The organism is Massilia sp. S19_KUP03_FR1, assembly GCF_036688685.1.
In the GTDB taxonomy this organism is placed as follows: domain Bacteria; phylum Pseudomonadota; class Gammaproteobacteria; order Burkholderiales; family Burkholderiaceae_D; genus JALYUM01.
On sequence record NZ_JAQQPS010000012.1, the window covers coordinates 115,344 to 173,014 of the forward strand.

Annotated in this window: 48 protein-coding genes and 2 pseudogenes (2 of these 50 cut by a window edge); 15 read left to right on the top strand and 35 right to left on the bottom strand. The window is 61.3% G+C overall.

From position 1 onward, the window contains the following. The 3 genes from dnaK to V6M87_RS14915 form a co-directional block, all read left to right on the top strand. Positions 1-288: the 3' portion of a molecular chaperone DnaK gene (gene dnaK, locus V6M87_RS14905; protein WP_332877435.1), read on the top strand. It extends 1,602 nt beyond the left edge of the window; only the last 288 of its 1,890 coding nucleotides appear in the window; the start codon falls outside the window, past its left edge; it ends in the stop codon at positions 286-288. A gap of 64 nt (positions 289-352) precedes the next feature. After that, entirely contained in the window at positions 353-1,093 is a 741-nt protein-coding gene (locus V6M87_RS14910) for a YoaK family protein (protein WP_332877436.1), read from the top strand. A gap of 72 nt (positions 1,094-1,165) precedes the next feature. Then, positions 1,166-1,873 carry a PRC-barrel domain-containing protein gene (locus tag V6M87_RS14915; RefSeq protein ID WP_332877437.1) on the top strand — a complete coding sequence of 236 codons (708 nt, stop codon included), beginning with the start codon at positions 1,166-1,168 and terminating at the stop codon, positions 1,871-1,873. A 730-nt stretch (positions 1,874-2,603) separates the two neighbouring features. On the opposite strand, the gene V6M87_RS14920 is transcribed toward V6M87_RS14915, so the two are convergent. Next, entirely contained in the window at positions 2,604-3,467 is an 864-nt protein-coding gene (locus tag V6M87_RS14920; RefSeq protein WP_332877498.1) for an ABC transporter ATP-binding protein, read from the bottom strand. 394 nt (positions 3,468-3,861) lie between these two features. Between V6M87_RS14920 and V6M87_RS14925 the strand changes: the two genes are divergently transcribed. From V6M87_RS14925 to V6M87_RS14935, 3 genes are all read left to right on the top strand, one after another. Beyond that, positions 3,862-5,838: a putative bifunctional diguanylate cyclase/phosphodiesterase gene (locus V6M87_RS14925; protein ID WP_332877438.1), complete on the top strand. Its 1,977-nt coding sequence runs from the start codon at positions 3,862-3,864 to the stop codon at positions 5,836-5,838. Positions 5,839-6,081: 243 nt separating this feature from the next. After that, positions 6,082-8,067, top strand: coding sequence for a methyl-accepting chemotaxis protein (locus V6M87_RS14930; protein ID WP_332877439.1), 1,986 nt, complete (start codon positions 6,082-6,084; stop codon positions 8,065-8,067). Between the two features lie 43 nt (positions 8,068-8,110). Further along, positions 8,111-9,328 carry an HD-GYP domain-containing protein gene (locus V6M87_RS14935; RefSeq protein WP_332877440.1) on the top strand — a complete coding sequence of 406 codons (1,218 nt, stop codon included), beginning with the start codon at positions 8,111-8,113 and terminating at the stop codon, positions 9,326-9,328. Positions 9,329-9,428: 100 nt separating this feature from the next. On the opposite strand, the gene V6M87_RS14940 is transcribed toward V6M87_RS14935, so the two are convergent. From V6M87_RS14940 to V6M87_RS14960, 5 genes are all read right to left on the bottom strand, one after another. Further along, entirely contained in the window at positions 9,429-11,501 is a 2,073-nt protein-coding gene (locus tag V6M87_RS14940) for a TonB-dependent receptor (protein ID WP_332877441.1), read from the bottom strand. Positions 11,502-11,614: 113 nt separating this feature from the next. Further along, positions 11,615-12,076 carry a copper chaperone PCu(A)C gene (locus tag V6M87_RS14945; protein WP_332877442.1) on the bottom strand — a complete coding sequence of 154 codons (462 nt, stop codon included), beginning with the start codon at positions 12,074-12,076 and terminating at the stop codon, positions 11,615-11,617. A gap of 24 nt (positions 12,077-12,100) precedes the next feature. Further along, a complete protein-coding gene (locus V6M87_RS14950; protein WP_442920595.1) occupies positions 12,101-12,595 on the bottom strand; it encodes an SCO family protein in 495 nt (164 codons plus the stop codon). Positions 12,596-12,665: 70 nt separating this feature from the next. Then, positions 12,666-13,058, bottom strand: a complete 393-nt coding sequence (locus tag V6M87_RS14955) for a DUF2946 domain-containing protein (protein WP_332877444.1) — start codon at positions 13,056-13,058, stop codon at positions 12,666-12,668. 7 nt (positions 13,059-13,065) lie between these two features. Next, positions 13,066-13,722: a 4'-phosphopantetheinyl transferase family protein gene (locus tag V6M87_RS14960; RefSeq protein WP_332877445.1), complete on the bottom strand. Its 657-nt coding sequence runs from the start codon at positions 13,720-13,722 to the stop codon at positions 13,066-13,068. Between the two features lie 134 nt (positions 13,723-13,856). Between V6M87_RS14960 and V6M87_RS14965 the strand changes: the two genes are divergently transcribed. Next, positions 13,857-14,621, top strand: coding sequence for a thioesterase II family protein (locus V6M87_RS14965; RefSeq protein ID WP_332877446.1), 765 nt, complete (start codon positions 13,857-13,859; stop codon positions 14,619-14,621). Here V6M87_RS14965 and V6M87_RS14970 read toward each other — a convergent pair. Continuing rightward, entirely contained in the window at positions 14,512-14,979 is a 468-nt protein-coding gene (locus tag V6M87_RS14970; RefSeq protein WP_332877447.1) for a hypothetical protein, read from the bottom strand. The genes V6M87_RS14965 and V6M87_RS14970 overlap by 110 nt on opposite strands. A 24-nt stretch (positions 14,980-15,003) precedes the next feature. Further along, positions 15,004-15,183, bottom strand: a complete 180-nt coding sequence (locus V6M87_RS14975) for a hypothetical protein (RefSeq protein WP_332877502.1) — start codon at positions 15,181-15,183, stop codon at positions 15,004-15,006. Between V6M87_RS14975 and V6M87_RS14980 the strand changes: the two are divergent. Further along, a pseudogene (locus V6M87_RS14980) lies at positions 15,148-15,386 on the top strand (IS3 family transposase); the annotation flags it as partial. The gene V6M87_RS14975 and the pseudogene V6M87_RS14980 sit on opposite strands and share 36 nt — an antisense overlap. 105 nt (positions 15,387-15,491) lie before the next feature. Here V6M87_RS14980 and V6M87_RS14985 read toward each other — a convergent pair. After that, positions 15,492-16,424, bottom strand: coding sequence for a LysR family transcriptional regulator (locus V6M87_RS14985; RefSeq protein WP_332877448.1), 933 nt, complete (start codon positions 16,422-16,424; stop codon positions 15,492-15,494). A 62-nt stretch (positions 16,425-16,486) separates the two neighbouring features. Here V6M87_RS14985 and V6M87_RS14990 point away from each other — a divergent pair, with 62 nt between their 5' ends. Both V6M87_RS14990 and V6M87_RS14995 read left to right on the top strand, forming a co-directional pair. Continuing rightward, positions 16,487-17,386, top strand: coding sequence for an NmrA family NAD(P)-binding protein (locus V6M87_RS14990; protein WP_332877449.1), 900 nt, complete (start codon positions 16,487-16,489; stop codon positions 17,384-17,386). 16 nt (positions 17,387-17,402) lie between these two features. Continuing rightward, positions 17,403-17,540 (top strand): annotated as a pseudogene (locus tag V6M87_RS14995) (LysR family transcriptional regulator); the annotation flags it as partial. A gap of 1,416 nt (positions 17,541-18,956) precedes the next feature. Here V6M87_RS14995 and V6M87_RS15000 read toward each other — a convergent pair. From V6M87_RS15000 to V6M87_RS15040, 9 genes are all read right to left on the bottom strand, one after another. Then, a complete protein-coding gene (locus V6M87_RS15000) occupies positions 18,957-19,523 on the bottom strand; it encodes an NnrS family protein (RefSeq protein ID WP_332877450.1) in 567 nt (188 codons plus the stop codon). 147 nt (positions 19,524-19,670) lie between these two features. Then, positions 19,671-20,351 (bottom strand): response regulator, encoded by a 681-nt coding sequence (locus V6M87_RS15005; RefSeq protein ID WP_332877451.1) that lies wholly within the window; start codon positions 20,349-20,351, stop codon positions 19,671-19,673. 21 nt (positions 20,352-20,372) lie between these two features. Continuing rightward, a complete protein-coding gene (locus tag V6M87_RS15010; protein ID WP_332877452.1) occupies positions 20,373-22,304 on the bottom strand; it encodes a type IV pili methyl-accepting chemotaxis transducer N-terminal domain-containing protein in 1,932 nt (643 codons plus the stop codon). A gap of 125 nt (positions 22,305-22,429) precedes the next feature. Further along, complete coding sequence (gene moaA / locus V6M87_RS15015) at positions 22,430-23,404, bottom strand: GTP 3',8-cyclase MoaA (protein ID WP_332877453.1); 975 nt, start codon at positions 23,402-23,404, stop codon at positions 22,430-22,432. Positions 23,405-23,624: 220 nt separating this feature from the next. Continuing rightward, positions 23,625-24,371 carry a peptidylprolyl isomerase gene (locus V6M87_RS15020; protein WP_332877454.1) on the bottom strand — a complete coding sequence of 249 codons (747 nt, stop codon included), beginning with the start codon at positions 24,369-24,371 and terminating at the stop codon, positions 23,625-23,627. Positions 24,372-24,389: 18 nt separating this feature from the next. Continuing rightward, positions 24,390-25,073 carry a respiratory nitrate reductase subunit gamma gene (gene narI, locus V6M87_RS15025; protein WP_332877455.1) on the bottom strand — a complete coding sequence of 228 codons (684 nt, stop codon included), beginning with the start codon at positions 25,071-25,073 and terminating at the stop codon, positions 24,390-24,392. A 10-nt stretch (positions 25,074-25,083) separates the two neighbouring features. Further along, positions 25,084-25,743, bottom strand: coding sequence for a nitrate reductase molybdenum cofactor assembly chaperone (narJ, locus tag V6M87_RS15030; RefSeq protein ID WP_332877456.1), 660 nt, complete (start codon positions 25,741-25,743; stop codon positions 25,084-25,086). A gap of 22 nt (positions 25,744-25,765) precedes the next feature. Then, positions 25,766-27,322: a nitrate reductase subunit beta gene (gene narH / locus V6M87_RS15035; RefSeq protein ID WP_332877457.1), complete on the bottom strand. Its 1,557-nt coding sequence runs from the start codon at positions 27,320-27,322 to the stop codon at positions 25,766-25,768. Further along, positions 27,319-31,041, bottom strand: coding sequence for a nitrate reductase subunit alpha (locus tag V6M87_RS15040; protein WP_332877458.1), 3,723 nt, complete (start codon positions 31,039-31,041; stop codon positions 27,319-27,321). Before V6M87_RS15040 ends, narH begins: the two co-directional genes overlap by 4 nt. Before the next feature lie 305 nt (positions 31,042-31,346). Between V6M87_RS15040 and V6M87_RS15045 the strand changes: the two genes are divergently transcribed. After that, entirely contained in the window at positions 31,347-31,730 is a 384-nt protein-coding gene (locus V6M87_RS15045; protein WP_332877459.1) for a hypothetical protein, read from the top strand. A 118-nt stretch (positions 31,731-31,848) separates the two neighbouring features. Here the strand turns inward: V6M87_RS15045 and V6M87_RS15050 are convergent, their stop codons facing one another. The 7 genes from V6M87_RS15050 to V6M87_RS15080 form a co-directional block, all read right to left on the bottom strand. Further along, positions 31,849-32,406, bottom strand: a complete 558-nt coding sequence (locus V6M87_RS15050; protein WP_332877460.1) for a chlorite dismutase family protein — start codon at positions 32,404-32,406, stop codon at positions 31,849-31,851. A 31-nt stretch (positions 32,407-32,437) separates the two neighbouring features. Further along, entirely contained in the window at positions 32,438-33,121 is a 684-nt protein-coding gene (locus V6M87_RS15055) for a carbonic anhydrase (RefSeq protein WP_332877461.1), read from the bottom strand. A gap of 29 nt (positions 33,122-33,150) precedes the next feature. Continuing rightward, positions 33,151-33,831, bottom strand: a complete 681-nt coding sequence (locus V6M87_RS15060; protein WP_442920593.1) for a Crp/Fnr family transcriptional regulator — start codon at positions 33,829-33,831, stop codon at positions 33,151-33,153. Between the two features lie 7 nt (positions 33,832-33,838). Further along, entirely contained in the window at positions 33,839-35,269 is a 1,431-nt protein-coding gene (hemN, locus tag V6M87_RS15065; protein WP_332877463.1) for an oxygen-independent coproporphyrinogen III oxidase, read from the bottom strand. Then, positions 35,263-36,648, bottom strand: a complete 1,386-nt coding sequence (locus V6M87_RS15070) for a NarK family nitrate/nitrite MFS transporter (protein ID WP_332877464.1) — start codon at positions 36,646-36,648, stop codon at positions 35,263-35,265. Before V6M87_RS15070 ends, hemN begins: the two co-directional genes overlap by 7 nt. A 27-nt stretch (positions 36,649-36,675) precedes the next feature. After that, positions 36,676-37,842, bottom strand: a complete 1,167-nt coding sequence (locus V6M87_RS15075; protein ID WP_332877499.1) for an MFS transporter — start codon at positions 37,840-37,842, stop codon at positions 36,676-36,678. 191 nt (positions 37,843-38,033) lie between these two features. Then, positions 38,034-39,167 carry an NAD(P)H-dependent flavin oxidoreductase gene (locus V6M87_RS15080; RefSeq protein ID WP_332877465.1) on the bottom strand — a complete coding sequence of 378 codons (1,134 nt, stop codon included), beginning with the start codon at positions 39,165-39,167 and terminating at the stop codon, positions 38,034-38,036. A 141-nt stretch (positions 39,168-39,308) separates the two neighbouring features. Between V6M87_RS15080 and V6M87_RS15085 the strand changes: the two genes are divergently transcribed. From V6M87_RS15085 to V6M87_RS15100, 4 genes are all read left to right on the top strand, one after another. Beyond that, the gene (locus tag V6M87_RS15085) at positions 39,309-39,623 is read left to right on the top strand and encodes a hypothetical protein (protein ID WP_332877466.1); all 315 of its coding nucleotides are present in this window, start codon (positions 39,309-39,311) and stop codon (positions 39,621-39,623) included. Positions 39,624-39,705: 82 nt separating this feature from the next. Further along, positions 39,706-41,757: a ribonucleoside triphosphate reductase gene (locus V6M87_RS15090; protein WP_332877467.1), complete on the top strand. Its 2,052-nt coding sequence runs from the start codon at positions 39,706-39,708 to the stop codon at positions 41,755-41,757. Beyond that, positions 41,754-41,948, top strand: a complete 195-nt coding sequence (nrdD, locus tag V6M87_RS15095) for an anaerobic ribonucleoside-triphosphate reductase (RefSeq protein ID WP_332877468.1) — start codon at positions 41,754-41,756, stop codon at positions 41,946-41,948. The genes V6M87_RS15090 and nrdD overlap by 4 nt, the downstream gene beginning before the upstream one ends. A 1-nt stretch (position 41,949) precedes the next feature. Beyond that, positions 41,950-42,657, top strand: a complete 708-nt coding sequence (locus tag V6M87_RS15100) for an anaerobic ribonucleoside-triphosphate reductase activating protein (protein WP_332877500.1) — start codon at positions 41,950-41,952, stop codon at positions 42,655-42,657. A gap of 341 nt (positions 42,658-42,998) precedes the next feature. Here V6M87_RS15100 and V6M87_RS15105 read toward each other — a convergent pair whose 3' ends face one another. The 10 genes in view from V6M87_RS15105 to V6M87_RS15150 are tightly spaced (at most 49 nt apart) and all read right to left on the bottom strand, a layout consistent with a single transcriptional unit that may run on beyond the window. Continuing rightward, positions 42,999-43,934 (bottom strand): COG2958 family protein, encoded by a 936-nt coding sequence (locus V6M87_RS15105; protein ID WP_332877469.1) that lies wholly within the window; start codon positions 43,932-43,934, stop codon positions 42,999-43,001. Between the two features lie 49 nt (positions 43,935-43,983). Continuing rightward, on the bottom strand, positions 43,984-45,456 hold the full coding sequence (locus V6M87_RS15110; RefSeq protein ID WP_332877470.1) for a serine/threonine-protein kinase: 1,473 nt from the start codon (positions 45,454-45,456) through the stop codon (positions 43,984-43,986). Next, positions 45,453-46,031 (bottom strand): hypothetical protein, encoded by a 579-nt coding sequence (locus V6M87_RS15115; RefSeq protein WP_332877471.1) that lies wholly within the window; start codon positions 46,029-46,031, stop codon positions 45,453-45,455. The genes V6M87_RS15110 and V6M87_RS15115 overlap by 4 nt, the downstream gene beginning before the upstream one ends. Next, complete coding sequence (locus V6M87_RS15120) at positions 46,024-47,709, bottom strand: ATP-binding protein (protein WP_332877472.1); 1,686 nt, start codon at positions 47,707-47,709, stop codon at positions 46,024-46,026. Before V6M87_RS15120 ends, V6M87_RS15115 begins: the two co-directional genes overlap by 8 nt. After that, positions 47,706-48,848, bottom strand: coding sequence for a hypothetical protein (locus V6M87_RS15125; protein WP_332877473.1), 1,143 nt, complete (start codon positions 48,846-48,848; stop codon positions 47,706-47,708). Before V6M87_RS15125 ends, V6M87_RS15120 begins: the two co-directional genes overlap by 4 nt. Positions 48,849-48,851: 3 nt before the next feature. Beyond that, positions 48,852-49,679 carry a hypothetical protein gene (locus V6M87_RS15130; RefSeq protein ID WP_332877474.1) on the bottom strand — a complete coding sequence of 276 codons (828 nt, stop codon included), beginning with the start codon at positions 49,677-49,679 and terminating at the stop codon, positions 48,852-48,854. Beyond that, positions 49,676-53,962, bottom strand: a complete 4,287-nt coding sequence (locus V6M87_RS15135; RefSeq protein WP_332877475.1) for a hypothetical protein — start codon at positions 53,960-53,962, stop codon at positions 49,676-49,678. The genes V6M87_RS15130 and V6M87_RS15135 overlap by 4 nt, the downstream gene beginning before the upstream one ends. Continuing rightward, positions 53,959-55,263, bottom strand: a complete 1,305-nt coding sequence (locus V6M87_RS15140) for a hypothetical protein (RefSeq protein ID WP_332877476.1) — start codon at positions 55,261-55,263, stop codon at positions 53,959-53,961. The genes V6M87_RS15135 and V6M87_RS15140 overlap by 4 nt, the downstream gene beginning before the upstream one ends. After that, positions 55,263-56,807, bottom strand: a complete 1,545-nt coding sequence (locus tag V6M87_RS15145; RefSeq protein WP_332877477.1) for a hypothetical protein — start codon at positions 56,805-56,807, stop codon at positions 55,263-55,265. Before V6M87_RS15145 ends, V6M87_RS15140 begins: the two co-directional genes overlap by 1 nt. Next, positions 56,807-57,671: the 3' end of an HsdM family class I SAM-dependent methyltransferase gene (locus tag V6M87_RS15150; RefSeq protein ID WP_332877478.1), read on the bottom strand. Its footprint extends 1,262 nt past the window's final position; the window shows 865 of its 2,127 coding nt (coding positions 1,263-2,127); its start codon lies beyond the right edge, outside the window; the stop codon is at positions 56,807-56,809. Before V6M87_RS15150 ends, V6M87_RS15145 begins: the two co-directional genes overlap by 1 nt.

Sequence of the window (57,671 nt, forward strand, 5' to 3'; positions counted from 1 at the left end):
GAAGCGCGCAACAAGAGCGAAGCGGCGATCCACACGGTGCGCAAAACCATCACCACGCTCGGTGCCAGTGCCGACGCCGACGCAGTGCGCAAGGTCGAGTTGCTGATCATCGAAGTGGAAGCGGCGCTCGATGCGGCCAATCTGACCCTGGTCGAAAGCCGCACCGAGGCCCTGCAGGAAGCGGCGGCCGGCTTGCAGAAACCTGCCGCCAGCGCGCAGCAACAGCAGCCAGAGGCGGCCCACGCCGAGGAAGCGGTCGACGCCGATTTCAAGGATGTGAGCCAATAAACCACGAGGGATGCGCCGGGAAGGCGCAGAATGGAACGCCCAAGGTTCCATTCCCCTCAAGCTTATGTCCACACTACCCATTCAGTATCTGTCGACACTGACCGCCAAACCACGCACCCGGCGCGCCGACCTGCACATTGGCGTCATCCTGACCTTCGTGGCAGGTGCCCTCAACGCCGGGGGTTTTCTCGCGATTGGCCAGTACACCTCGCATATCACCGGCATGGTCTCCGCTCTCGCCGACCAGCTGGTGCTGCGCCATTTCGAACTGGCCGGCATTGCGGCAGTGTCATGGATCGCCTTTGTCAGCGGCGCCGCCAGCACGGCCCTGATGGTCAATTACCTGCGCCGCAGCGGCGTGCGCAACCTGTACGCCATTCCCCTGCTGGTCGAGGCCGTGCTGATCCTGCTGTTCGGGACCTTCGGCGGCACACTCAAACAGCATGAACTGGCCGACGTCTCGCTGGCCGTCATCACCCTGTGTTTTACCATGGGTCTGCAGAACGCCCTGATCACCAAGATCTCCAGGGCGGAAATCCGCACCACCCACCTGACCGGGCTGACCACCGACCTGGGCATCGAAATTGGCAAGCTGCTGTACTGGAACCGCACCCATCCGGATGACGCAGAAGACGCGGTGCACGCCGACCGCGTCAGGCTGCGTATCCACGCCACGCTGATTGCATCGTTCCTCGGCGGCGGCATCGCCGGTGCGCTGTGTTTTAACTATGCCGGCTTCATGTCGACGGTGCCGTTGGCGCTGGCGCTGGCCGCGATTGCCATCGCGCCCGCACTGGAACGCTAAGCGGCCAGCCACACAGAGTGCGAATGGGGTTTCCAGCAGGATGGGTGTCTTACAACCCATCAGGAAACCACCATGATCACCCGCCCCTCCCGCATCGCTGTCTCAGCCTGCCTGCTCGGCGCCCTGTTCGCTTCCAGCCAGGCCAGCGCGCAGCAGCCTGGTACCGCTGCCGTCGTCAGCATGACCCTGCCGGCCTCGGCTGAGCCGGTACAAGGCTGGAGCATGCGCCACGGCCTGATGGGCCGCCCGGTGTACGCCTCGCCCGATGGCAAACAGATCGGCACGGTGGTCGACGTCATCGTCACCTCGGCCGCCGCGCCATACGTGCTGATCATCGGCGTCGGCGGGTTCCTTGAAGTGGGCGGGCACGCGGTGGCGATTCCACGCGACGACCTGGTCGAACAGGGTGGCCTGCTGGTAATGCCCGGCGCCAGCCGCGCGTCGCTCAAGGCCATGCCGCGCTTTACGTACTCGCAAGCGACCATCCAGCGCGCCCAATTCATTCGCGCGACGTCGATGCAGCTGGCCCGCGCCAACGCACAACTGGCACGGCTGCAAAGGAAAGCCACCGCGGCAAGCGGCGCCGCCAGGGTGCAGCTCGAGCAGGACAATGCCGCCTTCCAGGCCGATATCACTGCCGCCGAAGACAAGCTGGCGGATCTCGAAAAAGCCGAAGCGGCGCGCTGGGCGCTGCTGCGCGAAGACGTGGAGAAAGCCATTGCACGGGTGCGCGCCGGCATGGGACACCCGAAAGCTGTGCCTGCAGCGGCGCGCCCTTGAGCCTGCGCGCGCAGGCAGCGCTGCTACTCGCGCTGGGCACGGCGTCCGGCTGGACCGGCGCGCTGGCCGCAGCGGTCGACTTGACAGCACCGCAGTGGACGGCGCAGTTCGCGCGCGAGGTCGACCATCGTCTGGTGGTACCGGCAGACGCGCAGGCGCGCTACGCGGCCTTGCTGAACCAGGCGCTGGCCGAGGCCGGCATCGCGGCGCCGGCCCAGGTGGTGTTGCTGGTCGACCGCAGTGCGCAGGTGCAGGCGGCCTTCCTCATGCTGCATACGGATGCCGATGCCTGGCTGCTGATCGGCGCGACGGCGGTGTCGACCGGTAAGGTCGGCACCTACAACCATTTCCTCACGCCGCTGGGCGTGTTTCCGCACACGCTGGACAACCCGGATTTCCGCGCCGAGGGCACCCTCAATGAAAACCACATCCGCGGCTACGGCCGGCGCGGCATGCGCGTGTTCGACTTCGGCTGGCAGCAGGCGCAGCGTGGCTGGGGCACCGGCGCCGTCAGCCAGATGCGCCTGCAAATGCACGCCACCGATCCGAATGTGCTGGAACAGCGCCTGGGCAAGGTGGCGTCGGAAGGCTGCATCCGCATCCCGGCAACCTTGAATAGCTTCCTCGATACGCACGGCATGCTCGATGCGGCCTACGAACAGGCCATCGCCGCCGGCGACAAGGTATGGGTGCTCAATCCAGAGCGCCAGACCATTGCGCAGCCGGGCCGCTACATGGTGATTGTCGATTCGCTGGCCGAGGTCAGGCCGGCATGGTCGCCCGCGCCGGGCACGGTTGCGGCTGGCCCTGGCGCCAGGCCGAGGTCTTCGGCAAAGGTGGGGCCGGGATAGTCGAACGGCACCGGGCCATCCTTCGCGCCGTTTATGAACTGCACCACGTAGGGCAGGCGCGAGGCGCGGATTTGCGCCGGCGTGCCGTGCGCGATGATGCTGCCACCGGACAGGAAATAGATGCTGTCGGCCATCGCCAGCGATTCCGCGACATCGTGCGAGACCACGATCGAGGTCAGGCCGAGGGCATCATTGAGTTTGCGGATCAGGTTGGCGATGACGCCCTTGGCGATCGGATCGAGGCCGGCAAACGGTTCGTCGTACATGACCAGTGGCGGGTCGAGCGCGATGGTGCGGGCCAGCGCCACGCGGCGCGCCATGCCACCGGACAGCTGGGCCGGTTTCAGCTGGGCGGCATTGCGCAGGCCGACCACCTGCAATTTCAACAACACCAGGTCGCGGATCATGCTCTCGGGCAGATCCGTGTTTTCGCGCAAGGGAAAGGCGACGTTGTCGAACGCCGTCAGGTCGGTGAACAGCGCGCCCTGCTGGAACAGCATGCCCATTTTGCGGCGCAGCGCGTACAGACCGGCCGTGTTGTTGGTGTCAAGCAAGACCTTATCGATCCGGATCTGGCCCGCTTGCGCCCGTAGCATGCCGCCGATCAGGCGCAAGATGGTGGTCTTGCCAGAGCCGGAGCCGCCCATGATGACGGTCAATTTCCCCCTTGGAAAGGTCATGTTCAGGTCAGTCAGGATGGCCCGCTGGCCAAACGCGAAATGCACGCCCGTGATCTCGACCATGTTGTCGGCGGGCGCCGGCGCTGGCTTGGGGCTGGCAGCAATGCCGGCGGCAGCGCGGGGGATGTGGGTGCAGTCAGGCGCCATGGCGGGTCCAGTCGGTCGAGCCACGCCTGCGACAGGCAGGATTGCCATTGGCGGGTTCTGTGGCCCAGTGTGCCGACCCGCGCCCTCACACTCGGTGTGGCTGCGCGCTTAGTGTTACGAAAGTGACGCCAACCCGCGCCGCCGTGTTGCTGCAGCGCCGCACCCACCGCAGCTGACCCGGGCGCGCGGCAGTATTTTAAAACCCGCGGGGCGCGTCGATCAAGCGGCCATGCTAGTATTTCGTTTAAGAAATATACGCGAAATAGCGCATCCCGCCGTTTTCGCCATCCCGGCGATCCTGGAGTCCATCTTGCGTTTCACAACCCAGCTGTGGCACGAAAAGCTCAGAAATCACCTGCCAGGCATCCTGGTCAATGCTGCCGCCATTGCGGCCTTCGCCGTGATTGTGCGCCATTCGACTGTCCAGTGGGTGGCTGGCTGGACCATGACAGGGCTGCTCTGGTGCGTGCTGCGCGTGCTGGTGCACCGCGCCTGCCAGCGCTGGGCAACACGCCATCCGGATGGCGCCGCGCCGGGGGCGCAGCAAGTCCTGCTGGCAGGCGGCCTGCTCGGCTCGGCCGCCTTGTGGGCCCTGGCCGCCTGCCTCGGGCTGCCCGCCTTCAGCGTGAGCGAGCAATTTACGGTACTGGTCGTCCTCGCGGCCCTCGCGGGCGGCGCCACCGGCACCCTTGCCAGCATGCCCATCATCGGCAAAATCTACATCGGCATCCTGCTGGCGCCCAGTTGCGCCCAGTTGCTGCTGCTGCCGGACGAAAAAATGAACGTGCTCGGCCTGATCGGCCTGGTCTTTGCCGTCGTCATGATGAATAGCCAGAACAACAATTTCCGGCTGCTGCGCACGACGCTTGCGCTCACCAGCGACAAGGAAGAATTGATCCGCCAGTTGTCGGAAAAGAACCAGCAGATCTTGCAGGTCAATGACGGCCTCGAACAGACCGTTGCCGCCCGTACCGCACAACTCGAGTTTCTGGCCAATCACGACCCGCTGACCGGCCTGCTCAACCGGCGCGGTTTCATGTCCTACCCGTTTGCCCACCGCCATACCGGGCGGCACAAGACCATCATCTTCATCGACCTCGACCACTTCAAGGATATCAATGACGGGATGGGCCACGCGTTTGGCGACCTGTTGCTGCGGGCGGTCTCCGACCGCCTGCAGGAGGTGATGGCCGAACTGGCGCTGACCACCAGTGCCGCCGACCCTGCCGTATGCCGCTGGGGCGGCGACGAATTCGTGGTGTGCCTCACGCGGCCGGCCGGCCAGCCGGGCGCCAGCGCCGCCGAGTACCAGCGCATGCACGCACGCCTGTCCAGCCCGTTCCAGCTGGGCGAGCACAAGCTGCCGGTCGGCATGAGCATGGGGATCTTCGAGCGTGCCGGCAATGCCGCCTTCGACCTGCACCAGGCCCTGATGTTTGCCGACATCGCCACAGCGGACGCCAAGAAGCTGGGGCGCGGGCGCCTGTCGTTTTATTCGGAGCGCTCGTACGAACTGCAGCAGCGCCGCCTGCGACTGACCCTGGCGCTGGCGCATGCGCACCAGGACGGCTCCTTGCACTTGCTGTTCCAGCCCATCGTGGCGGCGCACGACGGCGCGGTGGTGGCCTACGAAGCGCTGCTGCGCTGGACCCACCCCGAACTGGGCGCCGTCGGGCCGGACGAATTCATTCCGCTGGCTGAAAACGCAAATACCATCCTGTCGATCGGGCGCTGGGTGCTGGAACAGGCCTGTCAGCTCGCGCAAGGGTGGCCGGCAGGGGCCGACGCGACGGCGCCGCCCAAGGTGGCCGTGAATACCTCGATCCGCCAGCTGATCCAGCCCGATTTTGCCGACCTGGTTGGCGCCACGCTGGCGCACAGCGGACTGGCGCCGGCGCAGCTGATCATCGAGGTCACCGAAACTGTCCTCGACGAGCGCAATATGGCGAGCGCCCTGGACACGCTGACGGCAGTCCATGCACTGGGCGTGGAAATTCACCTCGATGACTTCGGCACCGGCTACTCGTCGCTGTCACGCCTGCGCCAGCTCCCCCTCGACGCCATCAAGATCGACAGAAGCTTCGTGATGCACATGGATGAAAAATCGGTGGCAGTCATTGAAGCGGCGGTGTTGATCGCCGACCGTTACGGCCTGCGCGTCATCGCCGAAGGCGTCGAAACAGCGCAACAACTGGCCATCCTGCGCACCAAGGGCATCGACGAACTGCAAGGCTATTACTTCGGCCGTCCCGCCGCCCTTCCCCTCCAGAGCGCACAAGCGGCCTGACCGCAGGGTGTACGGCACTGCCGTTGATTGCATAAAGAACACCAATCTGTCGCCAGAGGCGCGTCACGCTGCGCTTTAATGATCAAAAATATATCAAAAATGACTATAAATTGCAATATTTGAGTTACATTGTTGCATTTAGGAATTTTTTTCTCTAAAATTCACAAATACACAAAAATCATCGTAATTGTTAAGTTTAATGCGCTTGATCGTGCTTATCTTTAACATTCAAACCTCTACACCATGCCTGACATTCAACCTTACAGCGCACGCCAATCCACGCGGCACGATGCCGGTTTCGGCGATTTTTTCCGCTACCACGGCTGGCTCTCACCCGGCATCCGCCTGTTTCGCGCCTTGAGTTTCCAAGCCAAGTCGGCCTGGATTTCGCTCGCATTTCTCGCGCCGCTGGTGTTCGCGCTGTTCTATCTGTGGAGTGCTGCGGATGGCCTGATTCGCGTCACTACCTCGGAACGCCAGGGCTTGACCTATTCCGGCCTGGTGGTCGAGGGCATCAAACTGGCGCAATTGCGCCGCCTCGCCGCGACCACCAACCAGGCTGCCCTGCCGGATGCGCAAACCCAGGTGCGCGCCAATGTCGAGGCGCTGAGCGCCATCGAGCAGCAGTTGGGCAAATCGTTCAATCTGGAAGCGGCCTATCGCCGCGCGAGCGAACTGCAGGCGCAATTGCAGCAATCGCCCGTCGGCGCCACGGTCGCGGCCACCTTCGACGCGCACACTGCCTACATCGATGCGCTGCTCGATCTGAACAACGCCGTTGCCGACGGTTCCCAGCTCTCGCTCGATCCCGATCTCGACACGTACCACATGATGAACATCGCGATCTTGCGCGGGCCGCTGCTGGTCGAAATGGTCGCCCGCATCGGCAACAAGGGCATGCTGGCGCTGCTCGGCCACGAACTGGCGCCGCAACAACGCGACAGCCTGATGGAAGACGTGGCCATTCAACAGCAGTTGGTCAAGGAAATCGCGGCGTCATACCAGCAGGGTCTGGCAGCGGACAGCGATGCCGCCGCCAGCCTCGACATCAAGGGCCTGATCGCCGCCATGAAGACGCAGCGCGATACGCTCAAAAGCCAGGTGCTGGGCACGGAACTCGCCACGCAGGCGCCCGCTTACCTGGCCGTGTCGAGCGCTGTGCTCGATGGCCTGCTGGCAGGCCAGGCCAGGGTCGCCGCTGAACTCGACCGCCGCCTGCAGGCCCGCATCGAGCGCCTGAGCGCGACCATCCATTTTCAACTCGCGCTCGCACTGGCCTTCGTGCTGGTGGCGTGTTACTTGCTGCTGGCGTTTTACAAGGTCATGATGGGCGGGCTGCAGGAAGTCGCCGGCCATCTGCAACAGATCACCGAAGGCAACCTGACCACGTCGCCGGCACCATGGGGCAGCGATGAAGCGGCGCAGTTGATGAAAACCATGGGGCGCATGCAGACCAGTTTGCGCGACATGGTCGGCATCGTCATCGACAGCTCGGCCAGCGTGCAGGTGGCCAGCGAGGAAATCGCCGCCGCCTCGAACGACCTGTCGCGCCGCACCGAAGAGACCGCTGCCAGCCTGGAGACAACCGCCTCCAGCATGGAACAGATCGGCAGCACCGTTCAGCACACGGCCGAAGCGGTCAAGAATGCCGCAGCCATCGTCAACGACAACGCCCGCTCCGCCTCCCGCGGTGGCGCCGTCATGGGCCAGGTGGTGTCGACCATGAACGGTATCGAGCAATCGTCGCGCAAGATCGAGGAAATCATCAGCGTGATCGATGGGATTGCCTTCCAGACCAATATCCTGGCCCTGAACGCCGCCGTGGAGGCCGCCCGCGCCGGCGAGCAAGGGCGCGGCTTCGCCGTCGTGGCCAGCGAGGTGCGCATCCTGGCGCAACGCTCGGCCAGTGCCGCCAAGGAAATCAAGGTGCTCATCGGTGACAGCATGCAACAGGTTCAGGCCGGCACCACGGTGGCTGCCGACGCGGCCACCACCATCGCGGTCATCGTCAGCAACGCTGCCCGCATCGACAAGCTGATGGCCGACGTCGCCGCCAGCACAGCCGAGCAGGCGCTCGGCATTGCGCAGGTACAGCTGGCCATGGAATTACTCGATACCTCGACCCAGCAAAATGCGGCGCTGGTCGAGCAAACCGCGGCGGCGTCCGGCACCTTGTCGGACCAGGCGCAGCGGCTCAACGAAGAAATCAGTTTTTTCAAATTGCGCTGATCGAGATCGTTGAAAGACGGCGTCCAGCGCGAGAAAGCAGGCCATGTTAAAGAAAATTTCGCTCGAACAGTTACAAGTTCGCATGTATGTCCACGAACTGTGCGGCCCCTGGATGGATTCGCCGTTCTGGAAGAAATCGTTCATGGTGGACGACCAGGCGACACTCGTCAAAATCGGCAGCACGCACTTCGACGCGGTCTGGATCGACACGGCGAAGGGCAAGGACGTAGCGCTCGCCGCGCTGGCGCCGCCTCCCCCAGCGCCGCAAGTGGCCGCGAAGGATGCGCCAAAACCGGTGCCGGCATCGATGGATGAAGAGATGGGCCGCGCCGCGCGCATCGTCGACAAGTCACGCCAGGCCGTCATGCTCATGTTCAATGAGGCGCGCATGGGCGCGGCCGTCGACGTCGACAATGCCCAGGATCTGGTCGAAGAAATTTCGGCATCGGTGATGCGCAATCCGGGTGCCTTGATCAGCCTGGCGCGCCTGAAGTCGGCCGACGATTACACCTATATGCACTCGGTGGCGGTGTGTGCGCTGATGATCGCGCTGGCCACGCGAATGGGCCTCGATGAGGCGGGCATCCACGAAGCCGGCATGGCGGGCTTGCTGCATGACCTGGGCAAGGCGGTGACCGACCCCGACATCCTCAACAAACCGGGAAAACTGACCGATGCCGAGTTTGCGGTGGTGCGCCAGCATCCCGTGCTTGGCTATGACATCCTGCTGTTGGCAAATGGCGTCAGCCCGATCGTGCTGGACGTGTGCCGCCATCATCATGAAAAAATGGATGGCAGCGGCTACCCCGACCGCCTCGCTGGCGACCAGATCAGCCTGTATGCGCGCATGGGCGCCGTCTGCGATATCTACGATGCGATCACCTCCGACCGTCCCTACAAGAAGGGCTGGTGCCCGGCCGAATCGCTGCGCAAGATGGCGGAGTGGACCAATGGCCATCTGGACCCGGTGGTGTTCCAGGCGTTTGTCAAGGGCATGGGCATTTACCCGGTCGGCACGCTGGTGCGGCTCGAGTCGGGCAAGCTTGGCGTGGTCGTCGAACAGCAGGTCGGCAAATCGCTGCTCAAGCCCAAAGTCAGGGTGTTCTTTTCAAGCAAATCGAAAGCGTATATCGCGGCGGAATTGATCGACCTGGCGCGGCCGGGTATGCAGGACAAGATCGTTGCGCACGAGAATCCGGAGAAATGGGGTTTGAAGGATATCGACCGGTACTGGCTCAATGGGGGCGCGACGGCGCATTGAAGGTGCGTCATGGCGCGCTGCATGGGCCAGCTTTCGGCAGCGGATTTTCCGGGCGCCGAAGACCGAACGTGGCGCATGACTTGTCGCTGTCGCAGCCCGTTCAGAACCGCCAGGTGCCAGTCAGGCTGACGTTGCGCCCCTCCCCCGGCGTGATCCAGCGCGACACGTGCAGGTGGCTCGACACGAAATACTGCTGGTCGAAGACATTGCGCAGCGCCAGTTGAAGTTCGAGCGACTGGCCATTGCCGATTTTTTGCGCCCAGGTCTGGGTCGCATCGACGCGGCCGTAGCCGGGCAGCGTGGTGCCGTTGGCCTCGTCGGCGAAACGCGCGCCTCGCAGGTACAGCCCGGCGCCGGTTTTCCAGGCCTCGTTCCAGCGATATTGGCCCCACAAGGTCATGGCGTGGCGCGCCACATTCGGCACCCGCTTACCGCCATACACGGCGTTTTGCAGATACACGGCGTTGGTGTACGCGTAGGTCGCGGCCACCGTCAGGTGCGTCGTGACGGCCCCGGTCAGCGACGCCTCCAGGCCTTGCGAGCGGGCGGCGCCGTCGACGGTGAAATCAAAATTGTTGGCCGGCGTACTCTGGTCGGCCGAAATCATATTCGTCTGGTTGAGCCGATACACGGCGACATCGCCCATCAGGCCACCGCCCAGCCAGAGCGATTTCCAGCCCAGTTCGGCCTGGCGCGATACGCGCGAAGGCAGCGACCGGTTCGATGACGACGACACCTGGTTCGGCGCCATGCCGGCCGCGACGTTCGCGTACACGCTGTGCTGCACTGACACGCGGTACAGCAGCCCCAGCTTCGGCGACCAGCGCGCTTCATCCACCGGCAGCGTGTTGGCGGCGCCATACAGGAATTGCTGGTCCGTGTAGCGCAATCCCGCCACCAGCGACCAGGCGCCGAGGTCGACCTGGTCCTGGGCCGACGCCGCCACCGACGACAGGTCTTCGGTCGTCAGCGAACGGGCAAGCGCCACCCCTGCCGGGGGCGCCGTCACGCGCCCGTAGACGGGGGCGTAGACATTGATGGCCGGGCTGGTGGCGGCCGGGACGCTTAAGGACGGCTGGTTCAGCGTTTCCTGGTACTTGTCGAGGCCAAAAAACAGGTGGTGGGTCAGGCCGGCGAAGGTCTGCTCGCTGCTCAAGGACGCGGCGATGCTCGAAATTCGGCGCGTGGTACCGGGTTCCCAGGCCGACACCCGGCCGTAGGTCCCGGCAGGCTGACCGGCCAGTGGCGTACCGTTCAACAGATTTTTGATCGAGGTCGAATGCGCTTCGAGGTGGGTGGCGTCAACCGCCAGGCGGGTGGTCTCGGTGAGGGCAACGTCGCCGTGCAGGTCGACGATGCGGTTTTGCGTGGTCGAGTCGCCGAAGGGTTCGCCGAACTGGGTATCGCGTGGGATGGCAACCGGGCGCCCGCCCAGCGCCGGGATGCCGTAGTCGGGCCGATAGGTCTGGTCGATCGCCTCGAAGCCGGCACGCAGATGGTAGCGGCGGCCGTCGCTTTTGGCGATGCCGAGTTTGACGGCGTCGAGGCGGTCGGGAACATGGCGCCATTCGCTGGCCGCAGAACGGGTGGCAATGATACGCGCCGCCAGTTCATCCTCGGCCGACAGCACCCGATTCACGTCGACGGTGTATTCGCGCGCGGCGTGCTGACCGGCCGACACCAGCACGCTGCCGGCGTTTGCCAACGTCGGCCGGCGCGTGACGAGATTGACCGTGCCACCCGGCTCGCTGCGCACGCCCACCGCCGCACCGGGCCCGCGCAACACATCCACGCTGTCGATGAAGGCTGGCACATAGGGATAATTCGACAGGCGCACGCCGTCGCGCAGGATGCGGTTGGAGCCGGTGCCGCTATCGGCGACGGCGCCGCGCAAGATGAAGAACTGCGTGTGCGAACCGTTGAAACCCGAATCGGCCTGGGCGCCGGGAATATTGCGCAGCGCGTCCTGCAGGGTGGTGCCGGCCTGGTCGCGCACGCGTTCGCCGTCGACGCTGTCGACCGAAAACGGCACGTCCATCGCTGCGCCGTTGGTGCCCAGGGCCAGCGTGCCTGCGAGCTGGCCGTCGTGTAAGGCCTGCCCCGCCACGATCACGGTTGGCGTGCGCGCAAGGAGAGCCGTGCCCTGTGCCAGTGCTGGGCTACCTGCGGCCACTGCCCATCCCAGCGCTGCGGCCTTCGCAGCAGATTTACAATTCAAATGATTCATGCGATGACGTTTTCTCTGGTTGGTGGACCTGTCCGGTCCGTTCTTGTATGCGTGATGGTTCAGTGCTGTGGATGCGCGGCCGGGGCGGTCGCATTGAGCGAGCGCACCGGGGCGGTCACGTCGACGCGCTCGCGCTTGCCGCTGGCGTTTTCGAATACCAGCGTGAGCGGCACCGTCTCGCCCGGTTTGACCTGGCGTTTCAGGTCGATCAGCATGATGTGGAAGCCGCCAGGTTGCAGCGCCACGGTTTTGCCGGCCGGGAGCGGCAGCGCAGGCACCTGGCGCATGCGCATCACATCGTTTTCGATGGCCATTTCATGGATTTCCACGATGGCGGCGGCGGGTGACGCCGCGCTCACCAGGCGGGTATCGCCCGGCGAACTGAGTTGCATGAAGGCGCCGGTGGCCTTTTGCTGCGCAACGGTTGCGCGCACCCAGGGGTCGCTCACGCGTACTTGGGCCTGGGCGGTGGATACGACGAATGCGGCCAGAATCAGGGCGCTGCGGGGGATGAATGGCATGGGAGTCTCCTTGAATAAATAAAGTCAGGCGGGATACAAGAGCTTGCGCAGGTCGTCCGCACACTCGCGCGCGCTTTGGGCGTGTTTCACGGCCAGCCGGACATGGCCCAGCGCATCGAACACATAACTGAGCGCGGTGTGGTCCATGGTGTAGGAATCGCCGGTTGGCACCTTTTTGAAATAGATCTTGAACTCTTCGGCGACCCTGGCGGTCTGTTGCAGGTAGCCCCACAAACCGATGAAGCCCGGATCGAACACCGCGGTATACGCCTTGAGGATGGCGGGTGTGTCGCGCTCCGGGTCGACTGTCACGAAGATGACCTGCAGGCGCTTGCCGTCCGGCCCCAGCAGCCGTTTGATTTCCGCCGCCCGCGCCAGGGCGGTCGGGCAGACATCCGGGCACTGCGTGAACCCGAAGAAGATCAGGACCAGCTTGCCGCTGAAATGGGCAGGCGCGACGCTGCTGAAGGTTCGCAGTTGCATGCTGAAATTCTTTCTGATGTGATGGCGGCGCCGCATGGCGGCGCGATCCGGGAACGGCAGCCGGCGTTGACCTGCCATGCCGGCAAGTCAGGGCTCTACGGAAAAATCAGGCGAGGAAAGGCGGCGCGCGCGATTGCGCGGCAGTCCAGATCGCCAACGGATGCGGCGCCTGAAAAAACAGCAAGGGGTGGGTTGCTTGGGTCTCGATCAGCGGGATAATGAAGCCCGCAGACGGTGGCAAGGGGAACGTGCCGGCATGCGTGGCGCACAGCGGGCAATGTTCGACATGGACGAGAGGATGTTTACCTGGATAGGAAACGTCGTCGCTGCTGGCCGTGACTTTCACAAATTTCGAACCGCTGGTGCTGCAAATTTCGGTCGAGGGATCGCCTGGCAGCGTGGACATGGCATGGGAAATCGACGGCGCCAGCGCAGCAAACAGCATCGCAATGCATGCGATCCAGGCGGCGAAGCGGCGCGTGATGTTGGTCAGTCCCATGGCGAAATTATAGCAGCGCGCGCGCCCAGTCGAAGCGCCGCACCAGCAGGCGCGACGGCGCGCGCGCGCAGGCGACGGCAGCCTCGAAACCCGCAGCGACGTCGAATGACGCGAGAAACAGGGACGGCGGCGGGCGCAGCACATTCAGGGTACGGAAGTCGAGATGCAAGCCTTCGCCGCCGACCTTGGCCCAGGCTTCCTTGCGCGTCCACGACTGGTAGAAGCGGCGCTGCTGTTCGGCCTCGGGCAAGGCGCGCAGGGCGGCGCATTCCTCCGGCGCATGGACCTGGTCGAGCAGGCGCTGCCAATCATTCGTGCGCGCGCCGTGTTCGACGTCGACGCCCACTTCGGCGCTGCGCGAAAACGCGCACGCCACCAGCCCACGCGTGTGCGACAGGTTGAAGTAAGGCCCGCCGGTCACGCCAGGCTTGCCATGCACCGCTGTGGCGAACGGCTGGCGCGCCGCCGCGCAGCCGTAGTGGTCTAGCAGCATGCGCAGCATCGCGTGCGCGGCGAGGAAGGCGTCGCGGTCGGCCTCGACCAGAAAGCGCGCATGGCGCGCGCGCTCGCCGGCCGTCAGCCACGCGAGCGCGGCGGCCGGTGGGGCGGCGCCGGGCCACCACCACACATGCAATTCGTCGTCGGGCAGGCAGGGCGTGTTCATCGCTAAGGGGTCTCGCGGGCGTGGTGATGGGCCGCTTCGGTGCGGCGCATACGCGGCCGGCGGCTCGATATAATACTGCTTGGCAAGCCAGGCCGCCAAGCCGAACGCCCCCTCCACTTCCTCGATCAAGCCCCATGACAAGCAGCGCCTGGTTTTCCCTTCCCGCCCCGACCGACGCGCCCCGCGTGCGCCTGATTTGCCTGCCGCACGCCGGCGGCGGCGTGGCCGTGTTCCATCCGTGGAAAAGAGAACTCCCCGCCGAGATCGAACTGGTGCCGGTGCAGTTGCCCGGCCGCGACGCCCGCTATCGCGAGGCTTTGCGCACCGACCTGGCCGGCGTGGCAGAGGAACTGGCCGATGCGGTTGCGGCCGCGCCTGGCGCCGCCCGCCTGGCCATTTTTGGCCACAGCATGGGCGCCCTGCTCGCGCTCGAACTGGCGCGTGCGCTCGGCAAACGCCAATTGCCACCCGACCTGCTGATCGTGTCGGGCCGGGCCGCACCGCGCCTGCAGAGCGGCCCGGGCGAGTATCTGCACACCCTGCCCGACGCCGACCTGGTCGAGCGCCTGCGCCTGCGCTACGGCGGCATGCCGGCCGCGCTGCTGGCCGAGCCGTCGCTGCTGGCCATCTACCTGCCGATCTTGCGCGCCGACCTGCACATGGTTGAAACCTACCGCGCCGTACCCGGCCCGGCGCAATACTGGCCACTGCTGGCCTACGGCGGCGCCGACGACCACGCCGTCACCCACAGCGCGCTGCAACAATGGGAACAGCAAACCAGCGGGCCGTTCAGCATGCAGGTGCTGCCTGGCGACCATTTTTTTTACCAGAACCGGCGCGCCGAATTCCTGCCGCGCCTGGTCGAAGACATCCGCCGCTGGTGCCCTGTTCGCCGCTGAAGCGCGGCTCGGGTTTTTCGCGGAATGCCTGCAGCGCTTCGTCCAGGTCGCCGCTGAGGAAGAAATTGGTGCTCCACTGGGCGACATATTCGAGGCCGTCTTCCTCGTTGTGATCCTGGGCATGCTCGAGCACCTGCTTGACGCCCTGCACCGCCAGCGCGGAATTGGCAGCGATGGTGGCGACCAGGCAGATGTCGCAGGAAGTCGCCAGATCCAGCCCGCCGCCCAGGCACATGCCGTGCAACGCCACGTTGCGCGGCGGCGCCCTGCATGAGCGCCTCGGCAGCGGCGTCGATATGGCGCGCGCGATCTCGGCTGGCGCGGCGCGTGCGTAATGGGTCTTGGTCTCGTCCCGCACCTGCTCGAAGCTGCGGCCATGCGACTAGGTCCGTTCGATGGTGTTGCGGGTGACCGGATCGAACTGGTCGAGCGAGGCCAGATGAAGGTACAGCTTGTAGAGGCGGTTGGCGCGGGCCGCGAACAGCACGCCGCGGCCAACACCTGGATGCGCGCGCCGATCTCGAACATGCGACAAAGCATGAGCAAACGTGGAAAGTGTCATGACAACGCCGTCGCTGAGAGCTTCTTCCAGCTGTTGAAGCGGGAGCGAATTCGGCGCAAGACTGACGGGAAAGGGAAGAAGCAAAACAGGACGTCTTTGATTGCATCGAGATGTTTTACAATCCGAAGCGCCGGCGCAGCGTCAGCAATGACCTGTCGCCGGTCGAGTACGAAAAGCAGTATTTCCAACGGCTCTCGCGTGTCTGGCAAACTCGTGGAGATTCATTCTACGCAGCTTGCGCTGCCGCTGTAGTTCGCCAAAGTCAGTGGTGTAAGCCGAAAATTCCGGAATCGCGATGTAAATCATTTCTACGGTTTGAACGACGCGACGACGTCGACAAGCTGTTGTCTGACCCAAACATGGGCGGGGTCGCGGTGAAAGCGCTCGTGCCAGATCATGGCTGGCATCAAGGGCGCAACCTGTAGCGGCAGATCCAGAAGCGCGAGCGAGAGCCTTTTCGCAAGCAGGCGCGCCAAACGGCTTGGCAGCGTGAGAATCATGTCACTGTCCGCCACCAACATAGCACCAGTCAGAAAGTGGGGAACGCGCAGCGCGACGTGGCGAGTGAGCCCCTGTGTCGAGAGAGCAACATCGACGGCACTCTCCCCCACGCCAGAAATGGTCACCGCAATGTGACGCAGGGTCACATAACGCGCCAGACTGAGTCCGTCTGTCACACAGGGGTGATCGGACCTCGCCACGCAAACCAGGCTGTCGGCGTAAAGGCCGCGTCGATGAAAACTGCCAGGCAATGCCTCGAAAATGCCCAGTGCCAGATCTGCGCCCCCCTGCTCGATAAGCCGCACATTGTCCCCGGCAGGTTGCGCGATTTGGAGACTGAGCGCAGGCGCATGGCGCTCGAAGCGGCCGATCAAACCAGCAAGGACCACCAGGCTCAGGTGGTCGTGCGCGGCGATCACGATCCGACCCGTTGCAGAGCCGGGATCGAAGACGGCAGGCGAGACGATGCCCCGGGCATCGTCCAGCAGCCTGGTCACTGGACCTGCCAGCGTTTCGCCGCGTGGCGTCAGCTCCAGCCCAAGCTTGCCGCGGACCACCAAGCGATCGCCCAGCATCGTGCGCAGTCGACCCAATGCGCGACTGGCGGCCGGCTGGCTCAAGCCCAGGCGCAGGCCCGCCAGGGTGACGCTTCGCTCACGAACAAGTGCATCGAACAGCTTTAACAGATTGAGGTCGACTGTAGATAAATCCACTTGGCGCATGTTGACTATGACTTTCATGCCATTTATATATGTCTGGTAATCATGCAACATTCTGGTTCACCTTAACAGGAGATTCTTGTATGACTGCTACCTTCCCCCTTCCCTACGTTGTATTCGGCGTGACCGGTCGTACCGGCGCCGCTGCCGCCGATGCGCTTTTGCGCGCCGGCCATCCGGTGCGGGTCGTGGTGCGCGACCCAGCCAAGGGTCGGCCGTGGGCCGAACGCGGCGCAGAAGTTGCCGTGGCCGACCTGACAGACCTGGCCTCGATGACCAAGGCGCTCAGTCAGATCCAGGGCGCTTATGTTGTCAGTCCGCAGCACTACAATCGTGAAGACCTGTTCGAGAGGGCAGACTTGATTGCCGATACCACGGCGCGCGCTGCGGTCGCGGCGGAGGTTCCCAGGCTTGTGGCGCTTTCCTCGGTGGGCGCCGACCGTGACAGCGGAACCGGATGGATCAGGATGAACCGCATGTTCGAACAGCATTTGGGCGAAACCGGTGTTTCCACCATCTTCCTGCGCGCGGCCTATTTCATGGAGAACTGGATGCCGATGGTCGGACAGGCCATGCGCAGCGGCACTCTGCCGACGTTTCTGGCACCACCACAGCGTCCGCTCCCGATGGTGGCGACTGTCGATGTCGGTCGCACCGCAGCTGCTTTGCTGCAAGAAAAAAGGACGGGGACCTGCATCGTCACTCTCGCGGGGCCAAAAGACTACGCCCCGGATGATGTCGCCGCCATTATTTCAGCCACGCGCCAGAAGCCCGTCGACGTGGTAGTCCTGCCGGAAACAAAGTGGTCAGATGCGCTGGCGGATGCCCATTTCTCAAGCGCCGCCCTGGCTGGCTTCGCCGACATGACCCGTGGCCTCAATTGCTCACATATCGACATCAAGAGCGATCCCACCGCAGTCGAATGGGCAGGAACGACGACGCTCGAACGCGTCATCATCGAACTGGCACAGCGTCAGCGATAAAGGCCAGCAGAAGTGAATGCGTGAACGTCGCCACCTTCGCTGTTTTCTGGCAGCGGCCGAAGAAATCGACTTCGCCCGCGCGGCCAAGCGGCTGCACATCGAGCAGTCGCCGCTGTCGCGCGCAATGAAGGCTCCAGAGTACGACTTCGGGTTGTACGCCGGAACCCCGGATTTTTCCGTCACGGCCCTTTTCGCCTATCGGGAGACAGGTGATTTCCGCGCCGACGATCGGCGCGGCATGATCGTGCCCGAACTGCCTGAGTCAGACTGACCCCCACGTAAAACCACCTGGCGACGACGCTTACCACAGTCGAGGTCGCGGGGCACCTCCAGCTCAAGCTGCAAGGTCTTAGCTTTCCCAGTACCGTCGCCAATAAAGACTTCAGTCAGGACACAGCCGGATGGCAGCCGAGCAGCAGCGGCGTGGTGAGCTTCATCCGCCACATGGAAGACATCACCCCGGTGCCTCAAACCAACCCAGTAAGGTCAAAAGCCTTGTTGGCGGCAGTAGCGTTCGACCGGCAGCAGTTCATGCAAGAGACCAGGCGTGCGCAAAGCAAAGTCAGCAGGCTAAGCGCAAGCCCGGTCGCCGCTCAGGCAGTTGCCACGGCCAACCCCGACCGTGCGCTGACAACCGCAGGCGAGGGTCCATCCTCAGTATCACGGACATTCACGGTTCCTGCCGGAGCGTCAACGGTCAAAAGCGGAGGTCAATCGCCGGCGACCTCTACGGGCGCCATGAAACGTTCCAGAACGTGAAGCTATCGAAATCTGCTGGGCGCATCGCAACGCTGATGGTAACGTCGATCTCACGGCATCGAAAGCGGCGGCGCAAGCCATGGTCAACGGCTATGGAATGGCACACCCTGCTGCCCTGGCGTCGCGACACACACAAGGATTGGCGGTGGATATGACAATCGGTTGGTCAGGTGACCTCACCATCAACAGGGCTGACGGCACGCCGGTAACGATCACCACTGCCCCGCGCACAGGGGCTGGAAATACGAGCCTGCACGGCGTTGGCGCTGGCTATGGCGTGAACAGGCTCGCGAGTGACCCGCCCCACTGGTCCGACGACGGGCACTAGAGCCGTCTCCGGCGCCGGGCAGCGCCCGTAGTCAGGGACGGCAGCTGGCACAACGACAGAAAGACCGACCTATCTTCCTCAGCTTCCAGGCAACTTGTACACGGTCCGGGAAGGCATGGCTCGTCAGCCTCCTGTGCGTCGCGTCGACCGCCGTCGCAGCGCCGCTACGCGCCAGCACACCATCGGGCGTCGCGAACAGCGCCAGCGATGCCGAGATGAAGAGCATGGCGCGCCGCCATCTTGCAACGCTAGCCGTTGCGGCAAAGGCACGGACCGACGAGGCGCTGTGCGCTGCTGTTGCATCGTCCGATCAGATGCAACAGTCGCTTGGACTGGATCTCCAACGTAGGCGCGACATAATTTTCGAGCAGTCGCCGTCCGACTCTGCCGCCCTGCACAAGCTCGACCGCGCTGCAGCCGATGCCGTCGCGCGGCTCCCTGGCGTCGGACTGGCCGTTGGTGCCGAGACGGTGTATCACTATGTCAGGCATGGTGCGCTGGCGTGTCGATGGCCGACGCCATCACCACGATCACCAGGATGGCGGCCTGCACGGGCGCCATTGGTGACAGAGCGAGCCAGCCCACGGTGCCAGCGTGGTAGACGCCGTTGGCGACCGCCAGCAAGCCGAGCAGGAATACCAGGAAATAATTACGCCGGTTGCTGCTCTGCTTCAGCACCCGCCACAGCGGCCACGTCGCAAGCGGCAGAAAGACCCAGTCGACCACTGCCGCCAGGAGTGGCGGCGCGAACAGCATGACGCCGCGCCCCGCACACCACAACAGCGCCAGCGCCGCCAGGTGCACGACGGCGGTGGCCATGCCGAACACCATTTCGTGCATGTGCCAGCCGAGGCCGACGTGCAACACCGGCATGGCCGCGCCATCGATCCCGCCCAGGTATTGCGCCATCCACAGCCGGATCGCGAGCGCCGCCAGCACTGCTGCGGCAAGATAGAACGGGCGAAAGCCCAGGCGCCAGGGCGGCCGCGTGCTGCGCCGGGTGGGTGTGGCGCGCGCACCGCGCGGTTCGTCGATGTGCGCAATTTTCATGGTCTGGCCTGCTCGGGGAACTGCTGTGGCGCGCCCGCTGGGCGCATAAAAGTGACACAGCAGGTGACACAGCCAGTGTGTGTTCCCGCGCCGCGGGTGGGAAACCGGTGCGCGTTTGCCGTGATGCGTAGCAAGAATGGCCCGCGGTCAGCGGACACTGTTACCCAGGATGCCGTTTTCGACGGCAAAGACGGCCGCCTGCACCCGGCTGGTCAGCTTGAGTTTCTTGAGGACGTTCTGCACGTGGATTTTGACGGTGCTTTCGGCCAGGTCGAGCGTGCGCGCAATCGCCTTGTTGCTTTCGCCGCGCGCCAGGCAGCCGATGATGTCGCGCTCGCGCGGCGTCAGCTTGTCCAGTTCGGATGCAGCCGACGGCGCGCCGCCATGCAGCTGGGCCACCAGTTTCGCCGTCATCGCCTCCGCGACCACCGTCTCGCCCGCGGCAGCGCGGCGGATGGCGCGGGTCAGGAATTCGGTATCGATATTCTTGAGCAGGTAACCCGTGGCGCCGGCGATCAGCGCGGCTGACAGGTCGAGTGCATCCTCCGACACGGTCAGCATCACCACGGCGCTGTCGGGACAGTCCTGCAGCAGCAGATGCAGCGTTTCGAGGCCCGACATGCCGGGCATGTGCAGGTCGAGCAGGATCACCTGCGGCTGCAGCTGCAAGGCGCGCTTGATGCCGTCGACGCCATCGGCCGCCTCGCCCACCACCACGAACTCGGGATTGCGTTGCAATAAGGAGCGTATGCCGCTGCGAAACAGGGTGTGGTCGTCGATCAGTAACACGCTGATTGCGTTCGAAACCTTGGTAGGGAGATTGTCCATGGGGTGCGCATTCCTTGTTATTCAGGCGGCACGGCGCAGCGCGCCTGCCAGTTGCAACTCGACGCGGGTACCCGCGCCGGGCGCGGAGTCGACTGTCAGGACCGCTTCCAGGCGGCGCGCGCGCTCGCCCATGATGTGGATCCCGATATGGCCGTCGCCCTCGCCGCCCGCCAGCGCGGGCACGAAGCCCTTGCCGTCATCTTCGATGGTCAACAGGAAATCGTGGTCGTCGCGCAGGCGTACCCACACGTGCTGCGCGGCGGCGTGCTTGCGCACGTTCGACAGCGCTTCCTGCACGATGAACAACAGTTGCAGTTGCTGTTCGCGCGGGAACGGTGCGCCATCGGTGTCGGCCACCAGTGTGATGTCGATCCCGGTCTGGCGCCGGAACTTTTCCACGGCCACCTCGAGCGACTGGACAAAATTTCCCTCTTGCAGGCGCGTGCGGTAATTCTGCAGCAGTTCACGGACATCCTGGTAACTCTCTTCCACGCCGATGCGCAGCGCCGGCACGATGGTGGCGACGTCGTCGTACTGGCGCTGCGCCAGCGACTGCTCCAGCATCTGCACCTGCAAATTGAGGTAGTTGAGGCTTTGCGCGATGCTGTCGTGCAGCCCTTGCGCCACCAGGTTGCGCTCTTCGGAGATGGCCATTTCGCGCTCGCGCTCGGCCAGGCGCTGGTTTTCGATGGCCGTGCCCAGTAACTGTCCCAGCGTTTCGAGCAACGCCGTCTGGCCGGCATTCAAGGTCGTCGCCTGGCGGAAATGCAGGTTGAAAAAACCCAGGTGCTGGCTCTGCGCAAAAATGTGAAAGACCGACACGGTGACGAACCCCGCACGCTGGCACGTCAGGCGCTGCGTTTCGGGCATGCGGCGCATGTCGTGCACGACCGAGATTTTTTTCAGTGCCGCGTCGCCACACAGGCAATCGCCCACCTTGAGGCAGTGGTCGGCCGCCAGCAGCTCCGGCGACAGGCCCTGGTGGCACATCATGTGCAGGATGCCGCGGGTCGGGTCGAGCACCCGCACCGAGCCGCCTTCGGCGTGGAAAAAAGTGCGGATCCGCGTGAGGAAGCCGGAACACAGCGATTCGGCCGATTGCGCCTGTTGCAGGAACGACGCACTCTCAAACAGCAGTGCCAGCTCGCGGTTGCGGCCCTCCAGCGCCACGGTCTTGGTTTCGACCAGCTGTTCAAGGTTGCCGTACAGTTCGTGCAAGCGGTCCGCCATCAGGTTGAAGTCCTGTGCCAGCCGCCCGAACTCGTCCTTGCTGTCGACCGGCAGGCGTACCGAAAAATCCTGCTTGCGCATGCGTTCGATGGCCACTTGCAGCCGCTGTACCGGCGCGATGATCATATTGAACAATGTGTAGGTAATCCCCACTGTGCCCAGCAATGCCAGCGCCAGCAGGAGCAATTGCGAGCCGCGCAGCCAGAGCGCGCTCGATTCGGCGTCCTGTTCGATCAGCGCGACCAGCACGTCGAGCTGCCCGACGAACCGGTCGATATCGCCTTCCAGCCTGTCAGTGCCGGGGCCGCGGCCGGCCAGCGTGGCCAGCACCTGCGGGCGCAACTGGCCGCGCCAATGCGCGCCAGCCAGGTCGAGGCCACCGCGAATTGCCCCGCCCGACGGCAACAGCAGCGGCCGCTGCGGATCGCCGCGGCGCAGCAGCGCCAGCGTGTCGTCGAGGCGCTTGATTTGCGCCCGCAGCTGTTCCTGGCGCGCGCCATCGACAGCAGTCGCCGGCCGGTCGACGAGCAGCATGCCCAGACGATAGCTGTCCATGCGCAGGCTGCCCGTGACATTGATGGCGGCCGCGCTGCCCTGCAACTCCCATGACAGCAGCAACGTGGTGCCGATAACGGCCAGCGCCATGAACAGATACCCGAGCAGCAGGCCGACAATGCGGGTCGACAGTTTCTGCCACATCGAGATGACGAGGGGGGTCAGCACGGCGCACCTGCACGCGGGCTTGGCGGTACGCGACCTGGCTCAGCGTGAGGCATGAAGACTCCAGAGGGAAAGTTTGAAAATACGTGCAACCGAGTATACACGCCGGATTCAAAGACACATGGACGTCACCCGCCCGTCTGCGACATGAAACGGATGATCTTGTCGGGCTGACGGGTAAAGTCGTGCTGCTCGGGCTTGCGTTCGATGGCCACGCGGATCGCCTGTTCCAGGTCGGCGTCGCTGGCGCCCGCGCGCAGCAACGGGCGCAGTTCGTATTTTTCTTCCTGACCCAGGCACATGTAGAGCGTGCCATCCACGGCCAGGCGCACGCGGTTGCAGCTGGCGCAAAAATGCTGCGACATGGGGGTGATGAAGCCGATGCTGGTGTGGCCGTCGGGCGTGGACAGGTAGCGCGCAGGACCGCCACCCAGTGTGGCAGTTTGCGGCTGCAGGCCGAATTTGACGCGCAGTCGGTCGTATTCGCCATGCAGCGGCAAATAGGCGCTGTCCTGCCCGGTGGAGCCCATCGGCATCACCTCGATCAAACGCAGTATGAAGTGCTGCTCGATGCAAAAAGCTGCCATGGCGTCGATTTCGTGGTCGTTCACGCCGCGCATGGCCACCATATTGATTTTGATGGGATCGAAGCCCGCCGCCTTCCCTGCCGCCAGCCCTTGCAGGATCGATGGCAGGCTGTCGCGGCCGGTGATGCGGGCCATGCCAGCGTGGTCGAGCGAGTCGAGGCTGACGTTGATGCGCGCCACACCGGCTGCCTTGAGGGCCGTTGCGTGGCGCGCCAGCATGGTGGCGTTCGTCGAGATCGACAAGTCTTCCAGGCCCGGCAAGGCGGCCAGGCGCCCTGCCAGTTGCGGCAGGTGGCGCCGGGTCAGCGGCTCGCCGCCGGTCAGGCGCACGCGCCGCGTTCCCAGGCGCGCAAACGCGGCCACGACCCGCTCGATTTCGTCGAACGTGAGCCAGTCGGCAGGTTCTTCGAAGCCTTTGAATTCGGGCGGCATGCAGTAGGTGCAGCGCAAATCACAACGGTCGGTAACCGATACCCGCAAGTAGTCGAAGGACCGACCAAACCGGTCGCGTAACATCGCGCTCTCCTGGTGGCATGGGGGAAGTTGATTGTAGCGATGCCCGGCGCGCGTGGCACTAGGCATGACGACTTAGTCACTTTGGGCAAATGGACAGGCATCGCGCGGCATCACTGCCCGGACAACAACCCGGCGATCCGTTTTTCGAGGCTGCCAGCGCGGTAAGGCGTGGCATCTGCTCAACACTGCTGCACGAACGACCAGCGCCACCCCGCCGGCGCTACTGCACCAGCGGCGTAGCGGCGCCTTCCAGCTCGACGCCCTCGATACCGGCGCGCCCCACCAGGATGTGCAGGTACTGGTGCAAAGCGCGCTGCCACGACTGGCGCCGCAGCGCGTCGGCCACCTGCATGTGCACCGCGTCGAACGGCACCTGCTTGCCCTCCACCGTGCGCTCGGCCTGCACGATGTGCAGGCCGAAGCGGGTTTCCAGCAGGCGGCCCGACAACTCCCCCGGCTGCAAACGGAACAGCAGGTCTTCGAACTCGGGCACGCACTGGCCCCGGGCCAGCTGGCCCAGGCTGCCGCCGACTGCCCCGGACGGGCAGTTCGAATACTCGCGCGCCAGCGCGTCGAAGCGCTCGGGACGCACGCGCAGTTCGTCGAGGATCAGCTCGGCCGTGTCGCGCAACAATTCCAAAGGCGCCGATGCCGTCACCTGGAACAGGATGTGGCGCGCCTCAACCATGGCGCCGCTGGAAAAGCGCGCCAGCTGGCTTTGGTAATAGCGCAGGCAGGCGGCCGCATCCGGTTCCGGAACCAGCACTTCCTGCGCGAACAACGCTTCGATGCGCACGTCCTCATCAGGCTGCTCGAAGCCCAGCCGCGCCGCTTCCTGCAACAACACCTGGCGCAGCACCAGTTCGTGCACGGCCTGCTTGAGCGGATTGGCCGCGCCCTGGTGGTGCGGCAATTCGCGTTCGATGGTGGCGTCGCTCAGTTCGACGCCGTTGACAGCAATGCTCATGGTGTTCTCCTGATCTGATTAACGCGCGCGCACGAGTTGCCATGCGCGGCCCAGGTAGCCGAGGGCGCCGAAGCCGCTCCACACGTGCACCAGGCGGGTGAACGGGAAGATGACGAACAGCGACATGCCCATGAACAGGTGCAGCTTGAACACCAGCGGCGCGTCGATGACGAACCCGGCAGCGTCGCCGCGGAACGTCAGCACGTGCTGGGCCCAGGTCATCAGCAGCACCATCATGTGGCCGTCCATGTGCGACGCCGATGCGAAGATCGACGACAGGCCCAGCAGCAGCGTGGCCAGGATCCAGAACAGCACGACCTTGTCCTTGAAGGTGGTGACTTTCATCAGGCGGTCGCTCGAGAAGCGGCGTGCCAGCAGCAGCACCAGGCCGACCAGCGTCAGCAGGCCCATGAAGCCGCCGGCCACCATCGCGACCATCTGCTTGGTGCCGTGTTCGACGCCGAGGAAGTCCCACACCGCAACTGGCGTCAGCAGGCCCACCACATGGCCGCCGAACAGGCCGAGAATGCCGATGTGGAACAGCGGGCTGGCCAGGCGCAGCATGCCCGTGTGCAGGGTCTGGCTCGATTCGGATTTCCACGTGTATTGCTCACGGTCGAAACGGATCAGGCTGCCCAGCAGGAACACGGCCAGCGCGATGTAGGGATAGATTCCAAACAGGAATTGATTCAGATAGTTCATGTCAGCTCCTTCAAGTGCGCTGCGCGGCAGCGGCCTTGGGATAGAAATTGATCGGTTGCGTGATCGACCGCGCGCCCGCCATGGTTTTGAGCAACGGCTCGACGCCGTCGGCGCCGGGGCCGAAGGTTTCCAGCGCCTCGTCCATGTCGCGCACCGGCGGCTCGGACAACACCTCTGCCACCACCGGGCTCATCGTTTCAAGCAGGGCGAACACGCAGGCGTACGGGCTGCCATTGGCCGCCAGCTTGCGGCCGATGTGCGCCAGCACGTGGATCGCGTCGCCCAGCAGGCGCCGCGCTTCTTGCTCGTCCTGCTGGCCGATGAATTCGAGGAACAGCGGCACGAAGTCGGGCAAATCATTGCCGACCATTTGCAAACCGTGCCGGCTGTATTCGGCCAGCAGGTCGACCATGGCCTGGCCGCGGTCGCGCGATTCGCCGTGGATGTGCTCGAACAGGTGCAGCGAGTGCGATGGATTGCGGTCGAACGTCATCACATACTGCTGCTGCAGGTCGATCAACGGCGTGGTGGCCAGATGCACGAACAGTGCGCCCAGTTGCGTCAGCGCGCCCTCGTGTGTGGTGAGGCAGGTCCCGAGTTCCGGCAGGGCTTCCACCAGGTCCTGCTCGGGATACTGCAGCAGGGCCGATAATACTTGATAGGTTTTCATCATTTATCCTTAGTGGCGACGCTCAGGCATCGTGGTTGTCCGGCTTCTTGCGCGACTTCGGCATGGCCATGAAAATCGCCGAACCCTGCTTCTTCTTGCCGAACAAACTCGGCTCGCTGACGCCGTCCGAACAGCCGTTGCCGAAACTGAAACCACAACTGCCCTTCTCGTTGAAACTGTCTTCCGCCATTTCCTTGTGGCTGCTCGGAATAACGAAACGGTCTTCGTAATTCGCAATCGCCATGATGTGGTACATGTCTTCGACAGTGGCCTGGTCCAGGCCCACTTGCTCCAGCACTTCCAGGTTGACAACCTTCTCGACACTCTTGCTGCGCATGTAGGCACGCATGGCCAGCATCCGGTCGAGCGCCTTGATGATTGGCGGCTGGTCGCCGGCGGTGAGCAGGTTGGCCAGGTACTGCACGGGAATCCTCAGGCTCTGCGTGTCGGGCAGGATGCCGTTGCGGCCCATGCGGCCCGATTCGGCAGCGGCCTGGATCGGCGACAGCGGCGGGATGTACCAGACCATTGGCAAGGTGCGGTATTCCGGATGCAGCGGGAACGCCACTTTCCATTGCACGGCCATCTTGTAGACCGGCGAGCGCCTGGCCGATTCCAGCCAGCTGTCGGGAATGCCTTGCAGGCGCGCTTCGGCAATGATGGCCGGATCGTGCGGGTCGAGGAACAGGCCCAGCTGCGACGGATACAGGTCGCGCGGGTCAGCCACCGATGCGGCCGCTTCGATCTTGTCGGCGTCGTACAGCAGCACGCCCAGGTAACGGATGCGGCCGACACAGGTTTCCGAACACACCGTCGGCTGGCCCGCTTCGATGCGCGGATAGCAGAAGGTGCATTTCTCGGCCTTGCCGGACGACCAGTTGTAATAAATCTTCTTGTACGGGCAACCGGAGATGCACATGCGCCAGCCGCGGCACTTGTCCTGGTCGATCAGCACGATGCCGTCGTCTTCGCGCTTGTAGACCGAGCCGGATGGGCACGACGCCACGCAGGTCGGGTTCAGGCAATGCTCGCACAGGCGCGGCAAATACATCATGAAGGTGTTTTCGAACGTGCCGTACATCTCCTTCTGCATGTTGTCGAACAGCTTGTCCTGGCTGCGCTTGGCGAACTCGCCGCCCAGGTCGTCTTCCCAGTTCGGGCCCCATTCGATCTTTTCCATCTTCTTGCCGGTCAACACCGAGATCGGCCGCGCCGTCGGCGGCGTTTCCGACAGCGGCGCGTTCTGCAGGCGCTCGTAGTCGTAGGTGAACGGCTCGTAGTATTCGTCGATCTGCGGCAGGTTCGGGTTGGCGAAGATGTTCGCCAGAATTTTCAGCCGGCTGCCCTGGCGTGGCTCGAGCTTGCCGGCCGCGGTGCGGGTCCAGCCGCCCTTCCATTTATCCTGGTTTTCCCACTGCTTCGGATAACCGATGCCGGGCTTGGTTTCGACGTTGTTGAACCAGGCGTACTCGACGCCGTCGCGGCTGGTCCAGACGTTCTTGCAAGTGACCGAACAAGTGTGGCAGCCGATGCACTTGTCCAGGTTCAGGACCATCCCGATTTGCGCTCTGATTTTCATTCTTTGCTCCTTGATGGTGGCAGGCCCGCCAGCGGGTCCAACGGGCCTTCCAGCCAGTCGACTTTGTTCATCTTGCGTACCAGGACAAATTCATCCCGGTTCGAGCCGACCGTGCCGTAATAGTTGAAGCCGTACGACAGCTGGGCATAGCCGCCAATCATGTGGGTCGGCTTGGTCACGGTCCGGGTCACCGAATTGTGAATACCGCCGCGTTTGCCCGAGATCTCCGCGCCAGGGACATTGATGATCTTTTCCTGGGCGTGGTACATCATCGTCATGCCTTCGGGTACGCGCTGACTGACCACGGCACGGGCCGTCAGGGTGCCGTTCACGTTGAACACCTCGAGCCAGTCGTTGTCGACGATGCCGGCAGCCTTGGCGTCGACCTCCGACAACCACACGTGCGGTCCGCCACGCGACAGCGTGAGCATGCGCAGGTTGTCCGAGTAGGTCGAGTGGATGCCCCACTTCTGGTGCGGCGTGATGAAGTTCAGCGCGATCTCCATGTTGCCGTTCGGCTTGGCGCCCAGCATGGCCGCGGTCGTTTTCGTGTCGATGGCCGGCTTGTAGACGCACAGGCCCTCGCCAAAGTCACGCATCCAGCGGTGATCCTGGTAGAACTGCTGGCGGCCGGTCAGGGTGCGCCATGGGATCATTTCGTGCACGTTGGTGTAGCAGGCGTTGTAGCTGACTTCTTCCGATTCCAGGCCCGACCAGGTCGGTGACGAAATGATCTTGCGCGGCTGGGCCTGCACATCGCGGAAGCGGATCGTATCGTGCTCGCGTGGCAGCGCCAGGTGGGTATGGTCGCGCCCCGTCATTGTCGACAGCGCCGCCCAGGCTTTCACCGCCACGTGGCCATTGGTTTCCGGCGCCAGCGACAGGATCATTTCGCAGGCATCGATCGCCGTGTCGAGGCGCGGCTGCCCTTTCGAGATGCCTTCTTCCAGCACCACGCGGTTCACGCCGCGCAGGACATCGACTTCGTGGCCGGTTTGCCACGCAATGCCCTTGCCACCGTTGCCGACCGATTCGAGCAGCGGGCCGACCGACGTGAATTTCTTGTAGATCTGGGTGTAGTCGCGCTCGACCACCGTCATGCTCGGCATGGTCTTGCCGGGAATCGGCTCGCACTCGCCGGCGCGCCAGTCTTTCGGGTCGAACGGCTGGCCCAGTTCACCCGGGGTGTCGTGCAGCAGAGGCGTGAGCACCAGGTCTTGCTGGGTGCCCAGCAGCTGGCCGCCGATCTCAGTGAATTTCTCGGCGATGCCCTTGTAAATATCCCAGTCGGAACGCGACTGCCACAATGGCTGCACCGCTTCGGACAAGGGGTGGATGAATGGGTGCATGTCGGACGTGTTCAGGTCGTCCTTCTCGTACCAGGTGGCGGTTGGCAGCACGATGTCGCCATACAGGCAGGTGGTGGACATGCGGAAGTCCAGCACCACCAGCAAATCGAGCTTGCCTTCAGCGGCGGGACGGATTTTGACGTCGCGCGGCTTGATGCAATCGTCTTCGTTGCTCATCAAGGCATTCTGGGTGCCGAGCAGGTATTTCAGGAAGTATTCGTGGCCCTTGCCGGAGCTGCCCAGGATATTCGAGCGCCAGACGAACATATTGCGCGGGAAGTTGGCCGGGTTGTCCGGGTCGTCGCAGGAAAATTCGAGCTTGCCGGCCTTGATCTGTTGGAGTGCATAGTCGGCGGGCAGCATGCCGGCGGCGATGGCATCGCGTGCCACATCCAGCGGATTGGTCTGCAACTGCGGCGCCGACGGCAGCCAGCCCATGCGTTCAGCCTTGGCGTTGTAGTCGAGCAGGCTCATCGGTGCGACGTCAGCGCCGGCCAGCGGCGACGAAATCTCTTCCGTGTGCAGCTTTTCATGGCGCCACTGGCTGGTGTGGGCGTAGAAGAACGAGGTGCCGTTCATCTGGCGCATCGGGCGGTTCCAGTCGAGCGCAAAGGCGAGCGGGGTCCAGCCGGTTTGCGGACGCAGTTTTTCCTGGCCGACGTAATGGGCCCAGCCGCCGCCGGACTGGCCGACGCAACCGCACATCATGAGCATGTTGATGATGCCGCGGTACGTCATGTCCATGTGGTACCAGTGGTTCAGCGCGGCACCGACGATGACCATGCTCTTGCCCTCGGTCTGGTCGGCGTTCTGGGCGAACTGACGGGCCACGGTAATCACATCGGCCGCTTTCACGCCGGTGTGCTTGAACTGCCATGCCGGCGTGTACGGAACGTCGTCGTCGTAGCTGGTGGCGACGTTGCCGCCACCCAGGCCCCGGTCGATGCCGTAGTTGGCCATGGTCAGGTCGAACACGGTGGCGACCAGCACGCTGCTGCCGTCGGCCAGCGTCACGCGCCTGGCCGGTACGTTACGCAGCAGCATGTCGCTGGCGTCATGGCCGCCGAAGTATGGGAAGCCGACCGCGACGATGTCGTCATGGGCGCCGATGAGTGACAGTTGGGGATCGACCGGGCGGTTGTTGCCGCCTTCCTTCATTTCGAGGTTCCACTTGCCGGTCTCGCCCCAGCGGAAGCCGATGGAGCCGGCCGGCGCCACGATGTCGCCGCTGGTTTCATCGATGACCAGGGTTTTCCAGTCCGGATTGTTGGTCTCGTCGAGGTTGTTGGCCAGGTGCGACGCGCGCAGAAAATACTCGGGCGCCAGGAAGCCGTTCTGCTCCTTGAGCAACACCAGCATCGGGAAATCGGTGAACTGCTTGGCGTAGCCCTTGAAATACTGCGACTGGCTGGCAGTGTGGAATTCCTTGAGGATGACGTGGCCCATGGCCATGGCCAATGCGGCGTCGGTGCCCTGCTTCGGCGCGAGCCAGATGTCGCCGAACTTGGCCATTTCGCCGAAGTCGGACGAGACGGCCACGGTTTTGGTGCCCTTGTAGCGCACTTCGGTATAGAAGTGGGCGTCCGGGGTGCGCGTCATTGGCACGTTCGAGCCCCATACCATCAGGTAGGTCGAGTTGTACCAGTCGGCCGATTCCGGCACGTCGGTCTGTTCGCCCCACACCTGCGGGCTCGCTGGCGGCAAGTCGCAGTACCAGTCATAGAAACTGAGGGCGACGCCGCCGATCAGCGACAGGTAGCGCGTGCCGGCGGCGTAGCTGACCATCGACATGGCGGGAATCGGCGAGAAGCCGACGATGCGGTCGGGACCGTATTTCTTGATCGTCAGCGCGTTGGCGGCAGCGATGATCTCGTTGCTTTCGTCCCAGGTGGCGCGCACAAAGCCGCCCAGGCCGCGAATCGCCTTGTACTGGGCGGCGCGCTCCGGGTCCTGGCTGATGTAGTCCCAGGCCGTGACCGGGTCCATGGTTTTCCGTGCTTCGCGCCACATTTCCATCAGGCGACCGCGCACCATCGGGTACTTGACGCGCTGCGCCGAATACACGTACCAGGAATAGCTGGCGCCGCGCGGACAGCCGCGCGGTTCGTGGTTGGGCAGGTCGGGACGGGTGCGCGGGTAGTCGGTCTGCTGGGTTTCCCACGTAATCAAACCGTTCTTGACATACACCTTCCAGCTGCACGAGCCGGTGCAATTGACGCCGTGCGTCGAGCGCACGATCTTGTCATGCTGCCAGCGCTGGCGATAGGCGTTTTCCCAGGTGCGGTCTTCGTTGACGACGGCGCCATGGCCGCCGGAAAAAGTCGACGTGGTCTTGTTGAAGAACTTCAGTCGATCCAAAAAGTGACTCATGCTGCCTCCTCGCCAGCGCCCGATGCGGCGCCAGGAAATGAACTCGGTTCCACGCAAGCTGCATGGACCGCCGATTGACAGCAGTCTACGGAGCGCAGGCCTTACGGGGTATCGGCATGAAGTGGGCGCGGCCGGGCGAGAAGGACTAGGGGGTTTAGATCATTGTGACTAGAACTAGTCCTGCGCCGCCAAAGGGACTAGCCGCCTAGTCACAGCCACCGATAGGCAGCAATGGCCCGCCGCGCTATAACAGTCATGGTGCCGTCATGTTGTCGCGCGCGTTGTAGAACCATGGAGAGTCAAGAATGAATATCGACAGTTTCGAAGGGCTGCTCATTGCCGCTGCGCTGCAGGAGGAGCCGCAACAAGTGTTGCTGGCCTTTGCCGTCGCGGAAGCGGAACCGGGACCGGTGCGCGCCGCGGCACGCCAGACGCTGGTGCCGGTCATGTGCGTGGCCAAACAGGTAGGCGAACTCGACACGTTCGCCAACCTCAAGGAGGAAGCCGCCAGAATGGGCGCACACTGGGATATGGTGCTGGTCAGCACGCTCGGTGGCAGCGCCGGGCAGCTGCCTGCCAGCGCGCGGGTCGACGCGGCGCTGCAGCAGATGATCGGCCTGATCCAGGCCGGCGACATGGATCGTTTCGTCGCCTTCGACCGCAGTGGCGACATGTTGCGGCACGCCTGATGGCGTGCATGGGCGGATCACCAAAAATATCGGCAAGTGACGGTGCGCTGATGCGCACGTTATCGCTGCGTGCCGACTGCCGCTAACGCCCATCAGCGGTCGAACGAGGATTGCGCTCTCACACCTCGCGCACGAGGCGGATATCGACTTCTCTGTCAACGTACTGCCATTCCTCTGTTGCACGTAGTTCGGAAAGCAATGCGTTAAACTCAGCCTCATGGCTTGGCGCAAACTCGAACCAGTTAAGAAAATCGAATGGTTCATGTTCAGACAGGTCGCGGCAATGGTGAAGCTTGCGTGCGATTGCAGGCAAAAAGTTGAGCCCGATCTGGATGTGCTTGGACGTTTCGAAAATGCGCCGGCGCTCGTCTTGCGTGAATGCCCACCAGGCTGCGTTTTTTCGGAGCGGTATCAACGCCGCGCACGTTGCTTCCGGGCGCGCCAGGCCTTGCTGCTTCGCCACAATTTTATCCTTCTCTTCGCGCATGACATACCGTTCATTGCTTGTTATGCCGCGCAGTAACCAGCCCGCATCGGTTTCTGGCTGCAACTCTGCGGCAGATATCACGTTGAGCCTTGCCGCTTCAGGCAGTGACTTGCCAACGATGGTTTCCGTTCCAACGATCCGCCAAAGACCAGTGTCTCCGCCGATGAATGCAAATAATCGCGTTTCCATACAAATTTCCTTCATATGAGTTTGTTAACTTTTACAGCATCAAAGCATAGCGGCCGAGCGGCGCATCGCGCCCTGGCTCCAGTGGGCACACCAGTGGCAAAAATCGCTGCTGCCTGGCGGAATACGCCATCAGCGCACCGGCTTCGATATCGAAATACCAGCCGTGCAATTTCACCAGGCCCTGCTCCACGCGGCGCTTGAGCCACGGATACGTCAGCAGGTTGTCCAGCGAATGCAGTATGCTGGCCAGTTCGCAGGCGTGATGCTGTTCGGCGCTGTTGCGGTGGGCCAGTTCGCGCATGACCTGGCGCGCCACCGGCTCGGCGATCCGCATCCACTGGCCGACGAAATCGGTCTCGGCCACGGGCGTGCGCGGCCCCATCAACGCGCGGATGCCGCCGCAGTGGGAATGGCCCAGCACGATCACACGCGCCACCTCCAGGTTGCAGATGGCAAATTCAATGGCCGAACTGACACCCGGTGGCGCGTGCGGGGTACACGGCGGCACCAGGTTGGCGATGTTGCGCACCACGAACAGCTCGCCCGGCGCACTGCCGGTCAGCAGCATCGGATCGACGCGCGCGTCGCAGCAACCGATCACCAGCGTCGAAGGCCGCTGGCCCACGCGCAAATTGTCCGGCAGGGTCTGCGGATCGCTGAAGTACTGCTGCTGAAAGCGGGTAAAGCCGTGGACGAATTTTTCAATGTCCTGCATCGAGGAGCTCCTTTGCGTGTGAGGGCAGATCAACCGGCGCAGCGGCGCAATGCACCATTGTCGAGAATGCTGACGGTGCGGCCGCAGAAGGCAATCATCTTGCGGGTACTGAGGTCGGCCAGGATGCGCGAAAAGTGTTCAGGCGTGAGGTTCAGGCGCGACGCCACGACCGCTTTCGCCACGGGTAAGGTGATCGTCGTGGCATCGTCGTCGCCGATATCCTTGAGCAGGTAGGCCGCCACCCGCTGGGTGCCGGTGCGCAGCGATATCGATTCCACGTCGCACATCAGCGCATGCATGCGCTGGCTCAGGCCGGCGAGCATCTTGCGTGCGAAGCCGGGGTCGTCGTTGATCTCGCGGAAGATGACCGGTTTGGCCACGTGCAGCAGCATGCTGTCTTCCACGGCCTGGGCGGTGACGATGTAGTCGCGCTCCATGAACATCAATGCCTCGCCAAAGCTTTGTCCGGGCCCGATCAGCTCCATGACTTTTTCAGCGCCGCCGGCGGAGATGAACGACAACTTGATCCGGCCGTACAGCACCACGTGAACGCCGGCACACACGTCGCCACGGCGAAAAACGATCGTGCCGCGCTCGACCTGCAACGTGGTGGCGCCGAGCGCGATGCGGGCCAGTTCGTCCGGCAGCATCGAATTGAACAGCGGTACCTTCGACAAAAAAGATGCCACCCTGATCCTGGAATGCGCCATGGCGGCGTCAGATCGTGTTCGAATAGCGTGGCGCGGCCGGACCTTCGGCCGGCGGCGCATGCAGGTGGCGGTCGAAGGCCATGCAGATATTCCGGATCACCAGGCGGCCGCGCGGCGTCACGCGGATGGCGCGCGCGTCGATCTCGACCAGGCCCTGCTCTGCCAACGGCGCCAGGCGCTGCAGCGCGCCGGCAAAATACACCGCCGGCGCCACGCCGTCCGGCACCGTCAGCCGGCCGAAATCGAGCGCGAAGTCGCACATCAGGCGGCCGATCACGCGCCGCCGCAGCAGGTCGTCGGCGTCGAGCACGATGCCGCGCGCAATGGGCAAGGCGCCGGCATCGAGCCGCGCATAGTAGGCCGGCAGCGTTTTCTCGTTCTGGCTGTAGGTCGCACCGACGGCGCTGATGGCCGAGACGCCCAGCGCCACCATGTCGGTGTCGGCGTGGGTCGAGTAGCCCTGAAAATTGCGCTGCAAGGTGCCGGCGCGCTGGCTCACCGCCAGGTCGTCGTCGGGCAGCGCGAAATGGTCCATGCCGATATACACGTAGCCGGCCGCGGTCAGGCGCGCGATGCACAGGCCCAGCATGGCCAGCTTGGTGTCGGCGTCCGGCAGCGTGGCCACGTCGATCATGTTCTGCGACTTGAACAGGCGCGGCATGTGGGCGTAATTGTAGACCGCAATGCGGTCCGGCCGCGCGGCCACGATCTGGTCGAGCGTGGGGCCGAAGCTGGCCACGCTTTGTAGCGGCAAGCCATAAATCAGGTCGACACTGATCGACCGAAAGCCGGCCTGGCGGGCGGTGGCCATGATGGCGAGCGTCTGCGCATGCGGCTGGATACGGTTGACCGCCTGTTGCACGGCCGGGTCGATATCCTGGACGCCCAGGCTGATGCGGTTGAAGCCCTGGCGCCGCAGCACCGCCACGCGGGCCGGTGTGACGGTGCGGGGGTCGACCTCGATCGAGAATTCGCCGTTTTCGTCGGACGCGAAATCGAACTGCGCGCGCAGGCTGGCCAGCAGATCGTCCATCTGCGCGTCGCGCAAAAAGGTCGGCGTGCCGCCGCCGAAATGGAGCTGGTCGACGCGCCGGCCCGGGCCCCAGAGCACGGCCTGCAGCGCGATCTCGCGCTTCAGGTACACCAGGTATTCGACCGCGTTGGCGTGGTCGCGCGTGACGATCTTGTTGCAGGCGCAGTAGTAGCAGAGCGACTCGCAGAACGGAATATGCACGTACAGCGACAGCGCCGCGGCGCGCGCTGCCGCGCGGGCCCGCCCCACGGCGTCGGCGTAGTGGGACGCCCCGAAGTCGCCGCTGAAACGGTCGGCCGTCGGATACGACGTGTAGCGCGGGCCCGGCTGGTTCAGTGCGCGCACCACGTCCACGTCGAACGCGATGGACGCGTCCTGCTGGCCGTTGTCAGCGAAGGTCAGCATGGCATGGCAGCGTTTTTGCGCGCGTAGTACCACCAGGTGATGCCGATGCAGCTGACGTAGAAGGCGATGAAGCACCACAGGGCCGCGTCCGGGCCGCCGGTCAGGGCGATCGACGTGCCGTAGCTTTTCGGAATGAAGAATGCGCCGTAGGCTGCCACGGCCGAGGTGAAGCCCAGTACGGCGGCGCCCTCCTTGTTGGCATCGATGACGGCCTGGTGCTGGACTTCGGCGCTCTTGCCCTTAGCCGCGCGCTGGTGTTCGGTCAGGAAAATCACCGGGATCATGCGGAAGGTCGACGCGTTACCGACACCGGTGCCGGCAAAGAGCAGCATGAACATCCAGAAGAACCCGGTGAAGTCGCCGCTTGAGCCGGCATGCGGCAAGAACGAGATCACGCCATACGCAGCGGCGATCATGGCGGCGAAGGTCCACACGGTGACCCGTGCGCCGCCCAGCTTGTCGGCAATGAAGCCACCCAGGACCCGGGCCAGCGCACCGACCAGCGGGCCGAGGAAGGCGTACTGCAAGGGATTGATGTCGGGGAACTGGGTCTTGATCAGCAGGGGAAAACCGGCCGAGTAACCGATGAACGAGCCGAACGTGCCGGTGTAGAGCCAGCACATGATCCAGTTGTGCTTGCGCTTGAAAATGACGGCCTGCTCGGCGAACGAGGCCTTGGCCGAGGCCAGGTCATTCATGCCGAACCAGGCGAGCACGCTCGACAGGAGGATGAACGGCACCCAGATGAAGCCGGCATTCTGCAGCCACAGGGTGCTGGTCTGGCCCGCCTTGACGGCGCTTTGCGGCGCGCCGCCCAGCGCGCCGAAGATGCCGGCGGTGATCACCAGCGGCACCACGAACTGCACGGCCGAGACGCCCAGGTTGCCCAGGCCGGCATTCATGCCGAGCGCGTAGCCTTTTTTCGCTTTCGGGTAAAAGAAGCTGATGTTCGCCATCGACGAGGCGAAATTGCCGCCACCGAAGCCGCACAGCAGCGCCAGTATCAGCATGGTCGGGTAGCCGGTGGTGGCATCCTGCACGGCGAAACCGATGCCGATGGCCGGGATCAGCAGCGAGGCGGTGGAAATAGTCGTCCACTTGCGGCCGCCGAAGATCGGCACCATGAACGAATAGAAGATGCGCAGCGTGGCGCCGGACAGGCCGGGCAAGGCGGTCAGCCAGAACAGCTGGTTGAAGCTGTACTGAAAGCCGATGGCGGGCAGGTTGACCACCACCACGCTCCACACCATCCAGATGGCGAAGGCCAGCGCCAGCGCCGGAATCGAGAGCCACAGGTTGCGGTTCGCCGTGGTACTGCCCCCGGCGCGCCAGAAAGCGTCGCTCTCCGGTTCCCAGGTATCGATAACATATTTGTTCATGATTGCTCCAAGTTGCAGATTGAAAGGTCAGGCGACGCTGGCTTTGGCGGCAGCGGCGATGTCGGGCTTGAACGAGAAGTGCATCCACACCAGCGAGACGCAGACCGACCCGTAAAGCAGCATGAAAGCGCTCGAGCGCACGCCGGTCAGGTCGAGCAGCACACCGAACAGGATCGGCAGGATGAAGCCGCCCAGTCCACCGGCCAGGCCCACCACCCCAGAGACGGCGCCGATGTTGTCGGAGAATTCGTCGCCAATGAATTTGAAGACGGATGCCTTGCCGATGGCCATGGCGGTGCCGACGATGAACAGCAGGCCGGTGAACATCCACGGCGTCAGTGCCAGGGACATGTTCAGGTCACCGTTGACGGTCTTGATGGCCATGCTCGTGGGCGGATAGGACAGCAGGAAGAAGCACACCCAGCACACCCACATCACGTACCAGGTCACCTTGTAGGCCCCGTAGCGGTCGGAAATCCAGCCACCCAGTGCGCGCAGCACGCCGCCCGGCAAGGAAAAGCAGGCGGCCAGCAACGCTGCCAGGCGCAGGTCGAAGCCGTATTCGCCGACGTAGTACTTGGTCATCCACAGCGCCAGGCCGACGTAGCCGCCGAAGACGACCGAATAGTATTGGCAGTAGCGCCAGACGCGCGGATCCTTGAGCACCTTCATCTGCTCGGAGAACGGCACACTCGCGCCGCTCTGGTGGGTGGGGTCGGTGGCGCTGAACAGCCAGAACAGGATGGCTGTCACCAGCATGGCGACCGCGTACACGGTCGGCAGCATCTGCCAGCCGTACGCCGTAATGATGGCGGGGGCGACGAACTTGGTCAGCGCAGAACCGGAATTGCCGGCGCCGAAAATACCCATCGCGAGGCCACGGCGCTCTTTCGAGAACCAGCGCGCCACGTAGGGTGTGCCCACCGAGAACGAGCCGCCGACGACACCGACCACCAGGCCGAGCGCGAGGAACTGCCAGTACGCCGTGGCTTTGCCGATCAGGTAGATCGGGATCACCGAGACCAGCATCAGCAGGAAGAACACGATGCGCCCGCCGTATTTGTCGCACCAGATGCCCAGCGGTACCCGCACCAGCGAGCCGCTCAGCACCGGCATGGCGGCCAGCAGGCCGAACTGGGTTTCGTTCAGTCCCAGCATTTTTTTGATCGGGATGCCGAGCACCGCGAACATCATCCAGATCGCGAAACAGATCGTGAACGACACCGTGCTGCTGGCCAGTACCCGCACTGCCTTGTTGTTGCTTGCCACGTGATTCTCCTGAGGTCTTTGGTATAACATCAGGGTAGGTGGAGCGGGCCCGGCCGCCAATTGGCAGGAAGGTGTTTTATGCAACGCAAGCGGCCTAGCGGCCCCTGCCAAAGTGACTAGGCGGGCGCGACGCCGTTCAGCATATAGTCGATCAGTTCACGTACGGTGCGCAGCGCCGCGCCGAACGGCAAGGGCTCGCTGCCGCGGAAGAACAGCCCGCGCTGGCGGTCGCCCTGCAAGGCAAACGCCAGCTGCGTGTCGATGCAGAACTGGCCCGCGCGGGCATTGCCGTCGCGCCAGCCGCACTGTTGCAGGCAGTCGAAGCCGACCGTGCATGGCTTGGCTTTCGCCTTCTGCTGGAGCCGCGGCTCCTTGTCCAGGTAGCGCATCAGCCAGGGCGTGCGCACTGCGCGCGCGGGCAGTCCGGCGGCACTCATGAACACAACCGTGTCGGCCGGTTGCGCGTCGAGCAGCACGCGCTTGAAGCCGTCGCAGGCGTCGCCTTCCGTCGTCACCGCAAACGGCGTGCCCAGTTGCACGGCACTCGCGCCCAGGTCCAGCAAGGTGCGCACCTGGCCGGGCGCATGGACGCCACCGGCCACGATGAGGGGAATGCGTTCGGCGTCGATTCCCAGTTCGCGCAGCAGGGCATGCACGCCTTCCAGTACCACGGCAAAACCGAAGCGCGGATCGTCGACGCCGGCCGCATCCGGCGCGCCGAGATGGCCGGCAGCGTAGCGCGGATTTTCGATCACGATGGCGTCGGGCAGGCGCTGGCGCCGCATCCATTTTTTCAGCAGCGTGGCAATGCCACGCACGTCGGAGAGCACGGGAATGAGCGCCACGTCGGGATGATCCCTGGTCAGATCGGGCAAATCGAGCGGCAGGCCGGCGCCGACCACCAGCGCATCGGCGCCGCTGGCGCACGCCTGGCGCACCAGCGCCGGGTACTGGGTGACGGCGCGCATCACATTCACGGCGACCATGCCCCTGCCCTGCGCGATCTGGCGCGCCATGACGATCTCGCGGTCGAGGGCAAGCAGGTTGGCGGCATCGATCCGGGCGCCGTCGCGGCCGGCGCTGGCCATCAGGTCAGGATGGTGGCGCCGCAAATCGACGCTGGCAATGGTGCCCATTGCACCGAGCGCCGCCACGCTGCCGGCGAGCCGGTGGGCCGAGACGCCCACGCCCATGCCGCCCTGGACGATCGGCAACAGCAATTTGTCCTTCAACGTAAATCTTTGCAACATGTTCAACTGCATGAGTTTTGCCTAAAGATAATTAGAGGCCGCACTGTATCCCGGAGCCGATTCTTTGATCCTTGAGGCACATCAACGATTCTTCGCTTGGTGAAACGTAACAAGGCGAGCTGACATCAAAAAGGTAAGCCAATGTTTACCGCCACCGCCGCCCGGAAAGCCGGGTTGCCGAACGCGAGGTCTGCGGCCTCGAACCGTCCGGGCCCAGGGTGTGCGTACTCGACGCGCTCGACTTACCGGGACAAGGCGACTGCTCGCGCGCACGAAGCCGTGCACCTGCGCTGCGCCATGGCCAGCCTGCTGGCGGCAATTGCATGCCGGTTCGCGCCGACGGAAAACGCCAGGGCGCTGGCAGTGCGCGTGCTGTTCATTGTGGCGCAACCTGGTCCATGCCATGTTCCTGTAGGCACGCCACAGCTGAACGATGACCTGCATCAAGGATATTGATAATTCTCAAACTCTTCGTTGACGCCACTATATGCAGTGGATTACCTTCATCAATCTACTACATCTAGTAACAGAGGCAATCATGGCGACTCCCAATCCACCCTTATTGATCCGCAAGCGCAACGATGCCATTGCGAATTTTTCGACGCACAACATCATCGCCGCGCTGACGCGTGCCGGCGCCGCCAGCGGTGAATACGCCGCCGACACGGCGTTGGTTCTGGGCGGCACGACGCTGTCGCGCCTGGCCGCGCTGCCGACCGGCGCGCCACTCGATGTCGAGCTGATCCAGGACACGGTGGAGGCAGTCCTGTGGGACGCCGGGCATCGCCGCACGCTGCGCGCGTATATCGTCTACCGCGAACAGCACCAGAAGCTGCGCCGCGACCGCTCGTCGCTGGTCGATGTCGCGTCGTCGATGAACGAGTACCTCGACCGCCAGGACTGGCGCGTCAACGCGAATGCCAACCAGGGCTATTCGCTGGGCGGCCTGATCCTCAATGTGTCCGGCAAGGTCATTGCGAACTACTGGCTCGACCATGTCTATCCACCCGAAGTCGGCCAGGCCCACCGCGACGCCGACCTGCACATCCACGACCTCGACATGCTGGCCGGTTACTGCGCCGGCTGGTCACTGCGCATGCTGCTCGCAGAAGGACTCAACGGCGTGCCGGGAAAGATCGAATCGGCGCCGCCGCGCCACATGTCGAGCGCGGTCGGGCAGATCGTCAATTTCCTCGGCACCCTGCAAAACGAGTGGGCCGGCGCCCAGGCCTTCAGTTCCTTCGACACCTACATGGCGCCCTTCGTGCGCAAGGACAATCTGCGCTATGACGAGGTGCGCCAATACATGCAGGAACTGATCTTCAACCTGAACGTCCCGTCGCGCTGGGGCACCCAGACGCCGTTCACCAACCTCACCTTCGACTGGGTCTGCCCGGAAGACCTGCGCGAGCAGGTGCCGATTGTCGCGGGCGAAGCGATGCCGTTCACGTATGGCGACCTGCAAGTGGAAATGGACCTGATCAACCGCGCCTACATTGACGTCATGATGGGGGGCGATGCCAAGGGGCGCGTGTTCACGTTCCCGATCCCGACCTACAACATCACCGAAGACTTCGACTGGTACAGCCCGAACGCCGAGCTGCTGTTCCAAATGACGGCGCGCTACGGCCTGCCCTACTTCCAGAATTTCCTGAACTCCGAACTGAAACCGAACATGATCCGCTCAATGTGCTGCCGCCTGCAGCTTGACCTGCGCGAGCTGCTCAAGCGCGGCAACGGCCTGTTTGGCTCGGCCGAACAAACCGGCTCGCTCGGCGTGGTCACGATCAATTGCGCGCGCCTGGGCTACCTGCACCAGGGCGACGAGGCCGGTTTGCTCGCGGCGCTGGACCGCCTGCTCGACCTGGGCAAGCAAAGCCTGGAAATCAAGCGCAAGGTGATTCAAGGGCACATGGACAACGGTTTGTTCCCGTACACCAAACGCTACCTGGGCACGCTGCGCAACCATTTTTCGACGCTCGGCGTGAACGGTGTGAACGAGATGCTGCGCAACTTCGACCCCCGCGGCAATGTCGAAATCACGACCACTGCTGGCCACGCCATGGCATTGCGCCTGCTCGACCATGTCCGCGCCCGCATGCGGCAATTCCAGGACGAGACCGGACACATGTACAACCTGGAGGCCACGCCCGCCGAAGGGACGACGTACCGCTTCGCCAGGGAAGACCGGAAACGTTACCCGGACATCCTGCAAGCCGGCACGGTGGAACAGCCGTACTACACGAACTCGACGCAATTGCCGGTCGGTTACACGGACGACCCGTTCGAAGCGCTTGAGCAGCAGGATGCGCTGCAACGCAAATACACCGGCGGCACCGTGCTGCATTTGTACATGACGGAGGCACTGTCGAGCGCCGACGCCTGCCGCACGCTGGTCAAACGGGCGCTGAGCCGCTTCGGACTGCCTTACATCACCATCACGCCCACCTTTTCGATTTGCCCCAAGCATGGCTACCTGCACGGCAGCCATGCCTTCTGCCCCAAGTGCGACGCCGACCTGGTCGCGCGAAAGGCGCACACATCCGTTCCACCCAAGTTTGACATTAACAGCAACAAGGAAACCACATGAACATTGCCATGACAACCCAGCCGCTTGCGGTCGCCCCCGTGATCCTCCTCGATAGCGAGCGTCAGCCTTGCGAAATCTGGACCCGCGTGATGGGCTATCACCGTCCGCTGTCCTCGTTCAACATCGGCAAGCAAGGCGAGTTCCACGAACGAAAATACTTCCGTGAGCAACAGCTGGCAGCGGTCGGTTGACATGGCCCCCCGTCAACTGCAAATCGGCGGGGTTGCGCCGTTCAGCGCCACGGACTATCCGGGCCAGCTGGCGGCGGTGGTCTTCGTGAACGGATGCGCGTGGCGCTGCAGCTATTGCCACAATCCCCATCTGCAATCGCGCAAGCAGCCCGCGCAAGTGTCATGGCGGGAGACGCGCGACTTCCTGGAAAGGCGCGTCGGCCTCCTCGACGCAGTGGTCTTCAGTGGCGGCGAGCCCACCACCGATCCGGCCTTGCCCGACGCGATTGCCGAAGTGCGTGCACTGGGCTTTCGCGTCGGCCTGCACACGGCCTGCATCTACCCCGACCGATTGGCCAGGGTGCTGCCGCTGCTCGACTGGATTGGTTTCGACATCAAGGCGCCCTTTTCCAGATATGCGGCCATCACCGGTGTGCGCAACAGTGGCGATCCGGCGCGAGCATGTGTACAGGCAATTATAGAGAGCGGCGTTGCCTATGAATGCCGGACCACCATTCACCCTTTTTTGCTGCCGCCTGAAGTGCTGCTCGATCTTGCGAGGACGCTGGCGGAGATGGGGGTGGCGAATTACGTGTTGCAGGAGTTTCGCGCGGTCGGGTGTGAGGATGCGGCGTTGAAGGCGGGTGCCGTGCATGGCTATCCAGATGCAGCGACTGTGGCGGAGGTTGCGCAGTTGTTTGGTCGGTTTGCTGTGCGTTGGGCGCATTGAGTGCAGAAATGGGAGATACGAAGCGCGCTCGGCGCGCTGCGCTGTGCGCGTTGCCATAGCAGATGGGCGATTCGGGGCGGGACGCGCCAAGACGCGCGAGCCATGCAGATGGCTCGCGCGTCTCCGCTGGCGCAACAAATGAAAAAGCCACCCGAAGGTGGCTTTTTCATTTAGTGCTGGCGGAGACGGTGTCTGTAGAAGTGCCCTCGAACGATCACAGCCTGCTGCGGACTACCCACCACCTTTATGGACCTAAAATTCTAGATGAGTCGCGCGCATCTAATTTGTAAACAAGCATTAGGTTCACGTTTCGGCTGGAATAATAACCCTCACTCCAGCGTCTAAGACACATCCCAATCTGCCAGCCTTGCTTCACCAATCTGGTAGAACTGTTTTACCAGCTTCACGTACTCCAGAAAATCCCGGTTCTCGGTGGCCAGCCGGTTGGCCATGTCCCAATCGATCTCGTCCCTTTCACGGGCTGGAATCAACACCTGACTTTCTGCCGGGTTGTCGGCATCCAGTTTGATCAGGCCGATGCCGTGCGCAGCGAACAGCATTCGCAGCTCCTTGAGCGTATCTTGGCCCTCGATCTCCGCCGCGACCAGATAGCCGAAGTTCGCCCACGACGAGTTGGAAACCGCCTGGAAAAAGCACTCGCGCACGTTCGACCGATTGATCAACAACTTGGCCTCAAACGACCACAGCTTGGTGCGTTTGTCGGAGTACTGATTCACGCAGTCCCGCACCTCCTGGTGCCACTCGGCGCCCAGGTCCTCCATCCCGACCACGTCCGGGTATAGCCAGCGGTTGCCGTTTGGCCCGCGCTTGTTCGATGAACGCTTTTCGTCAATGCGCTTCGAGTAGACGCCAAATTCTTCCCACAGATACAGCGAGAGCAGCGGATACATGGCGTACTCGCCGAGCGTGGAATCGCTACTATCGGCCAACGGAACGACGACCACGCTCTCAGCCGCAGCGACTTCGGCGACGTCCGACTTCTCTGTGTAGTAATACTTGCGCGGTCGACCTTCAGTGGTCTTCAACTCAGGGTGCCGTTTTTGTAAACGGGGGCGCTGCGAGCTGATCTCAGCGACTAACTGTTGCACCAAATCACCATCAGTTTTGATGTAGTCACTGCGACTATTCGACTTCTTCTCCTGGCACTCACCAGGATATGTGCTAAAAATCCATTCAGCAATCTGCCTTGCCGTCAGCTTCTCTTCGGCACGTGATCTCAAGCAATGGAGTACGGCTTTTGCCAGATTCAAGGCCATTTTTCGCCTCTCGGCGTCACGTGGACATCTTCGATGTCGAACCCACCAGTTACCATAGTCCTAGCCCCTGGTAACGTTCCCGCTTAGCTTCCAATTCCATCGAGTTATTGATTACCCGTAAAGCGTGCTTTAAATATCCTGCAGCCGCAGAATAGTCCCGCATTTGCTCGCAAACTTGAATTAGCCGGATTAGAACTTGCGGTTTGCTCGGGGACTTCCTATTGATCGCTTCAAGTGCTGCGCGAGCCCCCGAAAAATTGGCCTCCAAGCCAAACAGCGTCGCTCGCAAGAAATCAAGTTCTAACGATTCGCCTTCCTGATTTTCGGCATCTTGAATGAGATTTTTTGCGGGATCGATTTTACGAAGCGTCAGGAATGCCTTAATACCAAGCAGCCGGATCAACTGTTGATCGTTTCCCTGCAAGACGATCTTGTATCCTCGATGGAATACTTTTTCGAACTCAAACAGCCTGTTTGCGCGATAGAGCGCATTGAGCTGTTGCAACAACGCCGCGGAATCGCCAGTGCGGGCAAACTCATCCCCCGCTAGTCCTGCCGCCTTTAGGTAGTCTTTTGTCTCCAGAGCCTTGACCACTGATGCCGACCAATCAACCGAAACCTGCCCACCAAAAGACGTTATGGAATAATGCGGAGCATTTAATTGATGTTGCCTTGCCTGCTCAAAAACGCTGCGGAGCGATGCAATATCGTGATATCGATCGGAAGGGACTCTCTGCATGCACTTAAGGATCAGCTCATCAATTATGGGCACGATGTTAGCGTTGATTTCGCTGGGGCGCTTGAATGGTGCATGGCGACGAACTTGAGAGGGCGTGTCATGAGGGAGTTGCCCCGTTAACAGCTGGTACAAGAGAACGCCTAGGCTGTAGATGTCGCCTCGCAGCAAGTCATCAAAAGTTCCCTTGCGCGAAACACTGTCAGAAAACTCTGGCGCAGCGTACAGAACAGTGCCGCCGTTCTCTCTGGTTCGAACATAAATTTCTTCGGGCAGAGCGGAGCTCCCAAAGTCAGTCAACTTCACCAAATCTCCGGCACCCACGAGAATATTGTGCGGCTTGATATCTCCATGTGAGATAGGTATTGGCAACATCGCCAAAAAACCAACCGCATCGAGCACCTGCGCGTAGATGTTAAACAGCCGCTCAAACGTGTTGCCGAAGTTTTGGCTTCGTTGCTCCAGTTTTTGGGCAAGGCTTTGGCTCGGAAAGTACTCCATTTCAATGAAGAACCATTCGTTCTCCGGCGGAATTCTCCCCATATCGCAAATCCGAACGATATTGGGATGTGGATCTAATGTGAGTAGCTCTTTGCCTTCGGAAAGTAGGCGATCATCTTTTGTGAGGTCTTTCGGAATCTTCACTGCGACGATTGTGCCGTCCGATAGCCTCTCCGCCCGCCATACCCAACCATGACTGCCGTCGCCGAGGCATTCGAGTAACAGATATCTATCCCCTAAATGCTTATTGGTTCCCGGCAGAAAGTGTGCGGACTTAATATTCACATCAACCTTTCGCAGCGAATCTGTTTGAGAAGCAGAGTTCCGCCGCACTCAATTTCGAAAATAAACCTGCTAAACAGAACCGCTGTATTTCTCAGTGGCGGCACCTGCGCACCAACCGACGATTTGAAGCCTTGTCGGCATCGCTGTACAAACCCGTCTTTATTTGGCGCAGATACAACTCCTTTGTTCCATGCCGAAAGAATCAGAACAGAAGGGGCATCCCCCCACCTCAAGGATGCTTCAAGTAAATTACAAATCTTCTCATCGAGTTTTTTGTGCCCCCGGTCAGTTCCATCGAAGCGTTCGAACTCAATCAAGACATCAGGCGTGCGTTGGGTTCGACTAAACCAGGTAGAGTCGGCCCGAATGTCCGCGCCATGCGTCATCGGCACCGGACACTCTGACACCGCCATGTAGCCTATATGAGATCCTAGCTCATTCCATGCACTGCAACCCAAGCTGTGGATTAAGACGTCCTCGTCGCGCACACCCCAGGTAGACAGCATGGGGTAACTGCGATCGACAAATTCCAATGAGGACATTTCGGCACAAATACGCTCTGTGAGGTCAGTCACCAAAACTCCCCCAAACTCGCAGCACCTCAGGCGATTCACCGCCATGTATTAGTGCCTTACCTCCAACCTTGACCAGTAATGGCGCAGGAATTGATCGCCCACATACCAATGCCTCACCCGTTGATAAGTTCGGCAACTCGTCCAAGTCCGCCTTGCTTACCATGTCAGATGCTTTTGCGATAAATCGCTGGTCGTCCGGATTCTTTAGGCGCATGGTGATCAGGGTGTTGCATTGCGATGTCACGTCCGCGTCCAGCTTTGATGGACGTTGGCTAACGATGGCAAAGCCCACGCCGAACTTGCGACCTTCGCCAGCAATTTTCTTGATGATTCGGTGACTGACCGCATTTCCGCCTGCGGGCGCGAAATTATGACCTTCTTCGTAAACCAAGAAACAAGGGCGAAGCGGATCTGTCTTGCTGGAAGCTGCGCGCAAAATCTCACTCGAAAGCAGCGCGCAGATTACCTGTTTAGCCGTATCACTCAGCCCTTGCAGATCGATCACAACGAGTCGCCCTTGTTTATTCGAAGGACGTCCAACCATATTGTATATGTCTGTCGGAGCTGACATAGCAGCAGAGTAGAAGCTTTGCGCCTCGTTGAGTACCCGCGACAGCTTCATTGATGTCACCGCAGCACTACGGCCATTCAATGCTTTGCCTTCCGCTTCAGAAAGGTCGTCCCACTCGCGTAACTCTTCGATGCCATCTCCGAGGAGATGTCGAAGGCGATTGATGTCCCGTGGTTCGGTCTTGTCTGCCGTCCGCCAATAGCGCAAAGCAACATCAAGCACACGCTGCTGTGGCTCGGTAAGCCCGGGCAGAATCTCTGCCACATCATCCATCTCAAAGTGATCGAACTGCAGCGCAAGCTGGGTGTTCTTGCCAGCGTACTTGTGTTTGAACGATTCATTTTGTGGCGTGTAAACATGTATGCCAGCTCCGGCTTCCTGCAATCGTTCGAAGGTTTCGCGGATTTTGGGAAGCGCCGTACGATCGCGTCCGTCTTCGCTCTCCGACAGGCCTCCCGAGAAATTCAATTGCCCCTTCGCCAGGGCCTTTCCATACTCTCCATGGGGATCGAAAACAACAACGGTTCCATTGTTCAGTGCAACCAAGCGTTCAATGATACGGCCGACAGTATAGGACTTACCCGATCCCGTCATCGCCAATACAGCCATGTGCTCAGTGACCAGTTTGTTTACATCCAAAAAAACCGGGACCGTGTTTTCGCCGCGCTCATAGCCAACAAGATTTCCGAGGTGTAAACTGGTGTGTTCGTTAAACTCGTAGAAGTCGCTTAGAAATTGGAAATCGACCGTTTCAACGGCGGCACCTGGATCTAGAGGACGGCGTGGAATTTTTATCTGGCGAGATACAGGATCGCGGTAGCCGACCAGCGCGACATTTGCGTAGAGATTCTCGCCTGTGACACTTGCACCGGGGAGCAACTCGAGTTCAGTCACGCCATCACCAAATCCAGCGTTGAACAGCATATTGGTTCGGGTAATTTTGGTGACTCGCCCAAGCACCGGCACAATGCTTTCATCCGCGCGCTCCTGATGCATGATGCGGACAAACTCTCCTCGACGTATAGAAAAGGAATCCTGAACCACCATCGTCAGCTGTGCTGCGTCACCAGTGTTACCAACCAGCTTTCCAAGTACTTTGTGTTTCATGATTCAAACCCTTCATCAAGACCGGACAACCACGTGCTTTCCACGTCGTTACTGCGCAATGCTTCATTTAACCCCTGCTGGTAATAGGCAGAGAACTTTTCGAGAATATTAAGTTGCTGCCGACTTAGCAACTGCGGAAGTGGCATGGCTTTCTTCTGGCTCTGCATATCCAGAATCATCAATCGCGATGAAACGGTGTCCAGCAAAGCAGAATTCCAGTCGGACTCTTCGCCAGCCAACTGAGCCATTTTTATTTGACTTGCGCGAGCGCTGCGAAAGTGAAAACCGATAACGCCTTGGGTTACCTCACTAGCGGGCTCCATTCTAGAGCGATTCTCGGTCATCCGAAAAGCGATAGTTCGGTTGAAATTGCCCAATATTCCATTGATAAAACGCGTATCACCAATGCCGCTCAGCCGACTTTCCAGGCCTTCGAGCATGGCGGCCGATTCCGGTGCAAAGCCATCGGTGGTCAAAATATGCTTGCGGCCTTCTTCAGTTCGCAAATCTTGACGAGCGATACTAACAATCGCGGAGAAGCGCTCAGCCAGAATACTGACGAGCACAGGACCTTCCTGATTCCATGGAAACAGGGTTTTCCGGTTGTTCTGCCAAAACTTTTCGATAACGTCTCTGGTCTTTTCAAACTCTGCCCAATGCCGCACATTGCGCTTCAGGGGAATCATCTCCCGATCAATGAAAAGCGGCGTATCGATCAGAATCAGGTTGGCAGAAACACCCTGCTGCAACAGCCGATCTACCAGGGCATAACAGTGTCTCATCTCCACCAAGTCCAGGCGTTTTCTCTGCGCTTCGAAATCGATGTCGTCCAGCTCGGAGACTGAATCAGTCCCAGCCGTACTGACCTTATTGTCCTGAATCGTTAAATCCGTCCGCACAGCTGCGGATGCGTAGATAAAGCCACCCAGAGCACGGTGAATACATGAGTGACTCGCAATGCCGGAGACCGTGAGATTGACGACAGATGGCCGCTTGACTGCCTTAATTAAACCGGCATCTCGAAATAAGGGGGCTACTTGCTCAATATCTCGAATCTGTTTAAGTAAGCGCCCGGCACTGCCTGGCAATCTCAGCTGACAATCAATAGCCAATGCTTGCGCAAGATTTGTTGTTTTCATTGGCTAGGCCTCACTTCTCAGGCTCTCGGCAAATACCCAGTATTTGGACCCCATCAAATGGGCCAATCCTTTTTCGGTAAAGCCATTGTCATGGATAAACCCGGCATTTCTTAGACGAACCATACTTTCCGACAGATCAAAGCTGGTCAGATTCAAGAGTGGCACGGCATATGTTTTCAACTTGTTCGACAAGCCCTCGGCTGTCACGACATTGAATCCGTAACTGCACACCAAAACGGTGACATCCTCCGGGAGTATCGCATCATCTTTCGGGAGCTCTGTTTCGTTCTCGCGCGCAGAGGACAACCCACACAGCCTCTCGATATTGACCAGAAAGTCATGAACCAACGTAGCCTGATCCAACAAACTGATGGACCAAAGCGGTAGCGTCGTGGCAGCGACCAGGCCGCTATTGGAATGTCCTTTCCAATAGCGTGTATGGCAAGTCAGCTTCCCCGGCGGCGTGTCTTCGGTACAAGCACCATCCATCCCGCGCAGCTTGTAGGTCATTTCGCCCGTCAGTAGGCTCATAAGCGATGCTTGGTTGACGGCTGCCGAACTTGACGGTGCCAACTCAACCACCCAGTCCAGAGAATGGAAAACGATCCCTTCCTGGTATGGAGGGAGGAGGAGCAATGAACGACCAGGTTGGCGTACCCAGGCCACACATTCCTCTTGAATCTCTCTGGATGCCTGCAAAGTTTCGCCTGTCATCAACACAAATCCCGTCTTCGGCAAGCCAAGCTCAGACGCCTGCGAAATTCCCAGCAAGCTGGCCAGGAAACGCCCTCTACGGTGCGCCTGCAATTCCGGAGTCAAATAAAGTTTCACACTTCCCCCCCGAAATAGAGCTTCATTTTCAGGATACCCTTGGACACTAAAGCCTGTTGAGCGGGTTGGGACAGCACTGGGCTTTTGCCCTCGGCTATCGCCTTCGCCAAATTTTGCCAGTCCGCGAAGTCAAGGCCCGTCCCGCTTAGCAACTGGGCCGCTTTGGCTTCCCACTGCAATTGCTGCAAATCTATCGTCACATGCAGGTCATGCAAGGAAGGGGGAGATACGTTGCTCGGGCTAATTGCAGCTGGCGCAGCTTCGTTGCAAGCACTGAACAGTGGCATCAGTACCGGAAGGTAGCGCTCATTGGTCTGACTGACCAAGACCTCCCGATGCGACACGATTGTTTTTTCAATCTTGTGAATGGCACCGCCAACGCTGTGCAACTGAGAGTGAATGGGGTTGAGCAAACGATCAGGGATGTCGCGGATGGCGCTGAACTGCCCCTTGCGTGCTAGCTCCCGAAACTTCTCACGTTCACTCTTGGCTGTGTCGGCCAACTCTTCAAACGCATCGCCAATCAACACCAATTTTTGTGCGAGTGTTGCAAGCTCTTGGGCATTTTCTGGCGTTGCATAGTCCGTAGGCATGGGCTCCAAGACTCGTGTAGCCTCTGCGCATCGCCCTTGCAAGTCCGCAAGGTACTCTGTGATCTCAACAAATCTTTTCTTGCCTGCTCTATAGCTACTGGCAATACAGCCAAGGTTCTCAGCCAGACCAAAAGCCGTTCCATTGTCGATATTGATGCCCGCTTCCTCGGCGAGCAGGCGCAGACGATCCGCTGCCTTGTCCAGCTGAAGTGAGCGCAGGTAATGCAGCAAGGTGTCTGAGCTCGCAGTACCCTCTGCCGCCGCAGTGCCGCTGGCGTTGTGTTGCTGCAAGGCCCCATCAAGAATGTTGGTCACCGTCTGTAGTGACAGGGTGAACAAGCCACGCGGGAACAAAGCCAGATTCTTTGCATCAGCTTCAATGTCGGTGATCAGATGATCGATGCCTCGCTTAATTTGAGTTGCCGCCTTCTCCACGTAATCCGCAAACAGCCGAGCCTGTTCGATACGCTGATAGAGCGATTGGCTCTTGTCGTCGAGGCGCAGGGTATTGATGTTGCCCAAGGAGATCTCAGGAACTAGCGCAGGCAAAACGCCCGCGACCCGCTGCAGCACCTCAAAGCGTCCAGCAAGTAGGGCGGGCATCTTGTCACCAATAGCATCCAAAGCATCGGCACCTTGTAAGGCTAGCGCTTCTTCCCCGACCTTCAGCGACTCAAAAGCGGCGCGGGCCGCTTTGAGCAATTCGTGCGCTTCCACCGTTTCAGTCCCGATGGGTGACTTGCCCAAGGGGGCGAAGAGCCCAGGGATGCGGTCATAGCCGAAAATGCGTTCCAACTTAGCAACCACAGCCTTATAGCCGTCGGCACCGCCGCCGTTAAACCAGTTCTGGGCCTCGTTGATGGCATTATCCAGCTTAGCCCTTGGCACGCTTTGCCATTTGGCTGTTGCCGCAGTTGCATCCTGTAGCTGCAACAAATGTAACTCCCCGCACCACCACATCCAGTCATCGAACACGTTCTTGGCTGTCACGCTGGCATGTTGCAAGTAGCCCCAGTACCAGTCGCGCTTGGCCTTCTCCAGCGTCCATTCCTGTGAGCTGGCCGGGTTTGCTATACGCGCCAAGAAGAACGGGAGGTTTGCTTGCGCCTGCTGCGGATTGGCCAAGCCAGTAAACAAGCCAGATTGATCTTCCTTCGCGAAACCGAGACTAAACAGCTTGCTTGGCAGGGCCAAGCGTTGCATCAGCGATGCAACTTCCTCGGCATCAATACCGTGCTTGGTTTCCAGATCATTCAGACCAGAAAGGGCCGGCTCCTTGAAAACAAACACGGTCCAGGCCTGCAGCAGCAAATCGCGGTCCTGCGCGCTGATCTTGCCAGTTGGCTTGAGCGGCCAAGCTATCAAGCCGCGCTCATTCAAGCGGGCGCGCCATTGCTGGATCGCTTGATAAGCAAAGTCGCGCAGGGCACTGAGCTTGTTCTTGAACTTACTGGTCAGTCGTGCCTCATCCAGCACCAAACCCTTGCACTGCTCGGGTGAGAGGCCGATGCGTTCCAACTGGTCCACTTCGCTGGGGTTCAGGTAATAGAGCAGCAAATCGTCTTTGAGCTTTTCGCTGACATCGCCCCGATTGTATTGCTCCATCAAGTGGGTAGAAGCGGTGAATGCCGTCACCGGGAAGCGTCCTTCATCGGCATGACGTCTTGCCGCCAACTGATGCAGGCGGTCCAGCTCTTCACGGTTGTTCACCCAGGCAAACCAAGCCAGATTGTCCGGGTGCAACTTCAGCCCCTCGCAATACAGCAAGCCACCACGCTGACCTCCCCCTTGCCCACGCGGACTGGTTTGAATGTACAGATTGTCTTTGTTGGAGAGGGCGGTCTGTGCGTATTGCCAGTTCTTGTCTAACAAACGCATTAGTCCCATCAGCCGTGCCGTCCAGCGCAAGCCCGGGTTGTGGCCGCTGGCCTGCAAGAAGGTCTTTATCGCCGCTTCGTGCACATCGGCATCCGCCGGGTCGCGGAAGATCATCGAGTTGTGTTGCTGGTTGCGGTAACGCAGATCCAGTCGCAACAGCATTGCCACGCTGGGGCCAATATGGGTGGCTTCATCATTCGGAATGAACTGGTCGCCGCCAATCAGCTTTTGCCACAGGGCGTCAGCTGCAAACTCCACAGCCGGGTGATCGTAGAGCAAACTCAATAGATGCTTAAACTCGCCGCGTGATAGCGGCATCAGCAGCACATCTTTATCGGCCTCATTGATAGCGAACGTACGCAGGTTTTGCAGTAAGGCAGACAGGCTCAGAGCCTGCTCCACTGCGGGGTACAGCCATTCGTCCTTTTCGCGCTTGAATTTGGCTTCTTCCAACGCCTGGCGGCATTGGAGGGCGTCAAATGGCATCTTGCGATACAGGCTGGCGACCGGTTCGCCATCCTCATTAGTAAGCGTCAACAGTTCTTTGCAGCGCGTAGGTGCGGCATCCAGTGCGACAGGCAGTTGGCCGTAGAGCAGCGATTGCGCAACGGCGCGCAGATCGTGATCACCTGTCTTGATGCCCTCGATGGCGTGTTTGTCCAGCACATGCTCAGCGACACGGCCAGAGCTCTCAACTACAGCATCGAACAGCACGCCCATATCGATCACTTGCTTGCCCGCTGCGGCATACTGAGCCAGCACCGCATCGACATTGGCCATGATCACGTTAAACCAGCCAAAGTTGGCACCGCTCATGGCGTAGGCGGCTTCCACCAGCCCTGTTGGGTAGTCGTGCGCCAACTTACGCTCAGCCTTGAGCTGGGCCACATAGTCACTCACGTCCGCAAAAGCATTGTGTTCCAGCTCGACCAGCTCAAAACGGCGCGCGACGGATTGAATCTCGCGCAACTGCTGGCCCAGCAAGGGCGAGCACAAAGCCACATAACGCAGCCAAGGCAACTTGCGTCGCGGGTCCTCTTCCTTGATGGCCTTGCCAATCAGGCGGATAGCCTGACCGTCGAGGCGCTTGGCATCGTCTTGCTCCAAACCAAAGGTGGCCGCCTCAGCCACGGTTTCCAGCTCGTCCAACACCACCAGTACATAGCCGATGCCAAACTTTTGCAGATAGCTGTAGGCAGACTGCACCAAGCGCACGACCAGGCCTTCTTCTTCGTAAAGCGATTCCTCAGAGTGGGCCTTATCCAACTCCAGGCAGTGCGCCAGCTGCTGAGGGTCGAAACCGGCCGGATTCAGACGATGCAGCGCCTGCTCAGCAATCTTGCTTTGAATCGAACCATCAAACTTGCCTGTCGCCAGCGGCAACAGTGCCCGGTAAAGCCCAAAGCCGAACCAGTTGTCCGAGTTCTGGTAGTCGGAAGCCACTTGCGAATAGCGGATGTACAGTGCCAGATACTTGTCTTGCGTGGCCTGGTCAAACAGCTTTTTGTCCTCCAGCTGGGCTCCGTCTTCGCGCACAAACCAGCCTTTGGAGCAGTCGTTGATCTGGGCGATCAACTCATGGCCCAGGCGCGATTTACCGCGCCCCCATTCCGCCTCCACCGCAAACACATGGGCAAAGTTGTCCGCATCCTGATCCACTGTGTGGATGAAGGTGCGGTAGCGCTTGAAGAAGCGACTCTGGCCAACCAGCGGATCACGCGGCGGGTAGTCCGAAACACCGGTGGCTGCCCAACTGTGGCGGCGGGCAAAGCCTGCAATGTCGGCGGCGGTGAGTTGATCGTTTTTATTCATGCAATGGGCTCCCTCTGAACCACGTACTCTGCCTCTGCCTCACGGACAGAACGATGTTGATAGACTTGTTTGTGTTCGAGATACAGGGCCGCGGCAGCAAGGCGTGCGGACTGCCACAGCAACTTGCCCGTGCGGTTGAACACGCGGCTTGCGGGCAGGCGGTAACACTGATCAGAGAACTCAGGATGAATCTGGTACTGGCCCAGTTGGCTACTGGCCCCGTCCTGATATCGCCACACGGCGTGCTTGAGCAACAAGCCTACCATCGGTGACAGTTGTGCATTCAACTCAGAAGCCAAGGACTGTTGCGGAAAGCAGGCCAAACCGAGCCTTGTCAGTATGTCCAGTAGTAGATGGGCCAGCGTGCCACAGCGCACCTCGTCGCCCTCAATGCCCATCACAGTGACGGAAATTTCGGCGGGTGCAAAAGCGTTTTGGCCTGCAGGTAGCTCCAGCAGTAAACCGCCCCTGTTCTCGGCCCGCCAGGCATCCTGCGCAAAGGCCAGCATTGCTAGCAAAAGCACCCATGGTTGGGCCAATACCCAGCACATGACGGTCTGGTCATCGGTGATGAAGGGTGCGATGCCCCCTGACAATAGCACTTGCTCTGCGGACTTTGCGGCTGCGGTTTTGAATTTCTGATCGTGCGTGGCGGACTCCAGCACGAAGGGCAATGCCAACAGTCGCCCCTTGACCCAATTCTGCTGCGCCTGGATGCCGCTGGCGTCCACCTTGGGTAAGGGAGGGGGCGCATCGGCAAACGCGGCCAGCTGTGCGGCAACTGCCAGGATGCGCACCAGCGCAGGCGTTGCCGCCGCTTGCTCAAAGCTCATCCCCAGCAATTCCCGTTCAAACGCAGCGTAAGGGCTGGCAGTGAGCATCGCGCTTTCCAAAGCGGCTTCTACCCAAGAAGCGGCTGGCCCTAGGCCAGAGATCAACCCGACCAGCGGTCCAGAATTGTTCCCCTGAGCCGCCATCTGCCCCGCCTCTTTACAACGTGCGGCGGCAAGGGTCAGCCACGCCGCGCGCACGTCCATCTGCTGCGCCAACAGCGCGCAAATCAGTTCGGCATCGCTGGCCAAGGTAGGCCGCACCCTCAATAAGCGCTGGCTGATGATCCAGCCCACGCTTTTAATTGCACCCTTGACCTCTCCCCGGTCGCCAGCGTCCTCCGCTTCAAGCGGGTGGGCCAGGCAACGCAACAGCGCCAAGCCGTCGCGCTCATTGGCGACAGCGGCCGTAAAGCCCGTGGCCAGCAAGGTACGCAAACGCAGTATCAAGGCGGACAAGGAGCTGGCCATCAATCCACCTCAGCCTGCGAGAGAAAGCGGTAAAGTTCGTCCAGATCGCTGAAAAGCGCTGGCCCTTGTCCATCAACTCGATCGGTCCTCAGACGATTCAAAACGCGACGGTCGAGTTGATCGTTACCGGCTTGCAGCGCTTGCTCGGCGGCGATCAGTTCGGCTTCCGTTAGCTGGCCTTCGATAAGGGCTTCAACGAGGAGCTTGGCGGCATTGGTCAACCGCTGCGATAACTTTACGGCAGCATTGACGTACCGAGCCTGGTCTCCGATCGTTTTCTCAACTTCAGCTTCATAACGAGGAATTAGTAGTCGTCCAACTGATGGGTAGTCCAATGCGTCCCGAGTGCCGCCAATCGCCAAGCGATCGACTTGGTACTTAAGAAATCTTGAATTGAGCGCCGCACAAACATATCCCGACTCAATGCCATCTTTAATATTGAATCTGACGGAGTGCTGATTGATGTTAACGGGGATATCTTCCTCGGTAACTAGAGCGGCTGTCCCGGGATAACCTGTAATCGTGAAGATGATGTCGTCGGCCGCACAGCGGCTTCTTGCCAATTCCTCATCCGCCAATTGGTCAATATATACGGCATCAGACAAATCCAATCGTAGTGGTTTTACGTTTTGGACGCGGGCAAACAGAATTCCTTTATCGAAGTACTGCGCACCTTTTGGCGTCGCTCCGCCAGCAATCTGCCTAACTCCAACCAATGAACTCAATGGTTCTAAACGCGTGCCATCAGCCTCTGCGCGCTGAATTAAATCTAGCACTACTGGATCGTATTGTTTGGGATTGATCCGATAGGGATCAAGATCTTCCTTTTTTGCCACCCAGGAAACTCTGGGTGATAGAGGATTTTTCACGAGACCGGAAAAATGCGCATCGAGAATGATGTTTAGCGTATTCGCCCAAGCCCGCAGCCGCTCGGCCTGGCGGATTTTATCGCCGATGTATTTTTGGGCAAGCTCAGCTGGCGTGTACAGCGTGATGCCTTTTATGTGTTCATTCGACAGATTTAGCTGGCCGGTCGATCCAGAAATTCCGGCCTCGAGAACGCGCTGCCCCCAATAGGTATTGAGGAAGGCACAGGTGTAATGACTATCAACCGCATCGGTTCGAACAATGAACAAATGGTCATTGGTGTACACCTCCTCATCAGACAGAAAAATTGAGGCACGTCCAATGGTTCCTGAGCCAGATCGGGTGATGACAATGTCGTCTTTTTGTAACCGCTGTCCCGCGACTTCATCTTTGCTCGCCGGCTGGATGTAACTCAGCTCTTCCAATGAAACGATCATCTCATTGGTGTTCTTCGGTTTAATACAAAGCAACCCCGCATCGTCCGAGTAAGATGGAGACTTACCTTGGCGAATTGGCCTTTTGCAGACACTTTGCAGAAAGACCCAAGGCTGCGTTTTTATTTTTTCCTTCGCCTTCGTGATTTCTGGGCGATATGTTTGCGCCGTCAGAAAGTCTTGGATCTTGTCTGGCGTAACCCGGTTGATATGAAAGGCTTCTCGCAAGGTATCTACAGACATCACTCACCCCGCTTATAAGCGCCAACAATCTTGTCGAGGTCATTCGGAACGCCCGCCGAGTAATCCTCGATATTGTTTTTCACCACATAGCCCAGCGTTTCGGCCACTGCCATAAACACATCGCCTTGCGGTTCAGGCAGAAACTGCTCGAGGTGTTCTCTGTTAGCATGGCGTTTTTGCAGGTACAGCACCGAGGTTTTGGCCCCCGTACCCGAGAGCTTGAAGGTATCCGCCGGGAGGGACAGCACCGCCTTGACGATGGCCTTTCCGCCCACAAACTGGCCGGTTTTCTCGTCCTTAGTGCCCATGATGTACTCGCGCACATAACGTTCGCCGGAGTTACATAGTACGCCATCGGGCAACACAATGAGCAGACGGCCACCGGGACGCAACAGTTGCAGGCAGCGGTCGATAAAGAGTACAGCCGGGTCGATAGTGGCACCCACCGGCTCCCAATTACCCTTTTTATTTGGCTTACTGCCCAGCGCCAAACCGCTGGTGGTGGGGAATAGATTGTAGACCGCCTTTTTGCCGGCGGAGACATTGCGCAAATCGGTACGGTAGCCTGGCCACTTGGGCGCGCCGTCTTCATCCAGGTCGAGGTCGCCTGTGTCTTCCCACTTCATCTTGAGGTGGTCGTAATAGGCCACGTACTCATCAACCACTTTTTCGGTGGGGCGGAAGCCGCCCAGCACTTGCTCCATCTGGGCTTCGTATCGCTCTTTGGATTCCTTGCCTTTTTTGTCGCTGGTGAACTTGGGCGTACCAAACGGCGGGTTGGTGCAGATGAGGTCAAAGCTGTTCGGCTTGAACGCCTTGGTGGTTAGCGAGTTGTCTGTGTAGAAAATCTTGGCCTTGGGCGCG

What these genes read in the sequence shown, in the direction of transcription:
- moaA (WP_332877453.1), bottom strand. Translation starts at nt 23,404, where the DNA reads ATGTTACGCGACCGGTTTGGTCGGTCCTTCGACTACTTGCGGGTATCG.
- V6M87_RS14955 (WP_332877444.1), bottom strand. Translation starts at nt 13,058, where the DNA reads ATGGGACTGACCAACATCACGCGCCGCTTCGCCGCCTGGATCGCATGC.
- V6M87_RS15085 (WP_332877466.1), top strand. Translation starts at nt 39,309, where the DNA reads ATGTTTACCGCCACCGCCGCCCGGAAAGCCGGGTTGCCGAACGCGAGG.
- V6M87_RS14965 (WP_332877446.1), top strand. Translation starts at nt 13,857, where the DNA reads ATGACAAGCAGCGCCTGGTTTTCCCTTCCCGCCCCGACCGACGCGCCC.
- V6M87_RS15070 (WP_332877464.1), bottom strand. Translation starts at nt 36,648, where the DNA reads ATGAACAAATATGTTATCGATACCTGGGAACCGGAGAGCGACGCTTTC.
- V6M87_RS15045 (WP_332877459.1), top strand. Translation starts at nt 31,347, where the DNA reads ATGAATATCGACAGTTTCGAAGGGCTGCTCATTGCCGCTGCGCTGCAG.
- V6M87_RS15125 (WP_332877473.1), bottom strand. Translation starts at nt 48,848, where the DNA reads ATGAAAACAACAAATCTTGCGCAAGCATTGGCTATTGATTGTCAGCTG.
- V6M87_RS15135 (WP_332877475.1), bottom strand. Translation starts at nt 53,962, where the DNA reads ATGAATAAAAACGATCAACTCACCGCCGCCGACATTGCAGGCTTTGCC.
- V6M87_RS15080 (WP_332877465.1), bottom strand. Translation starts at nt 39,167, where the DNA reads ATGTTGCAAAGATTTACGTTGAAGGACAAATTGCTGTTGCCGATCGTC.
- V6M87_RS14920 (WP_332877498.1), bottom strand. Translation starts at nt 3,467, where the DNA reads ATGGTCGAGATCACGGGCGTGCATTTCGCGTTTGGCCAGCGGGCCATC.
- V6M87_RS15020 (WP_332877454.1), bottom strand. Translation starts at nt 24,371, where the DNA reads ATGAGCATTGCTGTCAACGGCGTCGAACTGAGCGACGCCACCATCGAA.
- V6M87_RS14930 (WP_332877439.1), top strand. Translation starts at nt 6,082, where the DNA reads ATGCCTGACATTCAACCTTACAGCGCACGCCAATCCACGCGGCACGAT.
- V6M87_RS15120 (WP_332877472.1), bottom strand. Translation starts at nt 47,709, where the DNA reads ATGAAACACAAAGTACTTGGAAAGCTGGTTGGTAACACTGGTGACGCA.
- V6M87_RS15050 (WP_332877460.1), bottom strand. Translation starts at nt 32,406, where the DNA reads ATGGAAACGCGATTATTTGCATTCATCGGCGGAGACACTGGTCTTTGG.
- V6M87_RS14950 (WP_442920595.1), bottom strand. Translation starts at nt 12,595, where the DNA reads ATGCGGCGCCGCCATCACATCAGAAAGAATTTCAGCATGCAACTGCGA.
- V6M87_RS14935 (WP_332877440.1), top strand. Translation starts at nt 8,111, where the DNA reads ATGTTAAAGAAAATTTCGCTCGAACAGTTACAAGTTCGCATGTATGTC.
- V6M87_RS14910 (WP_332877436.1), top strand. Translation starts at nt 353, where the DNA reads ATGTCCACACTACCCATTCAGTATCTGTCGACACTGACCGCCAAACCA.
- V6M87_RS14985 (WP_332877448.1), bottom strand. Translation starts at nt 16,424, where the DNA reads ATGAAAGTCATAGTCAACATGCGCCAAGTGGATTTATCTACAGTCGAC.
- V6M87_RS15075 (WP_332877499.1), bottom strand. Translation starts at nt 37,842, where the DNA reads ATGATGTTCGCGGTGCTCGGCATCCCGATCAAAAAAATGCTGGGACTG.
- nrdD (WP_332877468.1), top strand. Translation starts at nt 41,754, where the DNA reads ATGAACATTGCCATGACAACCCAGCCGCTTGCGGTCGCCCCCGTGATC.
- V6M87_RS15140 (WP_332877476.1), bottom strand. Translation starts at nt 55,263, where the DNA reads ATGGCCAGCTCCTTGTCCGCCTTGATACTGCGTTTGCGTACCTTGCTG.
- V6M87_RS14915 (WP_332877437.1), top strand. Translation starts at nt 1,166, where the DNA reads ATGATCACCCGCCCCTCCCGCATCGCTGTCTCAGCCTGCCTGCTCGGC.
- V6M87_RS15055 (WP_332877461.1), bottom strand. Translation starts at nt 33,121, where the DNA reads ATGCAGGACATTGAAAAATTCGTCCACGGCTTTACCCGCTTTCAGCAG.
- narH (WP_332877457.1), bottom strand. Translation starts at nt 27,322, where the DNA reads ATGAAAATCAGAGCGCAAATCGGGATGGTCCTGAACCTGGACAAGTGC.
- hemN (WP_332877463.1), bottom strand. Translation starts at nt 35,269, where the DNA reads ATGCTGACCTTCGCTGACAACGGCCAGCAGGACGCGTCCATCGCGTTC.
- V6M87_RS15105 (WP_332877469.1), bottom strand. Translation starts at nt 43,934, where the DNA reads ATGGCCTTGAATCTGGCAAAAGCCGTACTCCATTGCTTGAGATCACGT.
- V6M87_RS15090 (WP_332877467.1), top strand. Translation starts at nt 39,706, where the DNA reads ATGGCGACTCCCAATCCACCCTTATTGATCCGCAAGCGCAACGATGCC.
- V6M87_RS15060 (WP_442920593.1), bottom strand. Translation starts at nt 33,831, where the DNA reads ATGGCGCATTCCAGGATCAGGGTGGCATCTTTTTTGTCGAAGGTACCG.
- narJ (WP_332877456.1), bottom strand. Translation starts at nt 25,743, where the DNA reads ATGAAAACCTATCAAGTATTATCGGCCCTGCTGCAGTATCCCGAGCAG.
- narI (WP_332877455.1), bottom strand. Translation starts at nt 25,073, where the DNA reads ATGAACTATCTGAATCAATTCCTGTTTGGAATCTATCCCTACATCGCG.
- V6M87_RS15145 (WP_332877477.1), bottom strand. Translation starts at nt 56,807, where the DNA reads ATGTCTGTAGATACCTTGCGAGAAGCCTTTCATATCAACCGGGTTACG.
- V6M87_RS15100 (WP_332877500.1), top strand. Translation starts at nt 41,950, where the DNA reads ATGGCCCCCCGTCAACTGCAAATCGGCGGGGTTGCGCCGTTCAGCGCC.
- V6M87_RS14945 (WP_332877442.1), bottom strand. Translation starts at nt 12,076, where the DNA reads ATGCCATTCATCCCCCGCAGCGCCCTGATTCTGGCCGCATTCGTCGTA.
- V6M87_RS14975 (WP_332877502.1), bottom strand. Translation starts at nt 15,183, where the DNA reads ATGACACTTTCCACGTTTGCTCATGCTTTGTCGCATGTTCGAGATCGG.
- V6M87_RS14960 (WP_332877445.1), bottom strand. Translation starts at nt 13,722, where the DNA reads ATGAACACGCCCTGCCTGCCCGACGACGAATTGCATGTGTGGTGGTGG.
- V6M87_RS15005 (WP_332877451.1), bottom strand. Translation starts at nt 20,351, where the DNA reads ATGGACAATCTCCCTACCAAGGTTTCGAACGCAATCAGCGTGTTACTG.
- V6M87_RS14990 (WP_332877449.1), top strand. Translation starts at nt 16,487, where the DNA reads ATGACTGCTACCTTCCCCCTTCCCTACGTTGTATTCGGCGTGACCGGT.
- V6M87_RS15040 (WP_332877458.1), bottom strand. Translation starts at nt 31,041, where the DNA reads ATGAGTCACTTTTTGGATCGACTGAAGTTCTTCAACAAGACCACGTCG.
- V6M87_RS15000 (WP_332877450.1), bottom strand. Translation starts at nt 19,523, where the DNA reads ATGAAAATTGCGCACATCGACGAACCGCGCGGTGCGCGCGCCACACCC.